The organism is Bacillus paranthracis (genome assembly GCF_024296885.1).
Lineage (GTDB): Bacteria > Bacillota > Bacilli > Bacillales > Bacillaceae_G > Bacillus_A > Bacillus_A paranthracis.
The window spans coordinates 155001-212671 of sequence record NZ_CP101135.1; the positions used below are offsets into that span (position 1 = coordinate 155001).

The 57671-nt window shown below is 36.0% G+C and carries 53 protein-coding genes, 9 tRNA genes, 2 rRNA genes and 3 riboswitches (2 of these 67 cut by a window edge); of the genes, 44 read left to right on the forward strand and 20 right to left on the reverse strand.

The genetic code is table 11. The annotated features are described in order from the left end of the window. The 25 genes from NLJ82_RS00885 to NLJ82_RS01005 all read left to right on the forward strand — a co-directional run. Nucleotides 1-467, forward strand: a 23S ribosomal RNA gene (locus NLJ82_RS00885); it begins 2456 nt to the left of the window's first position. A gap of 86 nt (nucleotides 468-553) precedes the next feature. Then, nucleotides 554-669, forward strand: a 5S ribosomal RNA gene (gene rrf / locus NLJ82_RS00890). Nucleotides 670-678: 9 nt separating this feature from the next. Next, nucleotides 679-753: transfer RNA gene (locus tag NLJ82_RS00895), tRNA-Asn, on the forward strand. 4 nt (nucleotides 754-757) lie between these two features. Continuing rightward, nucleotides 758-830 (forward strand) — tRNA-Thr (locus tag NLJ82_RS00900). Between the two features lie 24 nt (nucleotides 831-854). Beyond that, a tRNA-Glu gene (locus NLJ82_RS00905) sits at nucleotides 855-929 on the forward strand. Nucleotides 930-934: 5 nt separating this feature from the next. Further along, nucleotides 935-1010 (forward strand) — tRNA-Val (locus NLJ82_RS00910). A 17-nt stretch (nucleotides 1011-1027) separates the two neighbouring features. Beyond that, nucleotides 1028-1111, forward strand: a tRNA-Tyr gene (locus tag NLJ82_RS00915). A gap of 65 nt (nucleotides 1112-1176) precedes the next feature. Continuing rightward, nucleotides 1177-1251: transfer RNA gene (locus tag NLJ82_RS00920), tRNA-Gln, on the forward strand. A gap of 5 nt (nucleotides 1252-1256) precedes the next feature. Next, nucleotides 1257-1332: transfer RNA gene (locus tag NLJ82_RS00925), tRNA-Lys, on the forward strand. 5 nt (nucleotides 1333-1337) lie between these two features. Next, nucleotides 1338-1409: transfer RNA gene (locus NLJ82_RS00930), tRNA-Gly, on the forward strand. 10 nt (nucleotides 1410-1419) lie between these two features. Next, nucleotides 1420-1492, forward strand: a tRNA-Ala gene (locus tag NLJ82_RS00935). 116 nt (nucleotides 1493-1608) lie between these two features. After that, on the forward strand, nucleotides 1609-2754 hold the full coding sequence (locus NLJ82_RS00940) for a glycerate kinase (RefSeq protein WP_000869573.1): 1146 nt from the start codon (nucleotides 1609-1611) through the stop codon (nucleotides 2752-2754). Between the two features lie 209 nt (nucleotides 2755-2963). Beyond that, on the forward strand, nucleotides 2964-3857 hold the full coding sequence (rocF, locus tag NLJ82_RS00945) for an arginase (protein ID WP_000711569.1): 894 nt from the start codon (nucleotides 2964-2966) through the stop codon (nucleotides 3855-3857). A gap of 249 nt (nucleotides 3858-4106) precedes the next feature. Next, nucleotides 4107-4928 carry a diadenylate cyclase CdaA gene (gene cdaA / locus NLJ82_RS00950; protein ID WP_001115701.1) on the forward strand — a complete coding sequence of 274 codons (822 nt, stop codon included), beginning with the start codon at nucleotides 4107-4109 and terminating at the stop codon, nucleotides 4926-4928. After that, nucleotides 4921-6408 carry a CdaR family protein gene (locus tag NLJ82_RS00955; protein WP_000359579.1) on the forward strand — a complete coding sequence of 496 codons (1488 nt, stop codon included), beginning with the start codon at nucleotides 4921-4923 and terminating at the stop codon, nucleotides 6406-6408. The genes cdaA and NLJ82_RS00955 overlap by 8 nt, the downstream gene beginning before the upstream one ends. Further along, on the forward strand, nucleotides 6401-7747 hold the full coding sequence (gene glmM, locus NLJ82_RS00960) for a phosphoglucosamine mutase (RefSeq protein ID WP_000521474.1): 1347 nt from the start codon (nucleotides 6401-6403) through the stop codon (nucleotides 7745-7747). The genes NLJ82_RS00955 and glmM overlap by 8 nt, the downstream gene beginning before the upstream one ends. Nucleotides 7748-8033: 286 nt before the next feature. Next, nucleotides 8034-8219 carry a hypothetical protein gene (locus NLJ82_RS00965; RefSeq protein WP_001208183.1) on the forward strand — a complete coding sequence of 62 codons (186 nt, stop codon included), beginning with the start codon at nucleotides 8034-8036 and terminating at the stop codon, nucleotides 8217-8219. A 12-nt stretch (nucleotides 8220-8231) separates the two neighbouring features. Beyond that, nucleotides 8232-10034, forward strand: coding sequence for a glutamine--fructose-6-phosphate transaminase (isomerizing) (glmS, locus tag NLJ82_RS00970; protein ID WP_000334168.1), 1803 nt, complete (start codon nucleotides 8232-8234; stop codon nucleotides 10032-10034). Nucleotides 10035-10397: 363 nt separating this feature from the next. Next, a complete protein-coding gene (locus NLJ82_RS00975; RefSeq protein ID WP_000029419.1) occupies nucleotides 10398-11207 on the forward strand; it encodes an alpha/beta fold hydrolase in 810 nt (269 codons plus the stop codon). A gap of 407 nt (nucleotides 11208-11614) precedes the next feature. Then, nucleotides 11615-12346 (forward strand): gluconate operon transcriptional repressor GntR, encoded by a 732-nt coding sequence (gntR, locus tag NLJ82_RS00980; protein ID WP_000167470.1) that lies wholly within the window; start codon nucleotides 11615-11617, stop codon nucleotides 12344-12346. Continuing rightward, nucleotides 12339-13874 carry a gluconokinase gene (gene gntK / locus NLJ82_RS00985; RefSeq protein ID WP_000100533.1) on the forward strand — a complete coding sequence of 512 codons (1536 nt, stop codon included), beginning with the start codon at nucleotides 12339-12341 and terminating at the stop codon, nucleotides 13872-13874. Before gntR ends, gntK begins: the two co-directional genes overlap by 8 nt. A 119-nt stretch (nucleotides 13875-13993) precedes the next feature. After that, nucleotides 13994-15340, forward strand: a complete 1347-nt coding sequence (gene gntP / locus NLJ82_RS00990) for a gluconate permease GntP (RefSeq protein ID WP_001131723.1) — start codon at nucleotides 13994-13996, stop codon at nucleotides 15338-15340. Nucleotides 15341-15604: 264 nt separating this feature from the next. Then, a complete protein-coding gene (gene gnd, locus NLJ82_RS00995) occupies nucleotides 15605-17014 on the forward strand; it encodes an NADP-dependent phosphogluconate dehydrogenase (protein ID WP_000413557.1) in 1410 nt (469 codons plus the stop codon). Between the two features lie 313 nt (nucleotides 17015-17327). Beyond that, the gene (locus NLJ82_RS01000) at nucleotides 17328-19286 is read left to right on the forward strand and encodes a S9 family peptidase (RefSeq protein WP_000868456.1); all 1959 of its coding nucleotides are present in this window, start codon (nucleotides 17328-17330) and stop codon (nucleotides 19284-19286) included. Nucleotides 19287-19431: 145 nt separating this feature from the next. Then, nucleotides 19432-19998, forward strand: a complete 567-nt coding sequence (locus tag NLJ82_RS01005) for a DUF4256 domain-containing protein (RefSeq protein ID WP_000126341.1) — start codon at nucleotides 19432-19434, stop codon at nucleotides 19996-19998. A gap of 71 nt (nucleotides 19999-20069) precedes the next feature. Here NLJ82_RS01005 and NLJ82_RS01010 read toward each other — a convergent pair whose 3' ends face one another. The 4 genes from NLJ82_RS01010 to NLJ82_RS01025 form a co-directional block, all read right to left on the reverse strand. Next, nucleotides 20070-20576, reverse strand: coding sequence for a DoxX family membrane protein (locus NLJ82_RS01010; RefSeq protein ID WP_000236339.1), 507 nt, complete (start codon nucleotides 20574-20576; stop codon nucleotides 20070-20072). 240 nt (nucleotides 20577-20816) lie between these two features. Then, entirely contained in the window at nucleotides 20817-21734 is a 918-nt protein-coding gene (locus NLJ82_RS01015; protein WP_000381488.1) for a sigma factor regulator N-terminal domain-containing protein, read from the reverse strand. Further along, nucleotides 21734-22225 carry an RNA polymerase sigma factor gene (locus NLJ82_RS01020; protein WP_000410111.1) on the reverse strand — a complete coding sequence of 164 codons (492 nt, stop codon included), beginning with the start codon at nucleotides 22223-22225 and terminating at the stop codon, nucleotides 21734-21736. The genes NLJ82_RS01015 and NLJ82_RS01020 overlap by 1 nt, the downstream gene beginning before the upstream one ends. 140 nt (nucleotides 22226-22365) lie before the next feature. Further along, the gene (locus tag NLJ82_RS01025; RefSeq protein ID WP_000038598.1) at nucleotides 22366-23667 is read right to left on the reverse strand and encodes a DUF5068 domain-containing protein; all 1302 of its coding nucleotides are present in this window, start codon (nucleotides 23665-23667) and stop codon (nucleotides 22366-22368) included. 439 nt (nucleotides 23668-24106) lie between these two features. On the opposite strand from NLJ82_RS01025, the gene NLJ82_RS01030 reads away from it, so the two are divergent. After that, nucleotides 24107-24883 carry an SDR family oxidoreductase gene (locus NLJ82_RS01030; RefSeq protein ID WP_002170348.1) on the forward strand — a complete coding sequence of 259 codons (777 nt, stop codon included), beginning with the start codon at nucleotides 24107-24109 and terminating at the stop codon, nucleotides 24881-24883. A gap of 37 nt (nucleotides 24884-24920) precedes the next feature. Here NLJ82_RS01030 and NLJ82_RS01035 read toward each other — a convergent pair whose 3' ends face one another. From NLJ82_RS01035 to NLJ82_RS01050, 4 genes are all read right to left on the reverse strand, one after another. Beyond that, a complete protein-coding gene (locus tag NLJ82_RS01035) occupies nucleotides 24921-25589 on the reverse strand; it encodes a methionine ABC transporter permease (protein ID WP_000428874.1) in 669 nt (222 codons plus the stop codon). After that, nucleotides 25564-26604, reverse strand: coding sequence for a methionine ABC transporter ATP-binding protein (locus tag NLJ82_RS01040; RefSeq protein WP_000571351.1), 1041 nt, complete (start codon nucleotides 26602-26604; stop codon nucleotides 25564-25566). The genes NLJ82_RS01035 and NLJ82_RS01040 overlap by 26 nt, the downstream gene beginning before the upstream one ends. Before the next feature lie 12 nt (nucleotides 26605-26616). Beyond that, nucleotides 26617-27429 carry a MetQ/NlpA family ABC transporter substrate-binding protein gene (locus NLJ82_RS01045; RefSeq protein ID WP_000757003.1) on the reverse strand — a complete coding sequence of 271 codons (813 nt, stop codon included), beginning with the start codon at nucleotides 27427-27429 and terminating at the stop codon, nucleotides 26617-26619. Between the two features lie 86 nt (nucleotides 27430-27515). Then, nucleotides 27516-27630: riboswitch (SAM riboswitch) on the reverse strand. Between the two features lie 81 nt (nucleotides 27631-27711). Next, nucleotides 27712-28620, reverse strand: coding sequence for an NAD(P)-dependent alcohol dehydrogenase (locus NLJ82_RS01050; RefSeq protein WP_000643888.1), 909 nt, complete (start codon nucleotides 28618-28620; stop codon nucleotides 27712-27714). Nucleotides 28621-28766: 146 nt separating this feature from the next. Between NLJ82_RS01050 and NLJ82_RS01055 the strand changes: the two genes are divergently transcribed. From NLJ82_RS01055 to NLJ82_RS01075, 5 genes are all read left to right on the forward strand, one after another. Further along, entirely contained in the window at nucleotides 28767-29531 is a 765-nt protein-coding gene (locus NLJ82_RS01055; RefSeq protein WP_000720045.1) for a DUF6612 family protein, read from the forward strand. A 111-nt stretch (nucleotides 29532-29642) separates the two neighbouring features. Further along, a complete protein-coding gene (locus NLJ82_RS01060; protein ID WP_000715449.1) occupies nucleotides 29643-31079 on the forward strand; it encodes an FAD-binding oxidoreductase in 1437 nt (478 codons plus the stop codon). Then, nucleotides 31076-31609, forward strand: coding sequence for an MFS transporter (locus tag NLJ82_RS01065; protein ID WP_000222369.1), 534 nt, complete (start codon nucleotides 31076-31078; stop codon nucleotides 31607-31609). The genes NLJ82_RS01060 and NLJ82_RS01065 overlap by 4 nt, the downstream gene beginning before the upstream one ends. A gap of 78 nt (nucleotides 31610-31687) precedes the next feature. Next, nucleotides 31688-33409, forward strand: coding sequence for a DUF3981 domain-containing protein (locus NLJ82_RS01070; RefSeq protein WP_000670259.1), 1722 nt, complete (start codon nucleotides 31688-31690; stop codon nucleotides 33407-33409). A gap of 166 nt (nucleotides 33410-33575) precedes the next feature. Then, complete coding sequence (locus tag NLJ82_RS01075; protein WP_116777230.1) at nucleotides 33576-34787, forward strand: multidrug effflux MFS transporter; 1212 nt, start codon at nucleotides 33576-33578, stop codon at nucleotides 34785-34787. A gap of 33 nt (nucleotides 34788-34820) precedes the next feature. Here NLJ82_RS01075 and NLJ82_RS01080 read toward each other — a convergent pair whose 3' ends face one another. After that, nucleotides 34821-35267, reverse strand: coding sequence for a hypothetical protein (locus NLJ82_RS01080; protein WP_000282866.1), 447 nt, complete (start codon nucleotides 35265-35267; stop codon nucleotides 34821-34823). Between the two features lie 274 nt (nucleotides 35268-35541). Here NLJ82_RS01080 and NLJ82_RS01085 point away from each other — a divergent pair, with 274 nt between their 5' ends. Then, on the forward strand, nucleotides 35542-36045 hold the full coding sequence (locus NLJ82_RS01085) for a hypothetical protein (protein WP_000756528.1): 504 nt from the start codon (nucleotides 35542-35544) through the stop codon (nucleotides 36043-36045). A gap of 16 nt (nucleotides 36046-36061) precedes the next feature. On the opposite strand, the gene NLJ82_RS01090 is transcribed toward NLJ82_RS01085, so the two are convergent. Further along, complete coding sequence (locus NLJ82_RS01090) at nucleotides 36062-36277, reverse strand: DUF3951 domain-containing protein (protein WP_000371390.1); 216 nt, start codon at nucleotides 36275-36277, stop codon at nucleotides 36062-36064. A gap of 171 nt (nucleotides 36278-36448) precedes the next feature. Continuing rightward, nucleotides 36449-36554, forward strand: a riboswitch (SAM riboswitch). Between the two features lie 135 nt (nucleotides 36555-36689). Here NLJ82_RS01090 and NLJ82_RS01095 point away from each other — a divergent pair. The 5 genes from NLJ82_RS01095 to NLJ82_RS01115 are packed head-to-tail and all read left to right on the forward strand — an operon-like array spanning nucleotide 36690 to nucleotide 41969. Next, nucleotides 36690-37607 carry an ABC transporter permease gene (locus NLJ82_RS01095; RefSeq protein ID WP_000289332.1) on the forward strand — a complete coding sequence of 306 codons (918 nt, stop codon included), beginning with the start codon at nucleotides 36690-36692 and terminating at the stop codon, nucleotides 37605-37607. A 17-nt stretch (nucleotides 37608-37624) separates the two neighbouring features. Continuing rightward, nucleotides 37625-38629, forward strand: a complete 1005-nt coding sequence (locus NLJ82_RS01100; RefSeq protein ID WP_000501549.1) for an ABC transporter permease — start codon at nucleotides 37625-37627, stop codon at nucleotides 38627-38629. After that, nucleotides 38586-39596 (forward strand): ABC transporter ATP-binding protein, encoded by a 1011-nt coding sequence (locus NLJ82_RS01105; RefSeq protein WP_000531261.1) that lies wholly within the window; start codon nucleotides 38586-38588, stop codon nucleotides 39594-39596. The genes NLJ82_RS01100 and NLJ82_RS01105 overlap by 44 nt, the downstream gene beginning before the upstream one ends. After that, nucleotides 39593-40366: an ABC transporter ATP-binding protein gene (locus tag NLJ82_RS01110; RefSeq protein WP_000845350.1), complete on the forward strand. Its 774-nt coding sequence runs from the start codon at nucleotides 39593-39595 to the stop codon at nucleotides 40364-40366. Before NLJ82_RS01105 ends, NLJ82_RS01110 begins: the two co-directional genes overlap by 4 nt. 13 nt (nucleotides 40367-40379) lie before the next feature. Further along, nucleotides 40380-41969 (forward strand): peptide ABC transporter substrate-binding protein, encoded by a 1590-nt coding sequence (locus tag NLJ82_RS01115; protein WP_000714093.1) that lies wholly within the window; start codon nucleotides 40380-40382, stop codon nucleotides 41967-41969. A gap of 29 nt (nucleotides 41970-41998) precedes the next feature. Here NLJ82_RS01115 and NLJ82_RS01120 read toward each other — a convergent pair whose 3' ends face one another. Beyond that, complete coding sequence (locus NLJ82_RS01120; RefSeq protein WP_001259643.1) at nucleotides 41999-42466, reverse strand: YusW family protein; 468 nt, start codon at nucleotides 42464-42466, stop codon at nucleotides 41999-42001. Nucleotides 42467-42639: 173 nt separating this feature from the next. Between NLJ82_RS01120 and NLJ82_RS01125 the strand changes: the two genes are divergently transcribed. The 4 genes from NLJ82_RS01125 (at nucleotide 42640) to NLJ82_RS01140 (ending at nucleotide 45595) form a co-directional block, all read left to right on the forward strand. After that, nucleotides 42640-43539 carry a helix-turn-helix transcriptional regulator gene (locus NLJ82_RS01125; protein WP_000544209.1) on the forward strand — a complete coding sequence of 300 codons (900 nt, stop codon included), beginning with the start codon at nucleotides 42640-42642 and terminating at the stop codon, nucleotides 43537-43539. Between the two features lie 16 nt (nucleotides 43540-43555). Next, a complete protein-coding gene (locus tag NLJ82_RS01130; RefSeq protein ID WP_000922549.1) occupies nucleotides 43556-43747 on the forward strand; it encodes a hypothetical protein in 192 nt (63 codons plus the stop codon). Nucleotides 43748-43812: 65 nt separating this feature from the next. Next, nucleotides 43813-44394 carry a TetR/AcrR family transcriptional regulator gene (locus tag NLJ82_RS01135; protein WP_000124366.1) on the forward strand — a complete coding sequence of 194 codons (582 nt, stop codon included), beginning with the start codon at nucleotides 43813-43815 and terminating at the stop codon, nucleotides 44392-44394. A 58-nt stretch (nucleotides 44395-44452) separates the two neighbouring features. Next, nucleotides 44453-45595: a YhgE/Pip domain-containing protein gene (locus NLJ82_RS01140; RefSeq protein WP_000353380.1), complete on the forward strand. Its 1143-nt coding sequence runs from the start codon at nucleotides 44453-44455 to the stop codon at nucleotides 45593-45595. 44 nt (nucleotides 45596-45639) lie between these two features. On the opposite strand, the gene NLJ82_RS01145 is transcribed toward NLJ82_RS01140, so the two are convergent. The 4 genes from NLJ82_RS01145 to proC all read right to left on the reverse strand — a co-directional run bounded on the left by NLJ82_RS01145 (nucleotide 45640) and on the right by proC (nucleotide 51337). Beyond that, a complete protein-coding gene (locus NLJ82_RS01145) occupies nucleotides 45640-47280 on the reverse strand; it encodes a peptide ABC transporter substrate-binding protein (protein ID WP_000731078.1) in 1641 nt (546 codons plus the stop codon). Between the two features lie 387 nt (nucleotides 47281-47667). Beyond that, nucleotides 47668-49308: a peptide ABC transporter substrate-binding protein gene (locus NLJ82_RS01150; RefSeq protein ID WP_000726476.1), complete on the reverse strand. Its 1641-nt coding sequence runs from the start codon at nucleotides 49306-49308 to the stop codon at nucleotides 47668-47670. Nucleotides 49309-49440: 132 nt separating this feature from the next. Continuing rightward, nucleotides 49441-49547, reverse strand: a riboswitch (SAM riboswitch). 151 nt (nucleotides 49548-49698) lie between these two features. Continuing rightward, a complete protein-coding gene (gene pgoN / locus NLJ82_RS01155) occupies nucleotides 49699-50532 on the reverse strand; it encodes a glyoxal/methylglyoxal reductase (RefSeq protein ID WP_001054821.1) in 834 nt (277 codons plus the stop codon). 1 nt (nucleotide 50533) lies between these two features. Then, nucleotides 50534-51337 carry a pyrroline-5-carboxylate reductase gene (gene proC, locus NLJ82_RS01160; RefSeq protein ID WP_000956262.1) on the reverse strand — a complete coding sequence of 268 codons (804 nt, stop codon included), beginning with the start codon at nucleotides 51335-51337 and terminating at the stop codon, nucleotides 50534-50536. Nucleotides 51338-51524: 187 nt separating this feature from the next. Here proC and pnuC point away from each other — a divergent pair, with 187 nt between their 5' ends. Further along, nucleotides 51525-52175, forward strand: a complete 651-nt coding sequence (gene pnuC / locus NLJ82_RS01165) for a nicotinamide riboside transporter PnuC (RefSeq protein WP_000621366.1) — start codon at nucleotides 51525-51527, stop codon at nucleotides 52173-52175. Between the two features lie 67 nt (nucleotides 52176-52242). Here the strand turns inward: pnuC and NLJ82_RS01170 are convergent, their stop codons facing one another. The 3 genes from NLJ82_RS01170 to modA all read right to left on the reverse strand — a co-directional run bounded on the left by NLJ82_RS01170 (nucleotide 52243) and on the right by modA (nucleotide 54882). After that, complete coding sequence (locus NLJ82_RS01170; protein WP_000353544.1) at nucleotides 52243-53094, reverse strand: GRP family sugar transporter; 852 nt, start codon at nucleotides 53092-53094, stop codon at nucleotides 52243-52245. A gap of 301 nt (nucleotides 53095-53395) precedes the next feature. Next, a complete protein-coding gene (modB, locus tag NLJ82_RS01175; RefSeq protein ID WP_041185154.1) occupies nucleotides 53396-54070 on the reverse strand; it encodes a molybdate ABC transporter permease subunit in 675 nt (224 codons plus the stop codon). Nucleotides 54071-54075: 5 nt separating this feature from the next. Further along, entirely contained in the window at nucleotides 54076-54882 is an 807-nt protein-coding gene (modA, locus tag NLJ82_RS01180; RefSeq protein WP_001032220.1) for a molybdate ABC transporter substrate-binding protein, read from the reverse strand. A gap of 133 nt (nucleotides 54883-55015) precedes the next feature. Here modA and NLJ82_RS01185 point away from each other — a divergent pair, with 133 nt between their 5' ends. Further along, nucleotides 55016-55963: a substrate-binding domain-containing protein gene (locus tag NLJ82_RS01185; RefSeq protein WP_000712212.1), complete on the forward strand. Its 948-nt coding sequence runs from the start codon at nucleotides 55016-55018 to the stop codon at nucleotides 55961-55963. 65 nt (nucleotides 55964-56028) lie between these two features. On the opposite strand, the gene NLJ82_RS01190 is transcribed toward NLJ82_RS01185, so the two are convergent. Further along, the gene (locus NLJ82_RS01190; protein WP_001060016.1) at nucleotides 56029-56130 is read right to left on the reverse strand and encodes a DUF3948 family protein; all 102 of its coding nucleotides are present in this window, start codon (nucleotides 56128-56130) and stop codon (nucleotides 56029-56031) included. 255 nt (nucleotides 56131-56385) lie between these two features. Next, nucleotides 56386-57252, reverse strand: a complete 867-nt coding sequence (locus NLJ82_RS01195; protein WP_000423059.1) for a LysR family transcriptional regulator — start codon at nucleotides 57250-57252, stop codon at nucleotides 56386-56388. Between the two features lie 127 nt (nucleotides 57253-57379). On the opposite strand from NLJ82_RS01195, the gene NLJ82_RS01200 reads away from it, so the two are divergent. Next, on the forward strand, nucleotides 57380-57671 hold the 5' portion of the coding sequence (locus NLJ82_RS01200) for a DMT family transporter (protein ID WP_001225444.1). The gene runs 677 nt beyond the window's last position; only the first 292 of its 969 coding nucleotides appear in the window; it begins with the start codon at nucleotides 57380-57382; the stop codon falls past the right edge of the window.

A 57671-nucleotide genomic window follows, 5' to 3' on the forward strand; every position in this document is an offset into this window, starting at 1 on the left:
AAAGCTACCCCGGGGATAACAGGCTTATCTCCCCCAAGAGTCCACATCGACGGGGAGGTTTGGCACCTCGATGTCGGCTCATCGCATCCTGGGGCTGTAGTCGGTCCCAAGGGTTGGGCTGTTCGCCCATTAAAGCGGTACGCGAGCTGGGTTCAGAACGTCGTGAGACAGTTCGGTCCCTATCCGTCGTGGGCGTAGGAAATTTGAGAGGAGCTGTCCTTAGTACGAGAGGACCGGGATGGACGCACCGCTGGTGTACCAGTTGTTCTGCCAAGGGCATAGCTGGGTAGCTATGTGCGGAAGGGATAAGTGCTGAAAGCATCTAAGCATGAAGCCCCCCTCAAGATGAGATTTCCCATAGCGTAAGCTAGTAAGATCCCTGAAAGATGATCAGGTTGATAGGTTCGAGGTGGAAGCATGGTGACATGTGGAGCTGACGAATACTAATAGATCGAGGACTTAACCATATAATATGTAGCAATGTTATCTAGTTTTGAAGGAATATATAATTTTCTTCTTGACATTTCGAAAGAAATGTTTATAATGATAAAAGTCTGGTAATGATGGCAGAGAGGTCACACCCGTTCCCATACCGAACACGGAAGTTAAGCTCTCTAGCGCCGATGGTAGTTGGGACCTTGTCCCTGTGAGAGTAGGACGTTGCCAGGCTTATATTATTCCGCAGTAGCTCAGTGGTAGAGCTATCGGCTGTTAACCGATCGGTCGTAGGTTCGAGTCCTACCTGCGGAGCCATTATGCTTCCATAGCTCAGCTGGTAGAGCACTTCCATGGTAAGGAAGAGGTCACCGGTTCAAGCCCGGTTGGAAGCTTGGGAATAGGTTTAAAACTTTTTTGGCCCGTTGGTCAAGTGGTTAAGACACCGCCCTTTCACGGCGGTAACACGGGTTCGAATCCCGTACGGGTCACCACTTTTGGAGGATTAGCTCAGCTGGGAGAGCACCTGCCTTACAAGCAGGGGGTCGGCGGTTCGATCCCGTCATCCTCCACCATATATATTTTAAATGTCGGAGGGGTAGCGAAGTGGCTAAACGCGGCGGACTGTAAATCCGCTCCTTCGGGTTCGGCAGTTCGAATCTGCCCCCCTCCACCATTTTCTTTAAAATAACCTGAGAGGGTTTATTTTTTTGAAAAGATAACCATACTAGTAAATATTAATGGGCTATAGCCAAGCGGTAAGGCAACGGACTTTGACTCCGTCATGCGCTGGTTCGAATCCAGCTAGCCCAGCCATTTACGAGCCATTAGCTCAGTTGGTAGAGCATCTGACTTTTAATCAGAGGGTCGAAGGTTCGAGTCCTTCATGGCTCACCATTTTCGCGGAAGTAGTTCAGTGGTAGAATACAACCTTGCCAAGGTTGGGGTCGCGGGTTCGAATCCCGTCTTCCGCTTAATTACTAAGGGGCCTTAGCTCAGCTGGGAGAGCGCCTGCCTTGCACGCAGGAGGTCAGCGGTTCGATCCCGCTAGGCTCCATCTAATAGAGAAAGCTTACATCATATGATGTAAGCTTTTTTTGTGTTTGAAAAGACAACTTTCATACTTGTCATTTAAAATGGAGAAAACGTGAAAATAAAGGATGGGGGATAATTATGAAAGTTGTTATTGCATCTGATTCATATAAAGAAAGCTTAAAAGCTATAGAAGTATGTGAAGCTATTGAAAGAGGTTTTGGAGCAATTTTTCCTAAAGCAGAGTACGTAAAAATACCAATTGGAGATGGAGGGGAAGGAACGGTCGATTCCCTTGTTGATGCTACAAGCGGGAGGATTATATCATTTCATGTGACAGGACCGCTTAGAGAGAGCGTACAAGCCTTTTACGGTATGTCTAAAGATAAAAAGACAGCGTTTATTGAAATGGCAGCAGCATCAGGCTTACAACACGTTCCGGCTAAAAAGCGAAACCCACTTATTACGACGACGAAAGGAACAGGAGAACTTATACTACATGCGCTAGACGAAGGAGCTGAGCGTATCATTTTAGGACTTGGAGGAAGTGCTACAAATGATGGAGGAGCGGGTATGTTGTCAGCTTTAGGAGTCAGGTTTATAAATGGAAAAGGAGAAGTAATAGAGCCGTCTGGTGGAACGTTACATTCGATTGTCTCTATTGATTTTTCACAAATGGATTCACGCTTAAAGCATATAAAGATAGAAGCAGCATGTGATGTAGATAATCCGTTAGTTGGAATAAGAGGAGCATCTTTCGTATTTGGGCGACAAAAGGGTGCGGATGAAGAGATGATGAAAGAGCTGGATGAGAATTTAAAGCATTATGCGCATATCCTTAAACAATACCTATTTTGCGACGTATCTAAAATACCTGGTGCAGGAGCTGCAGGAGGTATGGGAGCAGCTGTTATTGCAGTGCTAAAGGGAAGCTTGCGGAGAGGAATTGAAATTGTATTAGATTATACAAATTTTGATAAGCATATAGAAGGTGCAGATTTAATTATAACTGGCGAAGGGAGAATAGATGAACAAACAGCATATGGAAAGGCCCCAGTAGGTGTTGCGGAGCGTGCAAAGCATTTTCATATTCCTGTCATTGCTATTGGGGGATCGGTATCTCCGAATTATTCGGCTGTTCATGAAAAAGGAATTGATGCAGTATTTAGTATTACAACAAGTCCGATGACATTAGAGGAGGCATATAAAGTAGCAGAAGATAATATCGAAATGACAGCAAAGAATATTGCAGCAGTGTGGAAAATAGCATCAGAAAAACACTTCTAAATGGGGGAGTGTTTTTTATTGTTATCTAATAATAATGATAGTAGTTGTTTCATTAAGTTAACTTTATACATGGAATAGTCTTAAAATTTGGATTTCAAAGCGAATATAAGTGAATAGTTTGTATATCCATACAGAAAAATGTCGAGTTGAGTCAGACTATATAAAAGATTTAAAATATTTGGTGAAGGCACAGAAGGGGGATACTATCTATGAAAAAAGAAATCTCAGTTATTGGAGTTCCAATGGATTTAGGACAGATGCGTCGTGGAGTTGATATGGGACCGAGCGCAATCCGTTATGCAGGTGTAATTGAAAGAATTGAAGAAATTGGATATGATGTTAAAGATATGGGAGATATATGTATAGAGAGAGAAAAAGAAGTAGATGTAAATACAAGCTTAAGAAACCTTACACAAGTTGCAACTGTATGTAACGAATTAGCAAGTAAGGTGGATCATATTATAGAAGAAGGACGTTTTCCACTTGTATTAGGTGGAGATCATAGTATCGCTATTGGTACATTAGCTGGTGTTGCGAAACATTATAAAAACCTAGGTGTTATTTGGTATGACGCACATGGCGATTTAAATACAGAAGAAACTTCACCATCTGGAAATATTCATGGTATGTCACTTGCAGCAAGTTTAGGGTATGGACATCCGACGCTTGTAGATTTATACGGGGCATATCCAAAGGTGAAAAAAGAGAATGTTGTAATTATCGGTGCACGTGCATTAGATGAAGGAGAAAAAGACTTTATTCGAAATGAAGGTATTAAAGTATTTTCAATGCACGAGATTGATCGTATGGGTATGACGGCTGTTATGGAAGAAACAATCGCGTATTTATCTCATACTGATGGTGTGCATTTATCATTAGACTTAGATGGTCTTGATCCTCATGATGCACCAGGAGTTGGAACACCTGTAATTGGTGGCTTATCTTATCGTGAAAGCCATTTAGCAATGGAGATGTTAGCGGAAGCTGATATTGTTACATCTGCCGAGTTTGTTGAGGTAAATACGATTTTAGATGAGCGAAATAGAACGGCAACAACAGCGGTTGCTTTAATGGGTTCTTTATTCGGTGAAAAACTAAAATAAATGTAAGAAAAGCAACTGAGAAGTTGCTTTTTTTATTTGAAAATAGGCGTATAATAATGATTTATATTATACTGTACGATAAGAATGTTTGACATCTTACCAATTTAGACTAAAGGGGGGTTGTTTGTAATTGTCGTTTGTTTCATGTATGGTATAATTAACTAGTTGTTGGAAATACATACAGATAGAGCATAAAATAATATTTCAATATATGGATAGAATTGCTCGTAAGTAGGAGGAAGGGTTAGCATGCCTTTTGAAGATACGACCATTTTGAAATATCTTAGTACGGCATTAGATATTGCCGTTGTATGGTTTATTATATATAAGCTAATTCTTATAATCCGAGGGACGAAAGCTGTTCAACTTTTAAAAGGGATTACAGTTATTATTGTCGTTCGGATGATCAGTATTTTCCTTGAATTGCGAACGCTATATTGGCTAACTGAACAAGTATTAACGTGGGGATTTTTAGCCGTTATTATTATTTTTCAGCCAGAATTGCGAAGAGCGCTTGAGCAGCTAGGACGCGGGAGTTTATTTTCGCGTACTGGAACTCATGAGGATGATGAGCCTGAAATGGTTGCAACAGCGATAGCGAAAGCAACGGAATATATGGGAAAACGTAGAATTGGTGCATTAATTACTTTGTCAAAAGAGACCGGTATGGGTGATTATGTAGAAACGGGTATTCCGCTAAATGCAAACGTATCATCGGAATTACTCATTAATATTTTCATTCCAAACACACCTCTTCACGATGGAGCAGTAATTATGCAAGGAAGTACCATTAAAGCAGCAGCTTGCTATCTTCCGTTATCGGAAAGTCCATTTATCTCTAAGGAGTTAGGAACTAGGCATCGCGCTGCAATGGGAGTTAGTGAAGTTACTGATAGTATTACAGTAGTTGTGTCGGAAGAAACAGGCCAAATTTCTTTAACGAAAAATGGTAAGTTGCATCGTGATTTAAAGACAGAACAACTGAAAGATATGTTGTTATCTGAATTTAGTGCGAACGAAAAAACGACTTCTTCGTCTTTATGGAATTGGAGGAGAAAGCGTCATGGATAAGTTAATGGAGAATCATTGGTTTTTAAAGGGGATCTCATTACTATTGGCGTGTATGCTTTTTATGTCAGCGACTTTAACTGAAAAAAATACGACATCGGGGATACTACCTTTTGCAAATGATGCGAAAGAAACATTAACTAATTATGCTATTAACGTTAAGTATGATGAAGAGAAATATATTGTAAGTGGTATTCCGGCAGAGGGCGTTAAGGTGAAGTTAGAGGGTCCAAAAGCAGCAGTTGCTACGGCAAAAGCGAAAAAACAATTTGATATACCAGTTGATTTGAGAGGTAGCGAAAAAGGAACGTATGAAGTTTCTTTGAAAACGAATGGACTTCCAGATGATGTGAAAGGAACAGTTCAGCCATCAACAATTAAAATTACTCTTCATGAAAAAGCGAGAAAATATGTTCATGTAGACTTGAAATTATCAAATGAGGATCAAATGCCAGCTGGTGCTACTCTCGAAAAATCAAACATTAAACCTGATACGGTTGAGGTAGTTGGGACGAAAGAAGAAATTGAAAGTATTTCATCTGCTAAGGCGTATGTTGATTTAAAAGGTGTTAATAAAACTGTTACAAAAACAGCCGAAGTTACATTATACAATAAAGAAGGAAAACGTTTAAATGTAAGAACAAGTCCATCTAAAATTAGTGTAACGTTGAATGTGGCGACGCAAGCTACGGCCAATAATACTGAAAAAACTGTTCCTATAACATATGCGAAAAAGGGGAGTTTACCGGAAGGATTGGCCGTTACAAATATTAGCGTTGAGCCGAGAGAAGTCACGATAGCAGGTCCAAAAGATATATTGGATAATATACAATCGATAGAGGGGGTCGAAGTAGATCTTAGTCAATTGACAGAGTCTACAACATTCGATACCTCTGTTTTATTACCAAAGGGTGTAACAAGTGCGAAGCCAAATCAAGTAAAGGTTTCAGTAGGCGTACAAAAAACAAAACAAACGAAAACAAGAACGATTGATGGTATATCAATTCAAAAAAATGGACTTTCTAAAGACGTTACGGCCCAGTTACTTTCGCCGCAAGATGGGAAGATAAGCGTTGATATTTCAGGAGAAACAAGTATAGTAGATAAAATAACAGCTGCTCAAATAACAGCAGTGATTAATCTACAAAATGTGTCTCCTGGGACGAAGGATGTTGCGATTCAAGTGAGTGGCCCTGGTAATATTTCAATAGAGCCAAAACAAAAAAGTGCTAAAGTTACAATTGTGAAGAAAGAAAATCCCGATAAAGAAGTACAGGGTAACGGTGAGCAACCAAATTCAAATAATAATAAAGATAATCAAACTGAAACACCAAAAAATCCTGAACCTGAACCTAAGCCTGATCCAGAAAAGGAAAAGGAAAAGGAGAAGGAATCGGAACAAAATAAAGATAAAGAAACTAGCCAAGAGCCAACAGTAGATAATCAAAAAGAGCCAGAAAAAGGAGCGAATCATAATGGGTAAATATTTTGGTACAGATGGAGTACGCGGGGTTGCGAATAAGGAGTTAACACCTGAATTAGCGTTCAAAATTGGACGTTTTGGTGGTTATGTATTAACAAAAGATACAGACCGTCCAAAAGTAATTATCGGCCGTGATACACGTATATCAGGACATATGTTAGAAGGAGCTTTAGTAGCAGGTCTATTATCAACTGGAGCAGAAGTAATGCGTCTTGGTGTTATTTCTACACCAGGTGTTGCTTATTTAACGAAAGCGTTAGATGCACAAGCTGGTGTTATGATTTCTGCATCTCATAATCCAGTACAAGATAACGGAATTAAATTCTTCGGTTCAGACGGTTTTAAATTAACAGATGAGCAAGAAGCAGAAATTGAAGCTTTATTAGACAAAGAAGTGGATGAATTACCACGTCCAACAGGTACGAACCTTGGGCAAGTGAGTGATTATTTTGAAGGTGGACAAAAGTATTTACAATACATTAAACAAACTGTAGAGGAAGATTTCTCAGGTTTACATATCGCTTTAGATTGTGCGCATGGTGCTACCTCTTCTTTAGCTCCGTACTTATTTGCTGATTTAGAAGCTGATATTTCAACAATGGGAACTTCACCAAACGGTATGAACATTAACGATGGAGTAGGTTCTACGCATCCAGAAGTATTAGCTGAATTAGTAAAAGAAAAAGGTGCTGATATTGGTCTTGCTTTCGATGGTGATGGTGACCGTTTAATCGCTGTAGATGAAAAAGGAAACATTGTTGATGGCGATCAAATTATGTTTATTTGTGCAAAGTACATGAAAGAAACTGGTCAACTAAAGCATAATACAGTTGTTTCAACAGTTATGAGTAACTTAGGTTTCTACAAAGCACTTGAAGCTAACGGTATTACAAGTGATAAAACAGCAGTTGGTGACCGCTACGTAATGGAAGAAATGAAGCGCGGAGGTTACAACTTAGGTGGAGAACAATCAGGCCATATTATCTTACTTGATTACATTACAACTGGTGATGGAATGTTAAGTGCACTTCAACTTGTAAACATTATGAAAATGACGAAAAAACCATTATCTGAGCTTGCAGGAGAAATGACAAAATTCCCGCAATTACTAGTAAACGTTCGTGTAACAGATAAAAAACTAGCACTAGAAAACGAAAAAATTAAAGAAATTATTCGTGTTGTAGAGGAAGAAATGAATGGTGATGGCCGCATTCTTGTTCGTCCATCTGGAACAGAACCACTTATTCGTGTAATGGCAGAAGCACCAACACAAGAAGTTTGTGATGCATATGTACATCGCATTGTAGAAGTTGTGAAAGCGGAAGTTGGCGCTGAATAATTTAATAAATTTATTGAAAAGGAGCACAATAAGTGCTCCTTTTTCATATGTTTTATAGATGGTGAAAAAATTTTCATTGACGGTTTATCCATGTTTGTTATAAGATGGTCTTGTTCTTTTTCTCAAAGGAAATATTGTAAATTATAGAAGCGCCAGAACTACAAGTAGTGTAGTTGACGAGGTGGGGTTTATCGAGATTTCGGCGGATGGCTCCCGGTTGTTCATCACAACCGCAAGCTTTTACTTAAATCATTAAGGTGACTTAGTGGACAAAGGTGAAAGTGTGATGAGAGAAAAGGAACGGATACAAACTAGCTGTATAAGTATATACGGACTTAAACCCAATCGAGAGGAAGGTGAAAGCCGTTACAAGCTTACAGGGCTAGCAATATGTAATCCGTTTTTTAGTATAAATAAAAATGGTATCGGACTATGTCGTTACATGTTCGCAGAGCAGTGTAAGCATTTGTAACGGCGACTAAACATGTGTGGAATCGTAGGATTTATTGGAGAGCAAGATGCAAAGGAAATTTTATTAAAAGGTTTAGAAAAGCTAGAATATCGTGGATATGATTCAGCAGGTATTGCAGTACAAGCAGAGAACGGTGTTGTTGTATACAAAGAAAAAGGCCGTATTGCAAAACTTCGCGAAATCGTAGATGAGAACGTAGCAACAAGCGTGGGGATCGGTCACACACGCTGGGCTACACATGGTGTTCCGAGCAAAGTAAACGCGCATCCGCATCAAAGTACATCAAAGCGTTTTACACTAGTTCATAACGGTGTAATTGAAAACTATGAGTTAGTGAAGAAGGAATATTTACAAGATGTAACGTTCGTAAGTGAAACGGATACAGAGGTTATCGTACAGCTTATGGAACAACAAGTGAGCACAGGACTAAGTGTAGAAGAAGCGTTCCGTAATACGCTATCTCTTTTACATGGCTCTTATGCAATCGGATTACTTGATGCTGAAAATCCAAACATGATTTATGTTGCTAAAAACAAAAGCCCGCTATTAGTAGGTGTTGGTGACAACTTTAATGTTGTGGCGAGCGACGCTATGGCGATGTTACAAGTTACAGATCAATTTATTGAATTAATGGATAAAGAAATTGTAATTGTAACGAAAGAAAGTATTACAATTAAAAACTTACAAGGTGAAACGATTGAACGTGCACCGTTTACAGCGGAATTAGACGCAAGTGATATTGAAAAAGGAACATACCCTCATTTCATGCTTAAAGAAATCGATGAGCAACCACTTGTTATCCGTAATATAATTCAAAAGTACCAAGATGAAAATGGCGAGATTGAATTAGATCAAGACATCCGCAATGCGATTTTAGATAGCGATCGTATTTACATCATTGCATGTGGAACAAGTTATCATGCAGGTCTTGTTGGAAAACAATTTATCGAGAAGTTTGCAAAAATGCCAGTTGAAGTGCATGTAGCAAGTGAATTCTCTTATAACATGCCATTATTAACAGAAAGACCATTCTTCATTTACATTTCACAAAGTGGTGAAACAGCTGATAGCCGTGCAGTACTTGTACAAACAAATGAAATGGGTCATAAAGCATTAACAATTACAAACGTACCTGGTTCTACACTTTCTCGTGAAGCGGATTATACACTTCCGTTATACGCGGGACCAGAAATCGCCGTTGCATCAACGAAAGCTTACACAGCACAGCTTGCAGTACTTTCAATTTTAGCTGCAGATATTGCTAAAGCAAAAGGTGAAGTTCTTGGTTTTGACTTAACACACGAACTAGGACTTGTAGCAAATGCAATGGTACAACTTTGTGATCAAAAAGAAGAAATGGACGCATTAGCAAAACAATTTTTAGCAACAACTCGTAACTGTTTCTTCATCGGACGTAGCGTAGACTTCTACGTAGGATTAGAAGGAGCGTTAAAGCTAAAAGAAATCTCTTACATCCAAGCAGAAGGATTTGCTGGAGGAGAATTAAAACACGGTACAATCGCCTTAATCGAAAACGGTACACCAGTTATCGCACTTGCTACACAAGAACACGTAAACCTTGGAATTCGTGGTAACGTGAAAGAAGTAGTAGCACGCGGAGCTAACCCATGTATCATCTCAATGAAAGGCTTAGAAATGGAAGGTGACAGCTTCGTATTACCAGCTGTACACGAAGCACTAGCACCGCTAGTAGCAGTTATTCCATTACAACTTATCTCATACTACGCAGCACTTCACCGCGAGTGTGACGTTGATAAGCCACGTAACTTAGCTAAGTCTGTTACGGTTGAGTAGGAGATTAGTAGGTTAGTAAATATAGTGTAGTTTTGAAATAAAGTTAAGACGTTTATAAAAAAGGTGCGATGCTTTATCTCTTTAATTAAAGAATTGTAAATAAGCTATGATCAAACTTTTTTATAAAACATAAACATAAACCTGTTGGATAAGAAACCATTTTGATTAGACTTTTTCAAAATGGTTTCTTTTTATTCATCTTAGAATATGGTTTAACACAATATTTTTAATCAAACTTTATTTTAAAGCCACACATTGCTTTTTCTTATGGTGAATTTGTTTCTTAGTTATTTCCTGCATTTTATATCATTCACCAATCATGTAATGTTAAGGGAGATGACAAAAGAAAGGAAGAATGTACAAATGAGTATAGTAAAAAACGGAACATTGCAAGTAATTGGAGCAAGCATCTATTATGAGGTGCGTGGCTCGGGTCCAATTCTTCTTTTGATTCATGGTGGGGGTGGTGATGCCGACAAGTTCCATAATGTCGCCGACCATCTTGCTAAATGGTATACCGTTGTTACTTACGATCGTCGTGGTCATTCCCGTAGCAATCTCGTCAATAAAAATGAGGATTACCATGTGCACACGCATAGCGAAGATGCTCATCGGTTGCTAGCTAATCTGACCAAAGAACCGGCTTATGTATTTGGAAGTAGTTCTGGTGCTGTTATCGGACTTGATTTGTACATACGTCATCCTGAGCAGGTACAGTTACTAATTCCACACGAACCGGTTTTATTACAACTATTATCTGAAAATGAGTTGAAGCAGGCTATAAATTTCATGGAAGACCTTAAAGGGAATCATCAAAGTGAGGTCATGAAGTTATTGTCAAATATTGATGATAGTAATTCCGAACCATCGAAGGATATGCTAACAGAGCGACTACTTGGCAATTCGATGTATTTCACTGAGTATGAAATCCCGGGAATTCTCAGCTATACTTTAAATATCGATGCATTAAAGTCCCTATTAAAACCTGCATCGATACAGGTACGTCCAGCTGGTGGAAGTATTTCAAGAGAAACTTTTCCTTATCATTGCGCATTCAACTTAGCAGAACACCTCGGAACAGAATTGGCAGAGTTTCCAGGACATCATGTGGGTTATAACACAGTGCATCATAAAGAGTTTGCTGAGAGGTTACATGATGTTATTGAGAATTAATCGGGAAACTATCAATGAGCAGTGTATAAACACAATAGCGCGAATAGATATTCATGGAGTTACAAGACAATACGTAATTTAGGGTTTTGTCTATATGTCTAAATTAATTTCAAAGCATCAGCAGAATATGAACAACTAAAAAAGCAGCTACCTCTCCATTTAAAGGTAGCTGCTTCTTTTTACATAGATTCTATAATTATTTGTCTTTCATACCACTTGTTTAGTTTTCCATTTCCTAAATCTTCTTTATCAACAATAATAGTTTTGGGGTGACTTGATTTGTTAGCTTAATAATTATGGGTTTTCCTCTAATAGAACCAACGCGAACAATAAAAGCGCTTGCATAATTAAAAATCCGAGTTATAATACTTGTATACAAGTATACTTGATTAACACGAGGTGGATTTATGACGAAATCAATGGAATTTCTTTATCCTGAAAAATGGCTTTCAAAAGCTTCTACAGGTGATCGTGTTGCGAGCGAATTGAGAATGCGCATTATTGCAGGTGCAATTGAAAGCGGTACCATCCTGTCAGAAAATAAAATAGCTGCCGATTTTTCTGTAAGTCGGTCACCCGTTCGTGAAGCATTAAAATTACTAGCTTCTGAAAATATTATTCGCTTAGAAAGAATGGGCGCAGTTGTCATTGGTTTAACCGAGAAAGAAATTGAAGAAATATATGATGTTCGTTTACTTATAGAAACGTTTATCTTTGAGCGACTTGGAAAGATGGACACAAATGATTTAGTAAGAGAACTAAATAAAATAATGGAAATGATGAAAATCGCCATTAAGTATCATGATTCTGATGAATTTTCTTATCAAGATCTCTTATTCCATGAAACGATTATTCGAACCATTGAGCATTCCTACATCCTGATGATTTGGAATAATTTAAAGCCTGTTATGGAAAGCTTAATCCTTTTATCAATGCGTACTCGTTTCAAGGAAAAGTACGAAGATTTTGAACGGATTATTAAAAATCATGAGCTTTATATAAAAGCAATCGAATCAAAAGATCGAGCCCTCATGATTGAGGCCTTACATCAAAACTTTGATGATGTTCAAGGGAAAGTCGAAGACCTCTGGATGTCACAACAAATGTTATCTAAAGGAGTTGAGCAAGGACATGAGTAGCTATATGTTAGGTATAGATATCGGTACAACAAGTACGAAAGCAGTTTTATTTACTGAAAAAGGCGAAGTCATTCAAACCGAGAATATTGGTTATCCACTTCGCACACCGGATATATCCACAGCGGAACAAGATCCAGAAGAGATTTTCCAAGCTGTTTTACAAGCGATATCAAATATAACGAAACAGCATTCAGATAAAAAACCATCGTTTATTTCATTTAGCAGTGCTATGCATAGTGTCATTGCCATGGATGAAAATGATCAGCCGCTGACACCTTGTATCACTTGGGCAGATAATCGTAGTGAGGCATGGGCACATAAAATCAAAGATGAACTGAATGGCCATGCAGTTTATAGACGAACAGGAACACCTATTCACCCAATGTCACCATTAAGTAAAATTACATGGATCGTGAATGATCATCCGGAAATTGCGATTAGAACGAAAAAATATATTGGAATCAAAGAATATATCTTCAAACAATTCTTTGATCAATATGTTGTTGATCATTCCATCGCCTCGTGCATGGGGATGATGAACTTAAAAAAACTAGGTTGGGATGAGGAAGCTTTAAAAATTGCTGGTATAACATCAAGTCAATTATCTGAACTCGTACCGACCACCCAAACATTTAGCAACTGCAATCCAGATTTAGCCCAAAAGATTGGTATCGATTCCCAAACACCGTTTGTCATTGGTGCTAGTGACGGGGTGCTTTCTAATCTAGGTGTGAATGCAATTCGAAAAGGTGAGATTGCTGTCACAATTGGAACAAGTGGTGCTATTCGGACCATCATTGATAAACCACAAACAGATAAAAAAGGAAGAATATTTTGTTATGCCTTAACGGAAAAGCATTGGGTAATTGGTGGACCGGTAAACAATGGAGGAATGGTCCTTCGTTGGATTCGTGATGAACTTGCTTCATCAGAAGTAGAAACTGCGAAAAGACTAGGAATTGATCCATACGATGTATTAACTAAAATAGCTGAACGCGTGAGACCTGGTGCAGACGGATTATTATTCCATCCATACCTCGCAGGGGAACGTGCACCATTATGGAATCCAGATGTACGTGGTTCCTTCTTCGGTTTAACGATGTCACATAAGAAGGAACATATGATTCGTGCAGCTTTAGAAGGCGTTATATATAATTTATACACTGTATTTTTAGCATTAACAGAATGCATGGATGGTCCTGTAACTCGTATTCAAGCAACAGGCGGCTTCGCAAGGTCTGACGTTTGGCGACAGATGATGTCCGATATTTTCGCATCTGAAGTCGTTGTTCCAAAGAGCTACGAAAGCTCTTGTCTAGGTGCATGTATATTAGGTCTCTATGCCACAGGAAAAATTGATTCTTTTGAAATCGTTTCCGAAATGGTTGGCAGTACCTACAAACATACACCGAAAGAAGAAGCAACAAAAGAATACAGACAATTACTGCCTATATTTATTAACCTATCAAGGGCGCTAGAAGACGATTATACACGAATTGCAAATTATCAAAGAAATTTAATAAAGTAAAACTTTCATCAGTAATCTCCCATGCCTCGCTTCTATCTAAATCTCGAGGTGGTGGGGGCCTTACTGCCCACGAATAGCGGGATCAATACAAATACAGCTAAGATTAGGGGGGAACTACGATGCCATTAGTCATTGTAGCAATTGGGATTTTAGCATTACTTTTACTGATTATGCGCTTTAAATTAAATACCTTTATTTCATTAATCATTGTATCCGTCGGGGTTGCGTTAGCACTTGGAATGCCACCAGAAAAGATTTTTAAAACCATTGAGGCGGGATTAGGCGGAACACTTGGGCACTTAGCACTCGTTTTTGGACTTGGTGCGATGTTAGGTAAGTTGCTTTCAGATTCTGGGGGTGCACAACGCATTGCCATGACCCTTGTGAAAAAATTTGGTGAAAAGAACATTCAATGGGCTGTTGTGACTGCCTCATTTATTATCGGGATTGCATTATTTTTTGAAGTAGGATTAGTATTATTAATCCCGATTGTATTTGCAATTTCAAGAGAATTAAAAGTTTCTATCTTATATCTCGGTATTTCGATGGCAGCTGCTTTATCTGTAACACACGGATTTTTACCACCACACCCAGGACCAACTGCTATCGCTGGTGAATTGCATGCAAACATCGGTGAAGTATTACTTTATGGTTTTATGATAGCGGTTCCAACGGTTGTGTTAGCTGGACCTGTATTTACTAAACTTGCAAAAAAACTAGTACCTGAGGCGTTCACAAAAACCGGTAATATCCAATCATTAGGTGAGCAGAAAGTATTTAAACTTGAAGAAACCCCTGGTTTTGGAATCAGTGTTTTTACCGCTTTACTGCCTGTTCTTTTAATGGCAGTCGCTACAATTATTACTTTGCTGCAAAAAACAATGGGATTCAAAGATAATAGTTTACTAGCAACGATCGAGTTTATTGGGAATGCGGATACTGCCATGTTGATATCCTTACTAGTTGCGATCTATACAATGGGATTGGCAAGAAATATTCCAATCAAAAACGTGATGGAATCTTGTACAACAGCGATCTCGAATATTGGGATGATGCTCTTAATTATTGGTGGAGGCGGCGCTTTCAAACAAGTATTAATTGATGGCGGCGTTGGTAACTATGTAGCCGAATTATTCAAAGGAACTTCCTTATCACCGATCTTGCTCGCATGGATTATCGCTGCCATCTTACGTATTTCATTGGGGTCTGCTACGGTTGCTGCATTAACAACTGTCGGTTTAGTGATTCCGATGTTAGGTCAATCTGATGTTAACCTTGCTTTAGTTGTCCTTGCAACAGGGGCTGGTAGTTTAATTGCTTCACACGTGAACGATGCTGGTTTCTGGATGTTCAAAGAGTACTTTGGTTTAAGCATGAAAGAAACATTTGCAACATGGACTTTACTTGAGACTATCGTTTCTGTAGCCGGATTAGGGTTTACTTTATTATTAAGTTTATTTGTATAGATCTTTCTAAACAGTAAAAGGGATACGGAAGCTGTTTAATGTGATTTTTCATAATTAACCAGTTATTTTTCATGATTGATTAATAAGGATGAAAATTTCTCTTTATTTTTTAACTTGATAGTGATGTGCCGTGTCCCTTTAACCTTTTGCACGAATACTGGCAGAGCCTATTGAAATGAAAAAGTTGGATTATTTGATTAAAGTGTTATTTTAGGTATATATACTATAATACAGAGTAACATACATGGAAAGGAACGATAGAATATGGAAAAGTTACAAATTGGAGTTGTTGGTGTGGGCGTTATGGGAAAAAGCCTCGCACTTAACTTTGAGAGCAAAGGGTATTCTGTTGCCCTATATGATATTTCAAAGGAAAAAGTTGATGAAACCATTGAGGAAAACCGTGGTAAAAACTTAGTTGGTACTCATATAGTTGAAGAGTTTGTTAACTCACTTGAATCACCTAGAAAGATTTTATTAATGGTTAATGCGGGGGAAATTACAGATAAAGCGATTGATTCTCTAGTCCCTCACCTCGATAAAGGTGATATTTTAATTGACGGTGGTAATACATACTTTGTCGATACAATTCGCCGAAACAAACGTCTTGCCGAAGAAGGAATCAATTTCATCGGGGCAGGTGTGTCAGGCGGCGAAGAGGGTGCATTGAAGGGACCATCTATTATGCCAGGCGGACAGAAGGATGCATACGAAAAAGTAAAGGATATGCTTGAAAACATCTCTGCAAAAGTGAATAACGAGCCTTGCTGTTCTTATATCGGACCTAATGGGGCAGGACACTATGTAAAGATGGTTCACAATGGTATTGAGTATGGAGATATGCAATTAATTTGTGAAGCATATTTCTTCTTGAAACAAACACTAGATTTGACTGCAGAAGAGTTCCATGAAATATTTGCTGAATGGAATAAAGGTGAACTGAACAGCTATCTAATTGAGATTACAGCCGATATTTTCAAGAAGAAAGATGAAGAAACTGGTAAGCCATTAGTGGATGTTATTCTTGATACTGCAGGACAAAAGGGTACAGGGAAATGGACAAGTCAAAGCGCGCTTGATTTAGGTATCTCTCTGCCTATTATCACGGAATCTGTATTTGCACGTTGCATTTCTGCTTTAAAAGAAGAGCGTGTGAACGCAAGCAAAGTTTTATCTGGCCCTAAAGATAAAACGGCAATTGGAGTTGAAAAAGCCGAATTAATTGAAGCGGTGCGCCAAGCTTTATATATGAGTAAAATTTGTTCTTATGCACAAGGATTCACGCAATTGAAGGCAGCTTCTGAGGAATATGATTGGAACCTTGATTTTGGCAGCATTTCTATGCTTTGGAGAGGCGGATGTATTATCCGTGCTGCCTTTTTACAGAACATTAAAGAGGCTTATGAGACTAACACTGACCTACCGAACCTTTTACTTGATCCATACTTTAAAGAAATTGTAGAGTCATATCAAGGTGGATTACGCCAAATTATCTCAATGGCGGTACAACAGGGCATTCCGATACCTGCATTTTCAGCAGCAATTTCTTATTATGACAGCTATCGTACTGCCAAATTACCTGCAAACTTGTTGCAAGCGCAGCGCGATTATTTTGGAGCGCATACGTATAAACGAGTAGATAAAGAAGGTACATTCCATACAAAATGGATATAAAATAAAAAATGGACTAAGATTAAATTCTTAGTCCATTTTTTATTCCACAATTCGTAGGCTATAAGACTCTCACTGATGGAAGTTCACTTTAAACGAATGTATGAATCAAAATGCGTTTATTTTTCCCATTTAGATAAATACCACATAATCTTTAATTTGAGTGGATAGAACTCTATAGATTAAAGTTTTACTTTATCGGATTCACTTTTATTTATCTGAATTTTCCGTTACTATTTTAAGTATTCGTGAACAATTTCCTTTATTACGACAAAAAAAGACGAGAGATTTATGGACATTACAAGGGGGCATATGGATGAAAGTGAGTGAAAAAACATATTTAAGTATAGAAGAGATTATTTCATTACCAACCTTATCAAGTACCAATATAAGCGATGATGGCAAAAATGTAGCATTTGTTAAGAGGACAGCTAACTGGAAAGACAATACATATAGAAATCATGCATGGATATATGAAAAAGGTAAAGGGCAGAGTTATCCATTAACAAATGGGGATATAGATAGTACATGCCCGTTATGGTCTCCAAATTCTAGGGATATTGCATACCTTAGCCCTGTTGGTAATGGGAAAAATCAAATTTTTGTTAAGTCATTAGATGGTTATGGTGGGGTGCAAATTACTAATGAGGAAGAAGGAATCAGTATATTCAAATGGAATCCTACCGGTAAAGGTTTTTATTATATTACACAGTCAAAAGAATGTGAGGAAATAAAGAAACGTAAGGAGCTATATGGAGATTTTCAACATGTAGGTAAGGAACATCAAAATAATTGTTTATGCTACGTTGAAATAGAAAAAGTGATACAAAATGATAAAGAGGAACGAGAGATTAACGGTGTTTATCAATTAACTGATGGTAAGGATTTTTATATCCATGACTTTGATATTTCAAATGATGGGAAAAAAGTTGTATGTATGGCTACACCAAGCCTAAACGATTATATGAATGGTGATATATATATATTAGATGTTGAAGCTGAGGAACTACAAAAGATGAATGTAGATAGGTTGTTGGGCGGGAGCGTTTGCTTTTCTCCTGAGGGCAACAAAATATGTTACTCAGCAAGCATAAGAGAGAAGGAGTATTATAGAAACCATATACAAGAGAGTACATTAGAGATATATGATATGAATACTGGAGAGGTACTTCAGCCCTTAACAAACTTTGATAGTACGGTTATGCCATTACAGTGGATAGCTAAAGGGATTTTAATTAGATGGCAGGATAAAACGAATTATCGTATTGGGTTACTAGCTGAAGATGGCACTATGGAAGTATTAAGTGACAACGTAGATGGTTTTATAATGGATGCTTCTATAACAAAGGATGGCAATCATATAACCTATAGTAAAGCTATAACAAATGAAACCTTTGAAATCTATTTGGACGATAAAAAAATAACGAATGAAAATAGCTTTTTCGAAGGGAAGCTTAAAAGCAACAGGGAAATCATCTCATGGCAAAGTAGTGATGGTCTTAAAATAGAGGGTGTTTTATCAAGACCAGTAGAGTTTGACTCAAATAAAAAATATCCTTTATTAGTAGTAATTCACGGAGGTCCGGCTTGGGCATCTTTTCCGATATTTTCAGACTGCTTCAATGAGAAATATCCGATTGAACAGTTTGTTGAAAAAGGCTTTATCGTTTTAGAGCCAAACTATAGAGGAAGTTCTGGTTATGGCAATGAATTTTTAAAAGCGAACTACAGAAAACAAGGACTTGCTGATTACGATGATGTTATATCTGGAGTGGATGAACTAGTTGAAAAAGGGATTGTAGATAAAGATAGAGTAGGAGTTATGGGATGGAGTAACGGAGGATATATATCAGCGTTCTGTTCTACATTTAGTAATAGATTTAAAGCGATTTCAGTTGGGGGCGGAATTACGAACTGGAGTACTCATTACGTAAATACAGATATCCCTTATTTTATTAGAATGCATTTAGGAAATACTCCATGGAATGATCCGGATATATATAAGAAAACATCACCAATGACATATATTAAATCAGCCTGTACGCCTACCTTAATCCAACATGGCGAAAAGGATGCAAGAATTCCAGTTACAAATGCATATGAGTTATATGAAGGATTAAGAGATATGGAAGTTGATACAGAACTAATTATATTTAAAGAAATGGCATATAGTTCTGACCAACCAGGAGTTCATGTGGCTATTATGAAGCAGAATTTGATGTGGTTTTCACACTATATACTTGGGGAAAGTATGAAAGATTTTAGAACTATATAATAGATATCCGCGCAGGGATTTTCCGTTGGGTAATCGGGTCAGATTGTTGAAAAAGAGATTCAACAAATTATATAATTTGTTGTAAACTAAACTATTACTGAAGAGATTTAAGTGAGTATAAAGAAACGTAATTCGGAGGACGAATATGACAGCGAATAAAAATGAGTTATCTGTAGAACAACGTGAAGAACTAATAAAAGTATTACAAGCTCGTTTTGAGAAAAACATGAACCGCCATGAAGGTCTTGAATGGGCTAAAGTTGAAGCGAAGATAGAAGCTAATGCTGAAAAATTATGGTCACTTAATGAAATGGAAGTAACAGGCGGTGAGCCGGATGTTGTTGGATATGACAAAGAGAAGGACGAGTATACTTTCTATGATTGTTCAAAGGAGAGTCCTAAAGGTCGTAGAAGCCTTTGTTATGATCTTGAAGCGTTAGAATCAAGAAAGAAGCATAAACCAGAAAATAACGCTATTGATGTGGCAGCCGCTATGGGTATTGAACTATTAACTGAAGAACAATATCGAGAGTTACAACAACTTGGAGATTTTGATATGAAATCATCAAGCTGGGTACAAACACCTTCAGATATTAGAGAACTCGGTGGTGCGCTATTTTGCGATTATCGCTTCGGACATGTTTTCGTGTACCACAATGGAGCAGACTCTTATTATGCTGCCAGAGGTTTTCGTGGCTCGTTAAGAGTTTAAATTTGGAGTAAATAAAAAAGAGCCTATACGCAGGCTCTTTTTCTTATTTATATTTTAAGAGTAAACCGTTACTACGCAGTTTTGCTTAATTTATATGTTCCATGGCTGTTTTTACGGAAAAGTTTTGGGAAAACATAGCCATCTAATCCAATACGTCCGGCGTTCTGTCCTGCAACTAAAATGAACATAGTTAAAATAAGCAGGTTTGGATTTACACTAACAGTTCCGCTTAATAAAAATGAAAGATTCATTATGATTCCGAAAAATGCAGCTGTTTTTGTTAATCCGCCTAAAATTAAACCTAGACCTACTAAAATTTCTCCCCATTGAACTAAAAAGCTAAATAGGTCTGCATTTGGAAGAACAAAGTGTTGAAGGAAATCTGCCCACCAACTTTGTACGGCAGGGTGGTCACCTAATGCTTGAGCAATAGCGCCCTTTAGAAAACCACTTGCGTCAAAAGATTGTCCAAAGACTTTGCCGATTCCAGCAGCGAGCCATGTATATCCTATGTAAAGTCGTAAAAATAATAATATGAAAGCAGCACGTTTATCAGTTCTTAAAAAATTGATAACCATTGAAATCCCTCCAATATTGTATTTACAAGTTTATTATATATCCATTGTGAAAAAATTCACAATGGATATAATGTGAACAAATATATGATTTTTTATTTATAAAAATGCACCTAAAATATTATGAAGTTTATTTTTGAAAATTAAGCAATAAATGAGAGATGGGAGCTATCTATTGTAGCGGATAGCTCCCGTAGTAAACAGTTTTATGTGTATTCTTTAAGTTCATCTGGGCGTTCCTTATTATTTCTCCGGTTTTATATAAGGAACAACTTGTGCAGTAACCCCTACAGAAGCACCGCGAACAAAGTCTTGGTTTTCTAATACCTTAAAGTTTTCCGTTTTCCCAGTTAGCATAACCCCTAAGATTTTCACTTGATCAAATGGTTTGTCCTTGTTTGCTTTTAAAAATTTCTGGATATCTTCGTCATATCCATCGTCATCGTATTGTTTAAGGGAGTCAAAGAACCTTTTGTACGCTTCTTCAGGCTCTTTTTCTGGATCAAATCCGTAAACTTGCATACCGGCAGGACCTTTGCTTTCGTCTTTAATAGGTGAGACCATATATAGCCATACGATATTTAAGTTGTCTGGTATTTTTGTTTGAATTTCTTTTAATGTATAAGGTTGATTGAAAGAGATAGCGACTTCCGCTACATAGTTTTTCATTGTTGAAACGGCACTTAATTCATTTTTGACTCCATTATGATATTCTTTGATAGCCGGATTATAAAATGTAGCAACTTTATTTTTCGTTTGTTTATCATAATTATAAGCCTCTTTACTAGAGCTAGACCAATAAGATCCTGGTATTAACTCGTTGTAATCGATATTAGAGCGAAACCAATCGTAAGAGCTTGTCAGTGTATTCCATCGTACTACGTAACCGTTAATGTTTTTAGAGCGATTAGATACGATATTGCCGCCAAACATAGAAGAATTACTCGTTACTTGAGAATCAATTTGCACATTCGGTTCTGCAATTGCGTTATGTAAAAAGAGATGTTCGTGCAGCTTCGTAGAACTTTTCGCTGCGAAGTAATTGCCAACCTTGTACATTATAGGAATCAGCATGATTACAACGATAATAGAAGTAATAATGATTTTAAGTAACTGTTTCCTTTTAGCTTTTTTTAATGCATCTTTTAAAGAAGTATCCATTAAGTTTTTCCTCCTACTGTAGAATGAATTGTTTTACGTGCACGATGTAATTTTTGTTTAACACTGTTCACTTGAATATCTAGTATTAGGGCAATTTCTTCATATGAAAAATCATAATAATATTTTAAAAAGAAGGCTTCTTTATATTCTAGTTTTATATCTTTTAATAGATAGAAAATCTCATCTTTATTTAAAACAGCATCTAATTCTCGGTCTGTATATTGTAGTTTTGAATAAATCTCTTCAGTTAAATAGATGTTTTGCTGCTCTTTTTTTCTCTTCAAGTCAATGTATTCGTTTAATGCAACCCTAAAAAACCATGGACGTATGTTATTCTCTGTTAGGTCATCTAGCAACGTATATACTTTATAGAAAGTATTTTGAATGATGTCTTCTGCGTCTTCTTTTATAGCCCCTTTCGCTAGTAATAGTTTGAACACTTCCTCCCCTAAATTGATAAGATAGGAGGTCAATATATTTTCTTTTTCCATCATTTTTCCTCCCTATACTTATACAACGGATAGGTAATCATAAATGTATACACTTAAATGAAAGTTTTGTTCTTGATACAAATAGAAAAGGCATATAACAATCATATGTTATATGCCTTTTCTATTATATATTTAGTAATTTATTTAGGTAATGTAAACTTAGCTTTTTTACCTTGTGAAATATCTTTAGCTTCTTTATTTCTCATAGGTCCTAACTCAATCTCAAAGCTTTTGTCTTTCCAAATCTTCTCATACTGCTCTTGATCTAAAATAAATACTTGCAGTAACTCTCCAGATGTTCCCGTTTTGACTGCAGCGTTATAGTCGTAATTTAGTAGCATACCTTCATTAATTGTATATTGTGTACCATCATTCACTCGTAATGTAGAGCTTATAGGAGATAATGAAACGTCTTGAGTATCTTTGTTATCAAGCTTGAATTTCACTGTTAATAGAACAATACCATTTTTGAAATTTGCAAAGCGTGGTGCTTCGACGGAATTTGGTGTGAATTGAGTAAATTGGTATCCGTCTAATGTAACATGAACAGCACCTAATTCTTGGCTGTTATTAATACTTGATTTCTCTTTTAACATTTTTTTATCGCCCATGTTATTAGCTGTAGCTTTATCTTGGTAGAAAGCTTTATCTGTTGCAACCTTTTCAGCACCTTGTTTGTTTAAACTTAATGAAAAGCTTCCAGGGCTTCCAATTGGAGCATCGAATTTTCCTTTATTAGCTTGTGCAGTTGGGACTGAGACTGAGACTGTTGAGAGACTTGAAATTTTTTCTAGATCATCTTTTCCGAATGGATACGCGATATAACCAGAAATAGTTTCTCCTGCTTTTACTAAGTAATCATTCGTTGGAGCAAGCTTAGTTGGTAGCTGATCTTCTTTTGGAATTAAGTCTTTATAGTTACTATATACTTTCTGCGCACCAGTAAATGACATGTCCAATGCTGGCATATAATAAATATCTTTAGCTGAACTATTTTTTACGCTATAGTTCACAAGAATAACTCCGCCCTCTGTTTGACGGTTAAATGGAATGTTAAAGTCCGTATGGAATCCATTTAATTCAACTAATGTATAGCTGTTCATCGATACTGAAACATCTTCAGCTTTATAAACTTGTGGTTCCTTATTTTCAAAAAGAACTTTTGTTTTACCACCTGTTTCTTTTTCCATGTAGGAAATAAGTTTAGAATAATCGCTGGAGCTAGTAGCGGTATTTTCCGTCTTTTTATCTTCAGTTTTCTTGTTTTCGGATTTTTTATCTTCAGGTTTATTTTCTTTCGTCGTATCCGTTTTTTCCGTTTTGCTTTCTTTTGTTGCATTTTCTTTTTGTTCTTTATTTGTCGTATCGCTTTGACCACAGCCGGTTATTACAAAAGCTGCTACGATTACTGCAGAAAATAAAGAAAGTAATTTTTTGGACATGTTTCTTCCCCCTATTTGTTTAAAACTAAACTCTCACATTAGCCCCACATTTTATTATAAGAAAGTTAGTAAATATTTACCAGTATTTTTCCTGATTATTCTCATTATTAAAATATTGTAATATAATAAATTTGATGGAAGTTTGGAATGGAATATTGGTTTTTATTTTTTTATCATTTAAAATATTACATCATATTGGTATGATAAAAATAGAGATATATGGAAAGGAGACAAGGACTCAATATGTGGATGAACTTGTAATGATTCGAAATTAGATAGATGAATTTTTCTCTCATAAGTGGGGGGGTATTTAGCTATCTGTAAATCATGCAAGGACTGCATATTTGGCTTGTGTATCCCCTTTGTAAGGATAGATACCTATGTGGGGAAATTCATATCTCTTATATAAAATATGCGTCCTTTAAAATTGGAGGAGTATATGATGAATCAATTAAAACATAAAGTAGCAGTTGTTACAGGTGTAAGTCGTTTAGATGGTATAGGCGCAGCAATTTGTAAAGAATTAGCTGAAGCAGGATACGATATATTTTTTACGTATTGGACAGAGTATGATAAAGAGATGCCTTGGGGCGTTGATCAAAGTGAACAAATACAATTACAAGAAGAGTTACTAAAAAACGGTGTGAAAGTATCGAGTATGGAGTTAGATTTAACTCAGAATGATGCACCGAAAGAGCTTATAAATAAAGTTACTGAACAACTAGGCTACCCTCATATATTAATTAATAATGCAGCGTATTCTACGAATAATGATTTCTCTAATTTGACTGCTGAAGAATTAGATAAGCACTACATGGTCAATATTCGTGCGACTACATTATTAAGTAGTCAATTTGCCCGAGGGTTTGATAAGAAATCTGGTGGTAGAATTGTGAATATGACTTCGGGACAATTTCAAGGGCCTATGGTTGGAGAACTAGCGTATGCAACAACGAAGGGGGCTATTGATGCTCTTACTAGTTCGTTGTCAGCCGAGGTAGCTCATTTAGGAATAACAGTGAATGCAATTAACCCAGGTCCAACTGATACAGGCTGGATGACTGAAGAGATAAAGCGAGGATTAAAACCGATGTTTCCATTTGGTAGAATTGGTGAACCAAAGGATGCAGCAAGACTTATTAAGTTTTTAGTAAGTGAAGAAGCGGAATGGATTACTGGACAAGTTATTCATTCAGAAGGTGGATTCAAAAGGTAAAAAGAAGGTATCTCACCCTGGTGAGATACCTTCTTTTTTAATCTTTCTTCAATCTTCGCGCAATACCATTCCCTAAAGACTGTAATCCTTGAACGAGGATAATTAAAATAAAGACAGTTGCATACATTACTTCAGGTTCATAGCGTAAATGTCCGAATCGATATGCTAAATCCCCTAGCCCACCAGCGCCTACAAGACCAGCCATTGCTGTTGCGCCGATTAAGCCAATCGTTGCAATTGTTAATCCAAGTACAAGGGAGGGACGAGCTTCTTTCACCATGACGTGCCAAATAATTTTTATAGTAGAAACGCCCATCGCTTGGTAAGCTTCAATCACACCACGATCGACTTCTAATAATGCGGTCTCCATCAATCTTGCGATATAGGGAGCAGTGAAGACGACAAGCGGTACGATAACACCTTGTACACCAATGGATGTTCCCATTAGAAATTTTGTAAAAGGTAGAATGAAGAATAATAGGATGATAAATGGAAGAGAGCGAATGATATTAATAATTGTATTAAGAATTGGATAAATGATTTTGTTTTCTCGCTGTCCACCAGGTCTCGTTAAAACAAGTGTGACACCAAGTGGCAGTGCAATAAGGATCGAGATGAGTAATGAAATAGATGTCATTTGAAAAGTTTGTATGGTCGCCTCCCATATAACTTTACCCCATTCATCCAAAAAGGACTTGTTTTCCATGGTCTGTTCTACCTCCTTCTACGATGATTCCCTGTTCTTGTAAAAATGATAAAGCACGGTTGATTTCATTTTGTTCCCCTTGCATATGGATGATAAGTTTCCCGTATGCTTCATGTTTTAATTGAGTAATATTACCGGATAAAATATTCGGATATACTTGGAATCGTTTTGTAGCGACAGCTAATGCTGGTTCTCCTGAAGAATTTCCTATAAAAGAAAGAGTTACAATTTCACCAGTAGTTTGAAGTTCTTTTTGTACCTCTTCTGGAATTTTCGCTGCAAATGCGCTATTTACAAATTTCTTCGTTGTTACATGTTGTGGGTTTGTAAAAATATCTTTCACAGTTCCGCTTTCAACTACTGCTCCATGTTCCATAACAGCAACTCGGTCGCATATACGCTGGATGACATTCATTTCATGTGTAATTAATAAAATTGTAATCCCGATTTCCTCATTAATCTTTAATAATAGGTCAAGAATAGAATCAGTTGTTTCTGGATCTAAAGCGCTCGTTGCTTCATCACTTAATAACACTTCCGGTTCATGTGATAGTGCACGCGCGATGGCTACACGTTGTTTCTGGCCACCAGAAAGTTCACTTGGATAGGCGTCTTTTCGATTAAAGAGATCGACAATACGTAAATACTTTTCTACCCTTTTTTCAATTTCTACTTTTGGAATGCCAGCAAGGCGTAAAGGTAGTGCGATATTTTCATAGACGGTAACGGTTTTAAGTAAATTGAACCCTTGAAAAATCATCCCGATTTTTTGTCTCGCTTTTGCTAGTTCTTTTGTAGACAGTGTTGTTAAATCTTGCTCGTTTACAATAATATTTCCTGTTGTTGGTTTTTCTAATAAATTTACACAGCGAATTAATGTACTTTTGCCAGCGCCGCTATATCCAATGATTCCAAATACTTCGCCCTTTTTTACTTGGAGGGAAGTAGACTTAAGAGCTTCCACATTCCCCTTTTTTGTTGTAAATACTTTGGATACATTTTTTAATTCAATCATTATTGTCAGCTCCTACCAAGACGGTAAAACAGAACCATCAAATTTTTTATCGATAAATTCTTTTACTTCTTTAGATTGATAAGCTTTCTTTAATTTATTTACAACAGCATCATCTTTATTTTCAGTACGAACAACGACCCAGTTTACATATGGTGAATCTTTTCCTTCGCGGAAGATAGAATCTTTCGCAGGGCTTAATTTTGCACCTAATGCAAAGTTTGTATTAATGGCAGCTGCTTTCACTTCACTTAGTTGTGTTGGTAATTGAGATGCCTCTAATTCAACGATCTTTAAATTTTTTGGATTTTCAATTACATCTTTTGCAGTCGCTTTTTCTGTCGCTTTTGGATCCACTTTTAAAACCCCTGCTTTTTCAAATAGTTTTAAAGCTCGAAGTTCATTCGTTGGATCATTTGGTACAGCAATTGCATCGCCCTCTTTTAATTCTTTTACATCCTTTAAGCTTTTTGAATATACGCCCATAGGGAATGTTACTGTTGAAAATACTTCAGTTAATTTCATATTACGTTCAGCTTTAAATACGTCTAAATATGATTTTGTTTGATAGCTATTTACATCAAGGCTTTTTTCATCGAGGGATACGTTCGGTGCTACATAATCATTAAATACTTTTATATCAATTTCGAGACCGTCTTTCGCTGCTACTTCTTTTACCTTTTCAAAAATTTGTTCATGTGGCCCTCCTGTTACACCGACAGTAATCTTTTTCTCATCTAACGCTTTTACTTCTTTATCTGAACTCCCGCTACATGCGCTTAATAATAATACAGCCCCACTTACAATGCTTAATAATACTTTCTTCATCTATAATTCCCCCTTAAATATACGTTCCAAAATAAAAAGCACCTCTCAAAAATAAGAGAGGTGCCGAATAGACAAAATAGATTCCTCTCTTATCTTCCAAAACGAGAACTCGTTTTGCAGGAATTAGCACCTTAGCTTATACGTTATAAGCTCGGTTGCCGGGCATCATCGGGCCAGTCCCTCCGCCACTCTTGATAAGAGTATGTGTATGTAGTTTTTTTAATATGGTATTAATAGTAAATCTTACAAAAAGAATTGTCAATGTTATTTTCTGAATATATTTTATTTTAAGGTAATCGAAACGTTCCCCTTTTTATGCCCTTTTTCTACATATATATGAGCTTCAGCAATTTCTTCTAATCGGTAAGTTCTATCAATAACAGGCTTTAAATTTTCTGTTTCAGTTAGTTTTTTTAGTAGAAACATATCTTCTTTACTTACCTTTGCCATCATTCCATTAACAGATACATATATTCCATTAGGTGTTAATACTTGTTTACAAAGGGATTTTTTATATTTTCCAACTGCATCAAATATAACATCATAGTATTCCCCCTGCTTAGTAAAATCTTCTTTCGTATAATCGATTACTTTGTCGGCCCCTAAAGATTGCACGAGTTCAAAATTTGAATGACTACAAACAGCTGTAACGGTTGCGCCGAAATATTTAGCAAGTTGTACGGCAGCTGTTCCTACTGATCCAGATGCGCCATATATTAGTACTTGTTGCCCCCTTTTTATACGGGCCTTTCTTAGGAAGTGTAGTGCCGAAGTTGCGCCAAAGGGAATAACTGCTGCTTCCTCATACGTTACATTGGTAGGTTTTAATGCTACTAATCCACTTTCATGTACACATGTATATTCTGCATAACCACCGACATTAAGCTCTGTTAATGCAAAAATTTGATCTCCTTTTTTAAATTGAGTTACATCTGTTCCTATTTCTTCGATTTCGCCGGATAACTCTACACCGAGTATAGGCTTTCTCGGTTTTCTAAAACCTAATATGATTCGCATAGGAATCCAAAATAAGAGAGGGCTATTAAACCCACGTATTCTACAATCTCCAGTCGTTACACTCGTTGCGTGAATCTTGACTAATACTTCGTTCTTTTTAGGTATAGGTTTCTCTATATTTTGAAGCTGAAGAACGTTAGGTGGTCCATACTGTGTGCAAATGATCGCCTTCATAATGACCTCCTGAAATGAGTTGTCGTTATTTACATCATATTTAAACTCTTCATTAAACATGTCGCTATATAGCGAATATAGATTGAAATTTATATAGATTTCATAGGAAAAGAGATGATATTATTTTGGGAAAGGGGGGCGGAATTATGAAAAAAATTATTTTTATTTCAAGTTTAGTGCTTGCAATCAGTCTAGGGGTAGGATGTAGTAATGAGAAAACAGCAAAGACGGATGAGCCGAAAAAAGAATCCGTTCAAAAAGAAAAGGAATTAACGGCGAAAGATGTTTTCAAGAAAACGAATGAAGCTTTTAAAAATGAAGAACATGTAACGATGACATATGGTGTAGGGGTAAAAGCTGAGGGAACAGAGATGGATATATTAAAGGCTAAGATGCAATTAGAGCCAAAGACAAAGAATTCTCGTTCTGAAATGAATATTTCCGGTACAGATGTTGTAGTGTATACTGTGGATGGTAAAGTTGCTGGTGAGGTAAAAAACCCTAATACAGGAGAAGTTATAACCGTACCAGAGGAGCAATTAAACGCTGGTGGAATGAAAGCGACTCAAGATATTATAGATAAATTAGAAGTACCGGAAGTAGTTTTAGATAAAATGAAGCTGGAGAAAAGCGGAGATAAATATAAACTGAAATTTACATTAAAAGGGCAAGAAACAGAAAGTATGTTAACTAGCATGGATGAAACGCAGAAGAAAATGTTACAAGCACAAAATGCGAAGATAGAAGAAGTGGATGCAGAATATATCATTACAAAAGATTTTAAATATGAATCAGCAAAGATAGACATGATTATGAGTAGTAATGGCAAGGATAAAGCACACATTATTACGAACGCAAAATATACGTCGTATGAAAAGTTTGACCCAATACAATTGCCAGCAGCAAAGTAACAGTTTTGATAAGGAGGGACCTAAAATAAGGTCCCTCTTTTTTGTATTCTTTCTTCATAGGAAAATAGGTACAATATAAAGAGGAAAAGATGTAGAAGAGGAGAGTGTCATTTGAAAAAAGGAAAGATAGCGGTGGTCATTGTAGCATATACAGTGTTGCTTGCAACGTCTGTACATACATATAAAAAACAACTCGATCATCCTATTATGAGTGATGTAGGTAAATTGCTTCCGACAAAAATAAAACGTGTTGAAAGTGCTACTGATGAGCAATCGTTAATAAAATTAGTGCAAGATGCGAATGTTTCTGGAGAGAAGATTTCTATTGCTGGTATGCAACATAGTCAGGGCGGGCAGACGTATTATCCACATGGTACGATGCTTGATATGAAAGGGTATAATAAAATATTAGAATTTGATCCAGAGAAGAAGCGCATTACAGTTCAAAGTGGTGTCACGTGGAATGATATTCAGAAGAAAATAAATCCATATGGTCTTGCTGTTCAGGTGATGCAATCTCAAAATATTTTTACGGTTGGTGGTTCATTAAGTGTAAATGTACATGGTCGTGATATTCGTCATGAGGCATTGATTGATACAGTCGAATCATTTCGATTACTAATGGCAGATGGCACTGTACGTAATGTAAGTAGAGAAGAGAATGCGGATTTATTTCCTTACGTCATTGGCGGTTATGGGTTATTTGGTGTCATTTTAGATGTGACTTTAAAGTTAACAAATGATGAATTATATGAAACGCATACGAAAATGCTAGATTATAAAGAATACACGTCTTATTTCAAAGAAAAAGTGAAAAAAGATGCTAATGTTCGTATGCACTTAGCTCGTATTTCTGTTGCTCCAAATTCATTCTTAAGAGAAATGTATGTGACAGATTATACATTGGCACAAAATCAAAATATGAGGGAAGAGTATAGTGAACTAAAAGAAGAAACTATTATAGCAGCGCCGAAATTTTTACTTGGATTATCACGCTATAGTGATTGGGGAAAGAATACGTTTTGGGATATACAAAGAAGTTATTTCGAACGTACAGATGGAAAGTATGAGACGCGAAATAATGTTATGAGGTCAGATAGTGCCTTTATGGAATATGAAAATCCGAATAGGACAGAGGTGTTACAAGAATATTTTGTGCCTATAGATGCTTTCACGGAATACATAGATGATTTACGTAACGTATTAAATGAAGAAGAGTTTAATTTGCTCAATATTACGATTCGTTACGTGGAAAAGAATGAAAATGCAGTTTTATCCTATGCGAAAGGTGATATGTTTGCACTGGTTCTTTTAATTAATCAAGGGCGTTCTGAAAATGAGATAAAGAAAACAGAGGATGTTATTCAGAAGATGATTGATGTTACGTTAAAGCATAACGGTAGTTATTATTTACCGTATTATTCTTATCCAACGAAAGAGCAGTTAAAGAGAGCATATCCTCGTATAGAAGAGTTTCTTCAGAAGAAAAAAGAAGCGGATCCAAAAGAGAGATTTGTGAATTTATTTTATAGGGAGTATACGAAATGACATATAGAAGATTTGTAGCTTCACAAAGCATCATTATGATGGCAGGAAGTATGGTATTTCCTTTTTACATTCTATTGCTTCGGAATGTTGGAAATAGCTTCTCACAGTTTGGCTGGGCATATGGCTTATTTGCCTTAACTTCAGCTCTAGTATATCCGTTAGTTGGAAGAATATCTGATAGAGTAGGTGATAGAAAGTTACTAATTATATACGCCTGGTCTATGGCAATATTAATGCTTTGTTTTCCTATTGCAACAGAAGTATGGCATGTATACATTCTTCAAATTTTAATGGGTATTTTAGGGGCTGTGCAGCGTAATACGGAGAAGACTTCGTTAGCACGAAAAGTTGTACAAGAAAATGCTGGTTATGAGATTGGAAAATATCATGTGTGGACATCGATTGGAGGAGCAGTAGCAATTATTGCAACAGGATATTTAGTAGATTTCTTTACGATCGGCACGATTTTTTATATTGCATCTATCTTATATGTAGTGAGCGGAGTTGTACTAAGTAGTAAAAAAATATAACAATTCCCATTTTTACCTGAATAACCTTTATTTGTTATACTAAAGGGGAAGACAAAAGAAAAGGGGACATTGCCTTTGATGAAATTTTTAATTTTAGCTATTCTCACTTTGTTTTTGATTCCATGGACAAGAAGAAGCGGTAGTAAACTTCGAGCAGTGGATAAGAAAGGGGATGAGAAGGTTGTAAAGGGTAAGAAATCATCTATTTTAGTTATTCCAGTTTTATTTTGGATAGGTATTGCAATCTATGAATATTTTTGGCTAATTGATGATCGAGCAGATTCAATTCTTACTCATTATTCTGTTGCAGTAGCGATTTTAATTGGGCTTGTTTTATTTTCCCAAGATCAAATAGGTAAATTAGAAGGCACGTTAAAAGGACTTCTAATGTTTGTTTTACTTGCAAGTTACGGCTACTTTGGTTATTTGCACGATATAGTAATCTCGCAAAAGAAATATGATTCTGTTGTAAAGGTAGAGAAAGATATTTCAGAGCCATTTACTGAAAATGATCAGCCATTTACAGTGCCGCCAAAGACAGCGGAGAATAAGATGAAAAAAGTATTTGGGGATATTCCGAAAGTAGCTTATTTTGAGCTAGGAGAATTAACGCCACAAATGGTAAATGGCGAGGCTTTATATGTAGCACCGATTGAAGTTTCAGGATTTTTTAAAGCACGTAAAGCTGAGACAATTCCAGGGTACGTCACGATGTCAGGTACGAATCCTGATGCAGAAGCAAAGCTGCACCTTGGTTATAAAATGAAATACGTGCCAAGCATGTTTTTCGGAAATAATTTAGAGCGTGTGGTAAGGAAAGCAGAACCAAATTTAATCTTTAAAGGAAAACCTAAATTTGAAGTGGATGATAAAGGGAAACCGTATTATACAATGACGTACGGTGAATTTATTTCAGGAAGATCTGGATTTGAGGTAGAGGGCGTTGTAGTAGTAGACGCACAAACAGGTGAAGTGAAAAGATACGATAAAGGAAAGGCACCTAAATTTGTTGATGGCGTATTAAATCACGAGACCGCATCTACATTAAATACGTATTTCGGTAAGTACATTCACGGATTTTGGAATACAAAATTCTCGCAAACGGACATGAAGATTCCGACTGAGTGGGGAACGAAAGAAGGAGTTACACCAATCTTCGGTAAGGATGGAACGTTATATTACTTTACTGATTTCACCTCTCCGAAAGAGGGAGTAGATTCTGCACTAGGTTATTCACTTATCGATGCGCGTACAGGTAAGTTGTATTACTATAACGGAAAAGAAGTAAAGGGAATTATGGATGGTTCGGCTGCTTCGGAAGTCGTGGATAATTCCTTTAAGAGAGAGAAATGGCATGGAACGATGCCGGTTATTTATAACGTGTACGGTAAACCTTCTTGGATTGTACCTGTTATTGATGATGGAGGGTTAGTGCGTGCCCATACGGTTATCTATGCTTCTAATGCGAAAATATTTGCAACAGGTTCGACGCAAAAAGAAGCGCTTGAGAATTATAAAAATGCGCTGAGTGGAAGCGGAGATTCATTTAGACCGACTTCAAATGGAAAAGAGGCGCAAAAAGAAGGCGTTGTACAACGTGTATATAAAGAAAAATCAGGTGAAAATACAATTGTTTATGTACTGTTGGAGAACGAACAAAAAGTGTTTATGATACCTGCGAAAAAGTTCCCATATGCTATGTTTACAGAAGTGGGAGATCCAATTCAAATCACATATTTAGATACAGGAGAGGCGATGTCTTCCGTATCTAAATTTACAAATAGTAATTTGAACAAGTAAAGCGATAGAGATTCTATCGCTTTTTTTTACAAAATTAAACAGGAAAATGCGCTATACTTGACGTATGTTTATGTTGTAACTATAATTGTTACGATTTAGTATGTATAGGAAAGGGTGAACGAAAAAAGTGAATGAAGTTAATCAGGAAATATATAAGCCTGTAAAGATGAACAGGTTATGGATGATTCTTGTATTAGGAACACTTACGGCGATTGGACCATTATCTATTGATATGTATTTGCCTTCGTTACCGAAATTAACGGATGACTTGCAAACAGGTGCATCTCTAGCACAGCTTACATTAACAGCTTGTTTGCTTGGGCTTTCAGTAGGACAATTATTTGTTGGCTCAATTAGTGATATTTACGGAAGACGCAAACCTCTTATTATTGCTCTTATTATTTATGTTGCTTCTTCTTTACTTTGTGCTGTTGCACCATCTATTTGGACTTTAGTATTATTACGCTTCCTACAAGGAGCTTCAGGATCAGCCGGAATTGTTATATCACGTGCAATGGTACGTGACATGTATTCAGGTTCTGAAATGACGAAATTCTTCTCACTGCTTATGTTAGTAAACGGAGCAGCACCTATTTTGGCACCGATTATTGGGGGACAATTATTACAGTTTACAACGTGGCGCGGTGTCTTTATCGTTCTCGGAGCAATAAGTGTATTTATGTTAATATCAGCTACTTTCGTATTACGTGAAACATTACCTCCTGAAGAAAGAGAAACAGGCGGTTTGTCAGGGACGTTAGCGACGTACGGAAAACTGTTAAAGGACCGTTTGTTTATGGGATATGCATTGTCACAAGGATTAGTAACGGCGGCAATGTTTGCATACATTTCGGGCTCACCATTTGTGTTGCAGAACATATACGGAGCATCACCACAGCAATTTAGTTTATTCTTTGCAATCAACGGTATCGGTATTATTATTGCGAGTCAGGTTACGGGTCGTTTAGCAGGGAAAGTGAATGAGAAGACATTATTTGTCTCTGGTATTGTTATTGCAGCTGTTGGTGGTTTATCTTTACTACTAACAATCTTATTAGGAATAGGGTTAATTGGTGTTTTATGCTCGTTATTCCTTGTCGTATCAAGTGTTGGGGTTGTCTCAACAACTGGGTTCTCATTAGCGATGAGAAATCAAAAACAAGCTGCAGGAACAGCATCAGCTTTATTAGGCTTATTACAGTTCATTTCAGGAGCGCTTGTTGCACCGCTAGTAGGTATTGGTGGAAGTAATACCGCATTACCGATGGGTGTTGTAATAGCTCTTTGTGAAATTGGTGCGGTACTATGCTATTTATTTATGGCTAGAAGAAGTGAAAAGCAGTTTGAACTGCAAGCAAGACAAAATTTAGAGGCTTAACAAAAAAGAACTGATTCAAAGGGAATATTTGAATCAGTTCTTTTTTTCATTTCTTTCAAATACCTCATACATATTATTCATGATCGTATCATATAAAATAGCAAGTTTATCCCACACCCAGCGATTACTATCAACTTCTTTTTCCCCGCAGTCGATAATATCGGTATGGTCGGTAATTTTATACGCTTTTTTAACGATAATAGGAGCAATTTTCGGTATACGTGGGATTTCTTTTAAGATATCTGCGAAGTTTCCAATGTAGACATGACCGATGATTTCGATTGTTAATGATTTATCTGATATATTTAGCACTGTATGAAATTGATTTGTATGTTGTTGTTTTAAATATTGGGCTAACTTAAATGGAGCATGCTTCTTTTTTAATACGCGGCGAAGGCTCTCTGTATTTTCGATATGAAGTGATTTTTCGCGAATAAGTACACGAATATCTTCTCCCATAAAAGGCATTGTATTGTACATAGATGATTCTCCTTAAAAACTTACATATGTTTGCGTTATGCATATGTAAGTCTAGCATGGTTTGTTCTTTATGTGTGCTTACAGTTTTGTAAGGTGCTGTAGTAAAGCAGTGCAAAAGTTATTTGTATAAAGTGACGATACTGTGACAAACATGTTGGTATATATATTACGATGTCGTCTTAAGTGTAAAAAGTAGGATGTTCTCGGTATAATAACAAGTGGAGATAAAAGAAACTATAATGAGTAGTAGCTGTAGATAAAAGGAGAAGAAGAGATGAAGAAGGTTTTGGGTATTGCTGTAATGGGAAGTATGATCCTTCTAGCAGGATGTAATGGAAATAAGGATACGAAAGAACCGAAAGAAAAGGTAGAGCAATCTACAGAACAAACAGAAGAAATGAAAGAATACCGTGCAGTACATGAAAAATACGATTTGAAAATGAATAAAGAAATTAATAACGCACTGCAGTTATTTGAAGTGGCAAAAGAAAAGGGCGGTAAGGAAATAACGACTGCTACATATAAAGAAGATGTGCAAAAGGTAACGACGAGCATGTTAGAAGATATTGATCATATACGAAAAGAAATTCGTGTTCCGAAGTCGAAAGAGCAAGAACATGAGGTATATGTCGGTTTCTTGAATGAATCGGAACAAGCAATGAAAAAATTACAGAAGTTAGCTAAAGAAGAAGATTCATCGTTGATTCGTGATATAGAAATTAATTTTGCAACAGCATCGACATACTATAAACGTTTTCAAGCAGAAACGAAAAAATAACCTTGCCTGTGCAAGGTTATTTTTTCTTCTTACCATCGCCGTCTTCATCCTCGGATACTAATACCTTCTGTTCTTCGTGAAATTCGGAAATAGTTTGCCCGGTAATATTATCAAAGGGGGTGTAAAAAGAGGTAATGCTTTTCTTTTTAATGAAAAGTTTATAAAATCCAATGATAACAAGTATAACGATTGTTAATGGTAATCCTATAGTTGCTAGAAGTAAGGGATCCATCATATAACTCCTTTCATATCGGTTTTTTTATTATAGGCGAAAAACTGTAATTTAGATAAATACACTATTAAAAACTGATTTTTCTAAATATACCCAATTTGATTGACTTTTCATTTTTTCAGAATTATAATTCGAAATATACAATTTGAACCAAATAATAAAATAGCAATTTACTTATCCAGAGAGGTAGAGGGACTGGCCCTATGACACCTCAGCAGCGGGTTCTGTAATAGGAACACCGTGCTAATTCCAGCAAGCAAGTCTTGAAAGATAAGTGATGGGCCTTTGTTTATTAAGCCTTGATCTTATTTTTTAAGATCAAGGCTTTTTGTATTCTAAAAAGGGAAAAGGGAGTAATGGAAAAAGCACGTTCATAAAACTAAGTAAATATATGTGTTTAGGGGGTATTGGAGTGTATGTAATTAAAAAATTATCGGTTATGGTGTTCACACTATGGGTTATTACGACGGTGACATTTCTAATTATGCATATTATTCCGGGGGATCCATTTTCATCAGATGCAAAGATCTTTCCGGAGGAAGTTGTGCAAAATATGAGAGCGAAGTATCACCTTGATGAACCGTTATGGAATCAATATGTTGCTTATTTAGACGGCGTAGTTCATTTTGATTTTGGTGAATCTGTTCAATCAACCGGGCAAGGTGTATCAGAAATCATAACAACTGGCTTTGGTCCATCAGCAATTATTGGTTTACAAGCACTTATTATTTCATTGCTAGTCGGAATTGCTGCAGGTACATTTGCTGCTCTCTATCATGGGAAAGTAATTGATTATGGTGTAAGTTTACTTGCCATCCTCGGTATTTCTATTCCGAGTTTTATTTTAGCACCACTATTTATACAAGTATTCGCTATTCAATTCGAGCTCTTACCAGTAGCCTCTTGGGGTACATTTGAACATACGGTATTGCCATCCTTTGCATTAGCGTTAGGACCAATCGCAGTGATTACAAGGTTTGTTCGCTCTAATATGATCGAAGTACTGCAGAGTGATTATATTAAGTTAGCGAGAGCGAAAGGTATACCGATTAAGAAAATTATTATAAGACATGCTCTTCGAAATGCAATTGTTCCGGTACTTACATTTGTTGGGCCGTTAATGGCTGGGTTGTTAACGGGGACTTTTATTATTGAAAAAATCTTTGCAATTCCTGGTCTCGGAAAATATTTTGTAGATAGTATTTTTAACCGAGATTATCCAGTCATTATGGGGACAACGATTTTCTATAGTGCATTATTAATTTTTTGTATTTTCATTACAGACATTATTCATCGTATTGTTGATCCGCGTATTCGTTCTATTACGTAAGGAGGGAGGATATTTAAATGGGTGCTTATGAAATTAATAAACAGTTATTGACAAATGAAGAGAAAAAAGAATTAACGAGAAATAAAGATCAGCAAGCAATTAGCAGAAAAAAAGAAGTGTTTCGTAAGTTTGTATCGAATCCAATCGCAGTTCTAGGAACGGTGACATTGTTACTCATTATTATTTTTTCTCTTATCGGTGAAAGTTTAACCACTTTTACTGCGAGTGAACAAGTAAAAGAGGCGACAAATCTACCTCCTAGTAGTGAGCATTGGTTTGGAACAGATGATTTAGGTAGAGATATTTGGGCGCGTACTTGGGCTGGTGGGAAAATTTCGTTAGTAGTTGGATTAGTAGCAGCTGTTCTTGATATAGGACTTGGTGTACTAATTGGAGGATTTAGTGGATATGTGAGAGGGCGTAATCGCCTTGGAACGTTAATAGATGAGTGGATTGTACGAGGGATTGAAATATTATACGGTATCCCATATTTATTAATTGTAATTTTATTGCTAATCATTATGAAACCAGGACTTTTTACAATTATTATCGCCCTTGCATTAACAGGTTGGATTGGTATGGCACGTCTCGTTAGGGCGCAAGTCTTATCTTTAAAGCAAAGAGAATTTGTTATTGCAGCGGAACGATTAGGCACATCTCATATGAAGATTATATATGGACATATCATTCCGAACTTAACAGGTATTATTATCGTAAATTTATCATTTACAATTCCAGCGGCTATTTTTTCAGAATCATTTTTAAGCTTCATCGGACTGGGAGTACAATCACCGGCGGCAAGCTGGGGGACAATGACGAATGATGCGCTTGGGACATTATTAAGTGGGGAATGGTGGCAACTTTTCTTCCCATCACTGATGATTGCGCTTATTATGTTCGCATTTAATGCAATTGGTGATGGTTTGCAAGATGCAATTGATCCAAAAATCGTAAAACGGAATCGAAAGGAGAAAAAACATGGGACAGCTTTTATCTTTAGAAAACGTAACGTTAGCCGTTGAAAAAGAGAATAGTAAGCAAGAAATTGTGAAACATGTTTCCTTTTCTATTAACGAAGGTGAAATTGTTGCACTTGTAGGAGAGAGTGGTTCAGGGAAAAGTGTTACAGCACAATCCATTATCGGGCTAAATCAAGAGTCTATTCGCATCGATGATGGAAGTATCTCTTTCCAATCTCAAAGCTTAACGAATTTACAAGAATCAGAATGGAATCAAATTCGTGGGAAAGATATTTCATTTATCTTTCAAGACCCACTTTCATCTTTAAATCCGACGATGAAGGTGGGAAGGCAAATTACAGAGGTGATTTTGCAGCACGAAAAGAAATCGAAAAAAGAGGCAAAAGAAATTGCAATTAACTTATTAAATGATTTAGGCATACATGAAGCAGAGAAACGCTTTGAACAGTACCCACATCAATTAAGCGGAGGTATGAGACAACGTATTTGTTTAGCAATTGCATTTGCCTGCCACCCAAAACTCGTTATTGCAGATGAACCTACAACGGCATTAGATGTAACAATTCAGAAACAAATTATGGGGTTATTAAAAGAGCGGAAAGAAAAACAAAACACAAGTATTTTATTAATTACACATGACTTGGCACTTGTACGTGAAGTAGCTGACCGAGTAGTTGTCATGTATGGAGGACGTGTTGTTGAAAAAGGAACAATACAGGAAGTAATAGGTTCTCCTAAACATCCATATACGAAAAGCTTATTACAGGCAATTCCGAATATGGATGATTCTGAAAAGGTACTTAGGGCAATTGAGGGAACAACACCATCAATTGAAACATTAAATAGCTTTGGGTGCCCATTTGTCAATCGTTGTCCAGTAGCAATAAAAGAATGTATTCATCGTTTCCCAGAGAGAACAACATATTCTGGAGAGCATAGTTCACATTGCTGGCAGCATGTTTTAGAGCATGATAGAGCGAAATCAAAAGAGAAGGTGAATGCCTCGTGAAGACAGACTTAATTACTGTAAAGCAAGTAACGAAAAAGTATGGAAGTAAAAATAAAGAAATCGCAGCGTTAAAAGACATATCGCTTGCGATCCCGAAAGGCACAACGCTTGGCATTATTGGAGAAAGTGGTTCAGGAAAAACAACACTTGGTAAGCTCATAGCTGGGATTGAGAGCCCAACGTCTGGTGAAATTGAATATAACAATCAAGTCGTTCACAAGCTGAAGGCAGCTCATAAACGTGATTTCTTACAGAAAGTACAGTTTATTTTTCAAGATTCAACAGCTGCATTAAATCCGCGCTGGAAAGTACGCGATAGCGTAACGGAAGGTTATATTTCATTCGGTTTAGGTGATAAAGGATTAAAGGATAAAGTAGCAGGTGATGCGCTAGAACGTGTGGGATTAGATAGACGATATATCGATCGCTATCCGCACGAATTTAGCGGAGGGCAACGTCAACGTATTGCTATTGCAAGAGCTTTATTATGTGAGCCAGAAGTATTGATTCTTGATGAACCAATTTCAGCGTTAGATGTTTCACTTCAAATTCAAGTTGTACATCTGTTGCAAAAAATTCAAAAGGAACAAGGCTATACATATTTATTTATCGCGCATGATTTGCCAATGGTTCACTATTTATGTGAAAAAGTGGCTGTCTTATATAAAGGAGAACTTGTTGAATTTGGAAATACGGATGAAGTATTCCGTAATCCACAACATTCTTATACAAAAACATTATTAGCATCTACACCAAAAATTTCAGGTTAAAGGGGAATGGAAGATGAAGAAGTTTTTATTATTTGTCATTATGACCGTATTAGCAATTACTTCTGTCGCTTGCGGTAAGAAAGATACTTCAAAAGCAAGTGCTAGTAAAGGAGACCGTTTTGTAACGAATCTCGGTAGTGATCCTTACACGTTAGATTCAGCGATTTCAACAGATAATAACTCTAATTATGTAATTGAGCACTTATTTGCAACTTTGTATAGACAGACAACGGATGGGAAGTTTGAAAAGGATTTAGTAGAGAAAGAGGAAGCTGGGGCAGATGGAAAAGAGTATACATTCTATTTGAAAAAAGGATTGAAATGGTCTGATGGTTCTCCATTAACAGCAAAAGATTTTGAATTTGCTTGGAAGAGAATATTAAATCCTAAAACGGGTTCTATGAATGCAACTGAACTCTATTTCATTAAAGGTGGAGAAGCATTTAATACGGGGAAAGGTGCAGAAGATGCAGTAGGAATTCAAGCAGTAGATGATGTAACTTTAAAGCTACAATTTGAACATCCGGTAACATCTATTAAGCGAACATTAGCCCAGTCGTTATATATTCCACTTAATAAAAAATCTATTGACGAAAAAGGTAAACTAAAAGTAGATCCAAAAGAATTAATTACAAATGGTCCTTTCACATTGAAAGAATGGAAGCATAATCAAGCGATTATTTTAGAAAAAAATAAAGAATTCCATGATAAAAAAGTAGCATCAAAAGAAATCGAATTCCGTATTATTCCTGAAGGTAAAACAGCGTATCAATTATATAAATCTGGAGAATTAGATTTATTATCTAACATACCAACGGATTTAGTTGAAAAAGAACAAAACAATAAAGAGTTTAAAAAAATGCAAGACTACTCAACTCATATTTACTCATTTAATTCAGAGAAACCACCATTTACAAATGCTAAAATTCGTAAAGCCTTTGCATTAGCTGTAGATCGTAAGTTTATCGTAGAGAAAATATTAAAGAATAATGCAAAAGAAGCATATGGATTTGTTCCAGAAGGAGCAAAAACAGAAGGTGGTCGTGACTTCCGTAAAGAGAAGGGTGATTATTTTAAATATGATCCTGCGGTAGCTAAGAATCTATTAGAAGAAGGAATGAAGGAAGAAGGATGGACTACACTTCCAGAAGTAACGGTGAAATATTCAGATAAGAAAAAAATAGCTGAAACACTTCAAGAAATGTTTAAGAAAAATCTTGGTGTAGACGTAAAGATAGAAGGTAAAGAGTGGAAAAGTTATATTGATATGTACAAACAAAGTGACTTCCAAATCGCATATATGGGATGGGGAGGATCTACATTAGATCCAGCTGCTCAATTAGAAATTTATGCAGGTGATGGACCAAATAACTATGCGAAATGGTTTAATAAAGACTTTGATAATTTAATTAATCAAGCAAAATTAGAACAAGATGAAAATAAACGCTTTGACTTATTACATCAAGCAGAAGATATTATGTTTACAGAATATCCTTTAATCCCACTTGTATTCCCAACAGACTCTTATTTACAAAAGTCATCTGTATCTGGATTAGAATACTACGTAGGATCTCAACCAAGTTTACGATATGCTAAGAAATAAAATAAAGAAGTAGGCAACTGCCTACTTCTTTATTTTATTTCTCTTTTATATTCTTTTTTCGTTCCATCAGAGAAGACAACTTCTAAATCAAATTTTTGATAGTCTTTATCAAGTTTGAACACGTTCACTACTTGATCGATTACTTCTTGGTCAGCAGTATCTTTATCAAATTTTAATTCTTGTAGAAGTGGGCTTAATTTTGTGATAGCCTCGTCTCCTGTTAATTTTACATCTGCTTTATGATCTTCAATTTTTGCTTCCATTTTCTTATCAGCTGCTACATTTTTATAGTCTGCTTCGTAGTCTTTCTTTGTATCTTGGTAGTCTGCCTTTAAATCGAATTCATTGAAGTTTAGTTTTAAATCTGCAGGAGCCTCGTTTTTTGCTTCTTCAGTCGTCTTTTTATTAGAAGTTGTATCTTCTTTTGCAGGAGCTTTACATCCTGTTAATGCAGGTACTAGCATAAGAGCTAATAAAACTGATAGTAGAGTTCTCATTATAAATTCCTCCTTATGTAAATTCGTTCTATACAAGTTTTTCCCAAAAACATGTAATTATGTATGTGTTGAAAATAAATTATTATTCTGTAGTCATAAGGGCTAATCCGCAATTTAAATCAAAAACGATTTGTATGTATATGGTAAATTGAAGTTGTGAGGGAGGGACTAAAATGCATGAAGAGTATAAAGAGATAATAAAAAAATCAATTGAATATATAGAGAATCACTTACATGAGGAGCTTACAACAGAAAGAGTGGCATCTTACAGTGCAGTATCGATGTACCATTTTCATCGTATCTTTCAAAGATATGTTGGGATGAGTGTAACGGATTATATTCGAAAGAGAAGGTTAACTCATGCTGCGCAGACTTTAGTATCGACTGAAAGAGCAGTTATTGATATTGCAATGCAATATGGTTTTTCCTCACAAGAGGCATTTACGAGAGCTTTTAAAAGAATGTTTCAATTGCCACCAAAGAAATATCGAAAGTACTTCCAGTCATTTTATATAGAAAGAGAGGGTGTTTCAATGCAAAAAGGTATACCGAAAGGATGGATCTTAAGTGGAAGTCATCCTGCTGAATATGAGATGGGTTTAGATTATGAAGTTGTCCATCAAGGGAAAGTATCTGCATACATAAAAGCAAAAGAGAATGTTACGCACGGAGGATTTTCAACATTAATGCAAATGTTCAGAGCAGATAAATATGTAGGGAAGAGATTACGTTTTACAGCATTTGTTAAGAGTGAAAATGTAAGAGATTGGGCAGGATTGTGGATGCGAGTAGATGGAAAAGAGACAGAACCGCTTGCTATGGATAATATGCAAAATCGTCCCATTAAAAATACGAATAATTGGCAATCGTACTCAGTTGTATTAGATATAAAAGAAGGAGCGCTTGGTATTGCATTTGGTGTTTTATTATCAGGAGAAGGTTATGTGTGGCTAGATAGTATTCGATTTGATGAAGTAGATGAAAAAATTCCTACAACAGATTTGGCAGAGAACTTTTATGAAACACTCTTAGAAGAACCAGTGAATCTACAATTTGAAGAATTAGAAAAATAAAAAAAGGAGAAAAGATATGCTCAAATATGTAAAACTAATAAGTATTAGTTTAGTAATATCGTCTTGTATTATGGGAATTAATTATTTAGTTAGCTATCTTTGGTCAGGGCATATACCTTCTTTGACGTGGAGAACATATTTGATGTTTGTGTTTATATTTATGATGAGTTTTGGTTCCGTGCAAAAAGAAGGGAGAAAGGATTATTGACAATTATTAGAAAAGTTATATAATCTAAATGTAAGTGATCACTTGCATGAGGAAGAGAGGGTTTTATGGCGCGTTCAAAGACAGCAGAAAAAATTATTCAAGCAGCGATTGAATTAGTGAAAGAAAAAGGATATACAGCAGCGACAACGAAAGAAATTGCAATGCGTGCTGGTGTTAATGAAGTAACGATATTCCGCAATTTTAAAAGTAAGAAGGGTGTTATTGAAGCTGCGGTTGCTGAATTTTCATATGTACCGCATTTAAAGCAGTTTTTACAAACAGAAATTGTGTGGGAATTAGAAACGGATTTAAAGAACTTAGCAAGGCATTATCATAATTTTTTAGATGGGGTAAAAGATATTATTGCTATTGGTATACGTGAGGCTGGAGAATTTCCTGAATTAGACGGGGAAATTGCTAAAATACCACAAGGACTAAAAGAAGAATTAAGTATCTATTTTGCAAAAATGCAGGAAAAAGGAAACATTATTGATACAAATATTGAAGCGCAAGTAATGAACTTTATCTGGATTAATTTTGGATATTTCTTATCTAAATTACGTTTTGCCGATCGCCTGACAGAAGTTGATGATGAGAAATTTATTGAAAATAATATTGTTTTATATGCTAGGGCATTAAGACCCTAGTATTTATTTAAAATAAAATGCAAGCATGTACTTGCTTGCTGAGTGGGAGAGCGGGAAGATGGATATATTAAAACAGTTTTTGAAAAGACCAGGTACGTATGTAGGAATGATCGTAGCGCTATCATTCCAACTTATTTTCTTTTGCGTGTGGTTAACGGCATATGATGGAGTGAATGAACGAGCAGATCAAATGCGTATTGCTATTGTGAATGAGGATGCAAATATAGGGAGTAAAATAGCAGAAGGCTTACAGAGAAATTTACCATTTCAAGTGAGGGCAGAACATTCTGTGGAAAAAGCAAACAAAGAAATGAATGACCATGTGTACAATATGATTATTGAAATTCCTGCTTCTTTTTCAAAAGATATAAATGAAACAGGAAAATCAAATTTAAACTTCCACATTAATCAAGCGAATGCCATGATGGCAAAGCAAATGATGGAAGGAGCTGCAAAACAAATTCGAGATAATGTAAATAAAGAGGTAGCAAGTTATAAGAAACAAGTGATTGTCGGAAAGCTACAAGCTGTAGGACATGAGAATGTAGAAGTGATAAAAGGGTTAACTGAAGATTCAATTGGTTTTACAGTTCATAAAGTAAATGATGCAAAAGGATTTTCAGTGAATATGGTACCGCTAATGATCGTATTAGCTTCATTTGTAGGAGCAATGATAATGAGTATGGAATTATCAAAAGTTGCAAAAGAAGTAAAGGGCAGTTGGAGTAATTTCTTATCAAGACAAATTATAAACGGTACAGTATCGATTTTACTTGCATGTATTACAATTGGTTTGATGAAAGGCTTCCAAATTGAGATGCACGAAACGGTATGGAGTATATGGGTGTTTCAAGCAATAGTCTTCTTCGCATTTCTTTCATTAACACAAATGTTTCTAACTGTGTTTGGAAACGCAGGTATGATTTTTAATATTATCTCACTATCGTTACAACTTGTAAGTTCCGGTGTAATTGTCCCACATGAGATGCTTTCTAAAACATATCAAACAATCGGCGGATTATTTCCTGCAACATATGCAGCGAATGGCTATTATACAATAATATTTGGAGGAGTTAGTTTAGAGAGAAATATTATTTCATTATTAGTTATTGTATTGGTTACACAATCAGTAGCAGTGATGACTTTAGCCATAAAAGGAATGGTAAAGGGAAGAAGAAGCTCTGTAGTTAAAGAAGCATAAAATAAAAAGGTATCCTCGGTGGGATACCTTTTTATTAGCACTTATTATTTTGCAACTTCTGTCCACTTGTAGTTAAACTCACCACCGAAGTCAGTTGTTACAAGTCCTTTAATGAAAGAGCGTTGTAAGTAAGAACGACCTTGTTGGTATAAAGGAGCGACAGCACCGTCTTGTAATAGAATTTTTTCAGCTTGCTTCATTGCTTCCCAGCGAGCTTTTTCATCACCAGCTAAATCTGTTTTTACTTTATGAATTAGCTCATCGTACTCTTTGTTAGAGTATTTATCGAAGTTGTAAGCACTATCTGTTGTAAATAAATCTAAGAATGTAATTGGATCAGCGAAGTCAGGGCCCCAGCCATCAATACCGATTTCATAGTCACCACTTAACAGTAGTTTTAACTGTTGTTTACGTGGTTGTGGTTTTAAATTTACTGTTAATCCATCTAAGTTCTTTTCTAGTTCACCTTTTAAATATTCACCAGTCTTTTTAGCTAAAGCATTATCACTTGTTAAGAGTTCAATTGTTACTTTGTCAGTACCCAGTTCTTGCTTCGCTTTTTTCCAGTTTTCTTTCGCTGTTTTCACATCATCTTTCACTAGATTTCCATTTTCTTTACGGAAGTCGTTGCCATCAGGACTTTTTGCAAATTTCGCAGGAACCATTCCTTCAGCTGCAACAGCGCCGTTATTTAAAATTGTTTCTACGTATGCTTTCTTATTCATTGCTCCGTTAATAGCAAGGCGTGCATGTTGATTTTTTAATGTTTCATTTTTTTGATTGAGTCGTAAAAATTGAATGCCAACTTCAGCGCGTTCTTTGAAGTTTGGATCGCCCTTATATTTATCAACAAACTCCGCAGTTAAAGCAACGCGATCAATTTGTCCTGAATCATATAAATTAACTTCTGTAGACTTATCTTTAACGACATTGAAGTTGATTTCTTCTAATTTCACCGTTTTAGCATCCCAATAGTTAGGGTTCTTCTTCAGTTGGAAGCTTTGCTCGTGTTTCCAGTTATCTAATGTGAAGGCACCGTTGTAAATTAAATGATTTGTTTCTAAACCGTATTTATCGCCTTGAGACTTTAAGTACTCTTCATTAATTGGTAAGAATGTTGAGAATGTCGTTAAACTTAAGAAGTAGGGAACAGGACGATCTAGTTGTACTTCTAATGTTTTGTCATCAATAGCTTTGACCCCTAGTTGATCAATCGGCAATTGTTTTTGGTTTATTTGTTTCGCATTCTTTATATCGAAGAATAAGAATGCATATTCAGCTGCTGTATCAGGGTTTACGGCACGTTGCCAAGCGAAGACAAAGTCTTTTGCTGTAACAGGAGTACCGTTTGACCATTTTGAATCACGCAGATGGAATGTATATTTCGTTTTATCGGGACTAACGTCAACCGACTCAGCGACACCAGGAATCGGTTTATTATCTTCTCCCATTGCATATAACCCTTCAAAAACATTACGCATTACGTTCATGGATTCCCCATCCGTTGCTTTTGCAACATCCATTGTTGGAATTTCTGAAGCAAATGATAAGTTAATTGCTTGTTTATCAGGTGCTTTATCATTTGCTTTCGCTCCGCTTGCGTTATCTTTATTTCCCCCGCAAGCAGTTAGTAATAGACTTGCCCCTAAAACAGATGCAACAACAGGTACAACTTTTTTCTTCATTGTTCGTTCCTCCCTAAATGTGTTGTTTCGTAACGTCATAATGTCCATGTTTTGAAGTGTATCTATAGAAGAAGAGAAAACCTATTATAAATATGTACATGTAGGTAATCAGGTGTTCTATATGTATATACATGTTGAACTATAATTTATCATTATATGCTTCGACGTAGTAGACGTTATATTATGATGGTGAAATATTTCGTTTCTTTGATTATTTAGAATATTAACACTGGAGAGAACTATATGTCAATAATAAAAATTTGAGCATTAATTTTTTAAAATAATATATTAAAAAAGCGGATTTCCTCTTATTGAGAATCCGCTTTTAATACATTTTTTTAATAAAATAATTACTGTAGATAGAAAAATATCGATTCAGCTTGCCTTTTATTTTTCAATTTGTGCCCATTTGAAGTTTAATTGGCCTGCAAAGTCTACTTGCACAATTCCTTTCACATAAGAACGTTCTAAATAAGATTCGCCTTTTTGGTAAAGGGGAGCGATAACAGAGTCTTTAAATAATATTTTCTCAGATGCTAGTAATGCTTCCCAGCGAGCTTTTTCATCACCAGCTAAAGTCGTTTTCACTTTTTCAATTGTTTCATCGAACTCCTTATTAGAGTAATGATCCAAGTTGTAAGGGTTATTCGTTGTAAACAATTCAAGGAATGTAATTGGATCAGCAAAGTCAGGGCTCCAGCCATCAATACCGATTTCATAGTCACCTTTTAATAAAAGTGAAACTTGTTGTTTACGTGGTTGTGGTTTCACATTTACTGTTAATCCATCTAAATTCTTTTCTAGTTGTCCTTTTAAGAACTCACCTGTTTTCTTATCAAGGTCAGCATCACTCGTTAATAATTCTAATGTAATCTTTTCAGAACCAAGCTCTTGTTTTGCCTTTTTCCATAACTCTTGTGCAGATTTTGTATCAACTTTAGTTAAATCTCCATTTATAGTACGGAAGTCCTTTCCATCAGGCCCTTTTGCAAAGTTTTTTGGAACGAGACCAAAGGTTGGTGTAGAGCCATCATTTAATAACGTATTTACAAAGGATTTTCGATCAATTGTTTGATCAATTGCTTGGCGTGCAGAAACGTTTTGCAGTACTTTGTTTTGTTGATTCATACGTAAAAATTGTACGCCTACGTTCGGGCGTTCTTTAAAGTTTGCATCCTTTTTATATTTATCAACGAAATCAGATGTTAATTTTATACGGTCTAATTGTTTTGATTCGAATAAGTTTACTTCTGTTGATTTTTCTTTTACAACGTTAAAATTGATTTCTTCTAGTTTGACAGTATCTTTATCCCAATAGGTAGGGTTTTTCTTGAATTTAAAGCTTTGTTCATGCTTCCAATCGCTTAGTGTAAAAGCGCCGTTGTACAAGATTGTGTTGTCTTCTAAAGCGTACTTATCACCTTGTTTTTTAAAGAATTCCTCGTTAATTGGTAGAAATGTTGGGAACGCTGTTAAGCTAATAAAATAAGGAACAGGACGCTCTAATTCTACCTCAAACGTATGGTCATCAACTGCTTTTACACCAAGTTGGTCGGCTGGAAGTTCTTTGTTGTTAATTTTTGTTGCATTTTTAATATCAAAGAATAGAAATGCATATTCAGAGGCTGTTGCTGGATCGACAGCTCTTTGCCAAGCGAAGACAAAATCTTTCGCTGTAACAGGAGTACCGTTTGACCATTTTGAATCTCGCAGGTGGAATGTGTATTTCGTTTTATCGCCACTTACTTCATGAGATTTTGCAACACCAGGGACAGGTTTATTACCTTCACCAAGGTTATACAAACCTTCAAATACGTTTCTCATTACTTGACCAGAATCAGTATCTGTAGCACGAGCTGTATCCATTGTTCGTATTTCAGTAGGTGAAGATAAGTTTAAAACCTGTTTACTAGGTGCCTCGTCTTTTGCATTTGCTCCGCTTGCTTCGTTTTTATAACTACCGCAACCAGTTAATAAAATACTTACTCCTACAACTGATGCAATACCGGGTACAAACTTCTTTTTCATTTGGTTTTCCTCCTAAATAATTAAGTTTGGATGATGATGAGGGAAATGAAAAATAAAAAATCCCTCTTTTCGTATTGAGAAAGAGGGATTTTTACGTACAAGTTATGCACCCGTATATAAACGAAGTCCCTCATTCTATCTTTCAAGCTATAAAGCTTGCAGGAAGTGGCACAGTATTCAAAAATGAACCTGCTGCCGAGGTTTCAAAGGGCCAGTCCCTCCACCTCTCTTGATACAATGAGTAAACGAATAAACTTTATTAATTTTTGTGTTTCTTTGATAATTCAAAATCTTACACCTTGGATGATGAAGTGTCAACTGAATGAAATATAGTTTAAATTTTCAGTTTTCTTTAACGAAAAACCACTGCATATGGCAGTGGTTTTTCTACTAGAAGTTAAAGTTATCTGGATCTGGACCAACGCGACGATCTTCATTTAAAGCTTGAATTGCTTTCATATCATCAGCACTTAATTCAAAGTCGAAGATGTTTGCATTTTCAATAATACGATGTTCTTTAATTGATTTAGGAATTGTTACAACTTCGTTTTGTAAATCCCAGCGTAAAATAATTTGCGCAGTTGATTTATTATATTTTGTCGCAATTTCTTGCAACGTTGGATTATCTAGTAGTTGTCCTTGCATTAACGGTGACCAAGCTTCAAGCTGGATATTATGTTCTTTACAGAAAGCGTGCAACTCTTCTTGTGCTAGACGTGGGTGGTATTCCACTTGATTGACCATTGGCTTAATTTCAGCAATTTCAAATACGTCTTGTAAGTGGTGAATATGGAAATTACTCACGCCAATTGCACGAACACGGCCGTCTTTATAAAGTTTTTCTAACGCTTTCCATGATTCAGTATATTTCCCTTTTACAGGCCAATGTACTAAATATAAATCTAAATACTCTAGTCCTAATTTTTCTAATGTAGTTTCAAATGCTTGAAGTGTTGTTTCATACCCTTGATCGCTATTCCATACTTTTGATGTAATAAATAATTCTTCACGTGCAACACCTGATTCACGGATTGCTTGGCCAACGCCTTCTTCGTTTTGATAGATTGCTGCAGTATCAATGCTGCGGTAACCATTTTTAATTGCTGATTTTACAGATTCAATTACTTCTGAACCATCTTCTACTTTAAAAACACCTAAACCGAACCAAGGCATTTTTACACCGTTATGTAATGTTGTATAGTCTTTTAAACTTGTTAAATTCATATTATTTCCCCCTAGCTTTTTTGTTTGTTGCTTCTACTGCTTTTTGAATTGCCTCTGAAAAATTATATTCATATAAAGCTTTGAGACCTTCAGCTGTGGAACCACCTGGCGTTGTTACTTGTTCACGGAGGTTAGCTGGATCTTGTGTTTGTTCAAGCATAGAAGCAGAGCCAGAAATCATTTGAATGACAAGGTGTTTTGCGGTTGCTTCATCGACTCCATAACTTTTTGTTGCTTCAATTAAACTTTCAGCAAAGTAATAAAGGAAGGCTGGTGCACTTCCAGTAACTGCAGTAAGTTGATGAACTTCTTCCTCGGTACAAAGTTGCGAAGTACCAATGCCCCCTAAAAGCAATTGCAGGGTTTCTTGATCAGTCTCGTTTACGAATTGTCCCATCGTGTATAAGGAGATAGACTTACCAATTTCAGCAGCTGTATTTGGCATAATCCAAGCAACAGGCGTTCCTTTAGGAAGTCTTTCTTCTAAATAAGATGGGCCGATGCCGGCAGCTACCGTTACGACAAGTTGATTCGATAGTAACGGAGATAACTCTGCTAATAATTCTTCATGTGCAGAAGGCGGCATTGCTAAAACAATCGTATCAACAGACGTAACATGTTGCTTCCAATCTGTTGTAGTAGACACATTATATCGCGCTCGTAATTGATCTAGCTTTTCTACGTTACTTCGGTTAGAAACGATAATCTCTTCGATGTATTCTTTGCTTGTTTTAAGTAATCCGGAAAATATAGCTTCTGCCATACGACCAGCACCAATAAATAGAATTCGATGTTTAGTTAGCATATCCTCTATTCCTTTCTAGTGGAGATATGTTATAAAAAACGATACCATTTTTAAGAGAATTTTGTAAAAAGAAAAGGCTTATTGTAGATGGAATAGATAATGAAAAGTAGGAAATTAATGGTGAAAGGGAGAGTGATTCCTTATACTGGTGATAGGGAATTTATTACACATCTGGGGAGAGATGATTATGATTAGAAGTCCGCTCTTTTTACTCATTACTAGTATTATTTGTGTATTGGTTGGATTGTATATTCAATCGAGCTATATTGAAATCTTTGCATCGGTCATGGGAATTATTAATGTTTGGCTATTAGCAAGAGAAAAAGTATCCAACTTTTTATTCGGTATGATTACCGTTGCGGTATTTCTGTATATTTTTATTACACAAGGTTTATATGCAATGGCAGTATTGGCAGGTTTTCAATTTATATTTAATGTATATGGTTGGTATCATTGGATTGCACGTAGTGGGGAGGAAGAGGTAAAAGCAACAGTTCGTTTAGATTTGCAAGGTTGGATTTTTTATATAATCTTTATTTTAGTTGCATGGATTGGTTGGGGGTATTATCAAGTCCATTACTTAGAATCAGCAAGTCCATATTTAGACGCTTTAAATGCTGTACTAGGATTAATAGCTCAATTTATGCTAAGTCGAAAAATCCTAGAAAACTGGCATTTATGGATTTTATATAATGTAGTTAGTATTTCAATTTATATCTCCACTGGGTTATATATTATGCTAATATTAGCTGTTATTAATCTCTTTATATGTGTAGCGGGTTTGCTAGAGTGGAAGGATAATTATAAGGGACAAAAACAGACAAATAATTATATCTAGAAAATAATTAGAATTAAAAAACCCCTGAAGCATATGTGCCTCAGGGGTTTACTAATAGATTATAAGTTTATGCTTTTGTCATACCAAGTAATACAGCGCCGCCGATAATTAAAACACTACCTAGTGCAATAAAGATCAATTGACGTTTCGTTTTCTTTTCGCCTAAGAAGACAATCGCACCAAATGTTGAGATAACGATTCCAGTTTGAGATAGTGGGAAGCTTGTTGCTACTCCGACACGTGGTAATGAAAGAAGTAAGAATAAGTTTCCAGTTCCCCATAGTAAACCAGATAAAGCGTTACGGATTGCATATTTGTTAAATGGTTTATGTTTAGATGTCAGTACAACCGCACCAACAAACATACCAACTGCTTGTGGTAAAATAGCAGACCAACCATCGATGTTATACCAACGAATAATAATTACATATACAAGATAGCCAAAAGTAGAAACAATTAAAGTAAGAAGTCCCTTTTTCAATTGTCCTGGTGGCTGAGCATTTTCTTTATCATCTAATGATGTGAATACAACACCAACTACGATTAATAGGATTGCAATCGTTCCCAGAATGATCGTTGTAGTAGTAGTCCACTCACGGAAAGCGATAACCCCAAAGATAGAAGTTGCAACAAGTTGCATACCAGTAGAAATTGTTACGGTAGTTGAAACGCCTAGTTTTTCAACTGTTTTTAATTGGTTTACTTGTCCTAAAGCCCAGAATAAACCTGAAATAAAACCAACAATCAAGATTGTCATTGTTAAAGCTGGTTGAGTAAATACATACATAATTGTTGCGAAGAATAGAGCACCGATTGTCATACCTACCGTTTGGCTATATGCACCACCGCCCATTTTTACGCTTACTAATAAGATGTTTCCCCATGCAATTGCAGGAAGAAGCGCTAATAAAATGTCCATTACAAGACTCCCTTCGTTTTGCTATACCAATATAATTACATATCGTTCTAACGATCGGTAATGCCCCACTACTAGAGTAGAAGATTACCGATCGCTAAAACAGGATGAAGAATTCACGATATAAATGCGTTTTCATTTCTTCATTTTTTCAAACACCTCCATATAATAACAGGAAATTGCCTATTTTAGAAAGTAAATTCAAATAGAATGTATATTTAAATAAAATTTAAAATTCAGTTATTTCCCAGTGGTATATTTTTATTTCCTAAGAAATAAAAAAGCAGCTTCAAAAAGAGCTGCCTTAAGAGTTAGTAATTCTTTTATTAATAAGCTGAATACATAGCAAAAATAGGAGGGACATACTAATAGTGATAACTACTAGTGTCCAGGCGAGCTGCATATTACTTGCATCAATCGCCATGTAAATGGCAGTTGGGATAGTTTGTGTTTTACCAGGAATGTTTCCGGCAAACATGAGCGTAGCACCAAACTCACCAAGCGCACGAACAAAGCTCAAAATCATTCCACTTAGTAAGGCAGGAAATGCAAGCGGAAGTGTGACGTGTAGAAAAACTTGATATTCACTTGCACCAAGGTCACGAGCACTTTCTTCAATTTGTACATTCGCGATAGAAAATCCTGTTTTTGCTGATTGGTACATAAGCGGAAATGCAACAACTGTAGAAGCAATGATAGCAGCAGTAGATGTGAACATAATAGATTGCTGAAATATTGATTCTATCCACGTTCCAATAGGACTGTTATTTCCAAAAATGATAATGAGAAAAAAGCCGATTACAGTTGGCGGAAGTACCATTGGTAGTAAGAAAATAGTTTCTAATATTACTTTATATCTCCATGAGGAGCGTGCTAGCACTCGTCCGATTATCGTTCCTAAAATGGTAACGATAATGGTGGCACATGCAGCTACTCGTAAAGATAGAAAGATTGGTGATAAAATAGTATCAAAGCTCATGGCAATTATGATAGGACTGTAAATCCGTATTTTTTAAAGATAGATTGTGCATCTTTTGACTGCAAATACTCATAAAATGAAGTCGCCTCTTTCTTGTGTTTAGATTCTTTTATAACACCTAAAGGATAGTGAATTGGCTCATGAGAAGTAGCCGCTGCTGTCTCACCAATTTTTACTTTGTTTGAAATAAGAGCATCTGTTTTGTATACAATACCAGCATCAACATTACCTGTTTCTACATATGTTAACACTTGGCGAACATCTTTTGTAAATACGACTTTATTTTGAATGTCATTCCAAAGATTTTCATGTGTGAGAGAAGCTTTTGCGTATTTTCCCGCAGGTACAGATTCAGGTGTACCAAGTGCGATTTTTTTTATTTTTTCATCTTTTAAATCTTGAATTTTTGTAAGAGAACTATCTTTTGGGACGACTAGAACGAGTTCGTTTCCAAGGAGATTTTTCCCCTCTTGTTCATTAATGAATCCTTTTTTAACGAGAGTTTGGAATTTATCTTCGGCTGCTGAGAAGAATAAATCAGCAGGTGCACCTTGTTCGATTTGTTGTTGAAGTGCACCAGAAGCGCCGAAGTTAAAAGAAAGTTTAATATTAGGTTCTTTTTCTTTATATTTTGTTTCAATTTCTTTTAGCGCATCTTGTAAGCTTGCAGCTGCTGATATAGTAAGTTCAACTGTTTTTCCTTCTTTAGCGGTTGATTTCTCTTTCTTCTCTCCGCTTGTACATGCAACACTAAATATAAGAAGAAAAGAAAGGATAAGTGCCCCGATGGATTGTAATGTAAACTTATTCATAAAAAATCCCCTTTCATTTTGACATAATTAATTATAACTAAATATAACTAAATATAACTAGTTATAATTGAATATAATTTGAACGATGTAGTTATTTTTAAAATATAGGAGAAATATTCTTTTCTTTGTTACAATGAAGAAAGAAAGTGAGGAATCGTCTATGGATCATCATTCCTACACAACGGAAGAAGTAGCGAAGCGATTAAAAGTATCAAAATTAACTGTATACGATTTAATTAAAAAAGGAGAACTGCCTTCTTATAGAATTGGTAGACAGATGCGCATTGATGCAGCAGATTTAGAACAATATATTAAGCAAATGAAAACAGGTAACGTACAAGTTACTTCTGTAAAGAATGACAGTAATAGTATCTCGAATACATGTATTATTAGTGGACAAGAACTAACGTTAGACATGTTGGCAAAACGTATAGAAAATCGCCTGCCAAGTTCAAATATATTAAGGGCATATCAAGGTAGTTTAACGAGCCTAGTAAAAATGTATCAAGGAGAAGGAAGTATCGTTAGCTTGCATTTGTTTGATGGCGAAACGGGTACATATAATGTTCCTTACGTAAAACGTATTTTAGTAGGACAACCATGTACGATGATTAATTTATTAGCAAGGAACGTTGGGTTTTATGTGCAAAAGGGGAATCCTAAAAATATAAAAACATGGGCTGATTTATCTCAATCATCTATACGATTTATAAATCGAGAAAAGGGTTCTGGTATTAGGGTGTTAGTTGATGAACAATTGCGCATTCAAAATTTAAATAAAGAACGTATTAGTGGATATGAATGGGAAGAATCGAACCATCTTGGTGTTGCGACGCAAGTCGCGAATGGGAAAGCTGATGTGGGAGTAGGATCAGAAAAGTTTTCGCAAATTGTAAATGTAGACTTTATTCCAATCATGAAAGAGCAGTATGATTTAGTGATTTTGAAGAATAAAGAAAATGAAAAGCTGATCGAAGTTGTAAAAGACATTCTGCAATCGGAAGAATTTCATAATGAACTAAAAGCGATTGGCGGATATGATATGACGAAAACAGGTCAAACTATATATGAAACAAACTAAAAAGCTGCTTGTCTATAAGACGAGCAGCTTTTTCTATATATAAAGGGGTTTGGGGAAACAAAGTGTTAAACAAGACCTTTAGCAAGTGTGTAAATGAAAGCTGTAAGAAGAGTCGCTCCACTTGCAAGTCCGATAAAGTCTGATTTGTTAAATGTAATGTTGTTCATTATAATCTCTCCTTATTTGTTTAATGTAGTTGCAACAGCTTTTGCATCGACAAGTGCGGATAGCACCATGCCCATTATATTTAAAAATTTGTTTGATTTCATTTTGTTCATCATGCGTATCCGCTCCTTTTCGAATTGTTGTTGCCCTGCTGTATGTCTTAATTATAGGAAATATGATCGCCGGCAACTATCGAATTAGCTTACGGAAGACTTACACTTTTGTAAGAAAAAAAGACATTCGTGTAAGAATGTCTTTTAAAGCATATTAATGTGGTGGTGCTCTTCGATTGTTTTTAAAAAGCTACGCATTGAATTTGTCATATAGCTATCTTTACGGCGTATGAAAACCGTTGAAATACTACCGTATTTTTCAGGGATTGCATGGCAATGCACTTTACCTGCTTTAGAAAGATGATGGACAGCAGACTGTGGTACGAGTGTAATTCCAAGGCCGAGTGCAACACTGTTTAATATTGTCTCTAATATATTGAATTCCATAATTCTTTTTGGTAGCAAACCTTCATCTTTCAGCCATCGTTCTAGTTTGGAACGGTATCCACATCCTTGGTTAAAAACGAGTAAAGGCGTTGTTGTAAATTCTTCTATATGAAAAGCTTTATTTTGTGTTACAAGCATTAATTTCTCTGTACTAACATCGTATTGTTCAATAAGGGGATGTTTTATTGGCCCTGATATAAAAGCACCGTCTAATTGATGATCGAGTACTTCTCTAATTAATTCTTCTGTTAAACCTGCTTGTAATGATAAATCGACGTTCGGATAGCTTTTATAGTAAGAAGATAAAATGGTAGGTAATGTACTTACTGTTTCGACAGTACCGATTTTTAATATGCCAGAGGGTGTTTCACTATCTAAAAATACTTGTTTTAGCTCCTCAACATCTTGCAAAATTTTATTAACATAAACGAGCATTTTTCTTCCTTCAGCTGTTAAAGTCATGCCTCGTTTATGACGATAAAAGAGCGGTGTTTTCAGCTCGTTCTCCAGTTGTTTAATACGCGTTGTTACATTTGATTGTACGTAATTTAATTCCTTTGCTGCGCTACTTACACTACCTTGGTCAGCAACGCTCTGGAAGATTTGTAAATCTCTTAATTCCATAATACGATCCTCCTTGATGTTAACTATCATTATAAATGATAGTTAACATCATTTCGAATCATTTTACGTGATATATTTTTTCTTTTACAATTCTCTTTGTGCAAATAGAAAGAAGTGGGGGATTGCGGTGAGAAAAGGTCAAATGATAATAGGCGCTTTAGCGTGTTTAATTGCAAGTATGTCATGGGGAGCAATGTTTCCAGTTGCTGATCATGCGTTAGAATACATAGATCCATTTTACTTTTCGCTTATTCGCTATGGAGCGGTGGTGATAATGCTGATTATATTGTTGTTAATGAAAGAAGGGAAACAGGCATTTCGTTTAGAAGGAAGAGGAAAGTTACTCGTCTTTTTCGGAACGATGGCGTTTACTGTATATAATGTACTTATATTTTTAGGTCAAATGTTAATGGGAAAAT

Bases quoted from the DNA above. Each gene is read 5' to 3' on its own strand.
- NLJ82_RS01105 (WP_000531261.1), top strand. From the start codon at position 38,586: ATGGGACAGCTTTTATCTTTAGAAAACGTAACGTTAGCCGTTGAAAAA.
- NLJ82_RS01100 (WP_000501549.1), top strand. From the start codon at position 37,625: ATGGGTGCTTATGAAATTAATAAACAGTTATTGACAAATGAAGAGAAA.
- NLJ82_RS01045 (WP_000757003.1), bottom strand. From the start codon at position 27,429: ATGAAGAAAGTATTATTAAGCATTGTAAGTGGGGCTGTATTATTATTA.
- NLJ82_RS01075 (WP_116777230.1), top strand. From the start codon at position 33,576: ATGAACAGGTTATGGATGATTCTTGTATTAGGAACACTTACGGCGATT.
- NLJ82_RS01145 (WP_000731078.1), bottom strand. From the start codon at position 47,280: ATGAAGAAAAAAGTTGTACCTGTTGTTGCATCTGTTTTAGGGGCAAGT.
- NLJ82_RS01030 (WP_002170348.1), top strand. From the start codon at position 24,107: ATGATGAATCAATTAAAACATAAAGTAGCAGTTGTTACAGGTGTAAGT.
- gntK (WP_000100533.1), top strand. From the start codon at position 12,339: ATGAGTAGCTATATGTTAGGTATAGATATCGGTACAACAAGTACGAAA.
- NLJ82_RS01035 (WP_000428874.1), bottom strand. From the start codon at position 25,589: ATGGAAAACAAGTCCTTTTTGGATGAATGGGGTAAAGTTATATGGGAG.
- NLJ82_RS01195 (WP_000423059.1), bottom strand. From the start codon at position 57,252: ATGGAATTAAGAGATTTACAAATCTTCCAGAGCGTTGCTGACCAAGGT.
- NLJ82_RS01065 (WP_000222369.1), top strand. From the start codon at position 31,076: ATGACATATAGAAGATTTGTAGCTTCACAAAGCATCATTATGATGGCA.
- NLJ82_RS01085 (WP_000756528.1), top strand. From the start codon at position 35,542: ATGAAGAAGGTTTTGGGTATTGCTGTAATGGGAAGTATGATCCTTCTA.
- NLJ82_RS01185 (WP_000712212.1), top strand. From the start codon at position 55,016: ATGAAGAAAGAAAGTGAGGAATCGTCTATGGATCATCATTCCTACACA.
- NLJ82_RS01150 (WP_000726476.1), bottom strand. From the start codon at position 49,308: ATGAAAAAGAAGTTTGTACCCGGTATTGCATCAGTTGTAGGAGTAAGT.
- gntR (WP_000167470.1), top strand. From the start codon at position 11,615: ATGACGAAATCAATGGAATTTCTTTATCCTGAAAAATGGCTTTCAAAA.
- glmM (WP_000521474.1), top strand. From the start codon at position 6,401: ATGGGTAAATATTTTGGTACAGATGGAGTACGCGGGGTTGCGAATAAG.
- NLJ82_RS01005 (WP_000126341.1), top strand. From the start codon at position 19,432: ATGACAGCGAATAAAAATGAGTTATCTGTAGAACAACGTGAAGAACTA.
- NLJ82_RS01090 (WP_000371390.1), bottom strand. From the start codon at position 36,277: ATGGATCCCTTACTTCTAGCAACTATAGGATTACCATTAACAATCGTT.
- gntP (WP_001131723.1), top strand. From the start codon at position 13,994: ATGCCATTAGTCATTGTAGCAATTGGGATTTTAGCATTACTTTTACTG.
- NLJ82_RS01015 (WP_000381488.1), bottom strand. From the start codon at position 21,734: ATGGATACTTCTTTAAAAGATGCATTAAAAAAAGCTAAAAGGAAACAG.
- NLJ82_RS01040 (WP_000571351.1), bottom strand. From the start codon at position 26,604: ATGATTGAATTAAAAAATGTATCCAAAGTATTTACAACAAAAAAGGGG.
- NLJ82_RS01010 (WP_000236339.1), bottom strand. From the start codon at position 20,576: ATGGTTATCAATTTTTTAAGAACTGATAAACGTGCTGCTTTCATATTA.
- modA (WP_001032220.1), bottom strand. From the start codon at position 54,882: ATGAATAAGTTTACATTACAATCCATCGGGGCACTTATCCTTTCTTTT.
- NLJ82_RS00965 (WP_001208183.1), top strand. From the start codon at position 8,034: ATGAGAGAAAAGGAACGGATACAAACTAGCTGTATAAGTATATACGGA.
- NLJ82_RS01170 (WP_000353544.1), bottom strand. From the start codon at position 53,094: ATGGACATTTTATTAGCGCTTCTTCCTGCAATTGCATGGGGAAACATC.
- NLJ82_RS01140 (WP_000353380.1), top strand. From the start codon at position 44,453: ATGGATATATTAAAACAGTTTTTGAAAAGACCAGGTACGTATGTAGGA.
- NLJ82_RS01080 (WP_000282866.1), bottom strand. From the start codon at position 35,267: ATGTACAATACAATGCCTTTTATGGGAGAAGATATTCGTGTACTTATT.
- proC (WP_000956262.1), bottom strand. From the start codon at position 51,337: ATGCTAACTAAACATCGAATTCTATTTATTGGTGCTGGTCGTATGGCA.
- NLJ82_RS00955 (WP_000359579.1), top strand. From the start codon at position 4,921: ATGGATAAGTTAATGGAGAATCATTGGTTTTTAAAGGGGATCTCATTA.
- NLJ82_RS01020 (WP_000410111.1), bottom strand. From the start codon at position 22,225: ATGGAAAAAGAAAATATATTGACCTCCTATCTTATCAATTTAGGGGAG.
- pgoN (WP_001054821.1), bottom strand. From the start codon at position 50,532: ATGAATTTAACAAGTTTAAAAGACTATACAACATTACATAACGGTGTA.
- NLJ82_RS01120 (WP_001259643.1), bottom strand. From the start codon at position 42,466: ATGAGAACTCTACTATCAGTTTTATTAGCTCTTATGCTAGTACCTGCA.
- NLJ82_RS01000 (WP_000868456.1), top strand. From the start codon at position 17,328: ATGAAAGTGAGTGAAAAAACATATTTAAGTATAGAAGAGATTATTTCA.
- NLJ82_RS01135 (WP_000124366.1), top strand. From the start codon at position 43,813: ATGGCGCGTTCAAAGACAGCAGAAAAAATTATTCAAGCAGCGATTGAA.
- modB (WP_041185154.1), bottom strand. From the start codon at position 54,070: ATGAGCTTTGATACTATTTTATCACCAATCTTTCTATCTTTACGAGTA.
- NLJ82_RS01050 (WP_000643888.1), bottom strand. From the start codon at position 28,620: ATGAAGGCGATCATTTGCACACAGTATGGACCACCTAACGTTCTTCAG.
- glmS (WP_000334168.1), top strand. From the start codon at position 8,232: ATGTGTGGAATCGTAGGATTTATTGGAGAGCAAGATGCAAAGGAAATT.
- NLJ82_RS01130 (WP_000922549.1), top strand. From the start codon at position 43,556: ATGCTCAAATATGTAAAACTAATAAGTATTAGTTTAGTAATATCGTCT.
- NLJ82_RS01115 (WP_000714093.1), top strand. From the start codon at position 40,380: ATGAAGAAGTTTTTATTATTTGTCATTATGACCGTATTAGCAATTACT.
- NLJ82_RS01025 (WP_000038598.1), bottom strand. From the start codon at position 23,667: ATGTCCAAAAAATTACTTTCTTTATTTTCTGCAGTAATCGTAGCAGCT.
- rocF (WP_000711569.1), top strand. From the start codon at position 2,964: ATGAAAAAAGAAATCTCAGTTATTGGAGTTCCAATGGATTTAGGACAG.
- NLJ82_RS00940 (WP_000869573.1), top strand. From the start codon at position 1,609: ATGAAAGTTGTTATTGCATCTGATTCATATAAAGAAAGCTTAAAAGCT.
- gnd (WP_000413557.1), top strand. From the start codon at position 15,605: ATGGAAAAGTTACAAATTGGAGTTGTTGGTGTGGGCGTTATGGGAAAA.
- NLJ82_RS01125 (WP_000544209.1), top strand. From the start codon at position 42,640: ATGCATGAAGAGTATAAAGAGATAATAAAAAAATCAATTGAATATATA.
- NLJ82_RS01055 (WP_000720045.1), top strand. From the start codon at position 28,767: ATGAAAAAAATTATTTTTATTTCAAGTTTAGTGCTTGCAATCAGTCTA.
- pnuC (WP_000621366.1), top strand. From the start codon at position 51,525: ATGATTAGAAGTCCGCTCTTTTTACTCATTACTAGTATTATTTGTGTA.
- NLJ82_RS01190 (WP_001060016.1), bottom strand. From the start codon at position 56,130: ATGAACAACATTACATTTAACAAATCAGACTTTATCGGACTTGCAAGT.
- NLJ82_RS01070 (WP_000670259.1), top strand. From the start codon at position 31,688: ATGAAATTTTTAATTTTAGCTATTCTCACTTTGTTTTTGATTCCATGG.
- NLJ82_RS00975 (WP_000029419.1), top strand. From the start codon at position 10,398: ATGAGTATAGTAAAAAACGGAACATTGCAAGTAATTGGAGCAAGCATC.
- cdaA (WP_001115701.1), top strand. From the start codon at position 4,107: ATGCCTTTTGAAGATACGACCATTTTGAAATATCTTAGTACGGCATTA.